The following is a 57671-nucleotide window of genomic DNA, read 5'->3' as shown; positions in this document are numbered from 1 at the left end:
GTGGTCTCGGCGGCGGTCAACCCGCTGGGTACGCTCTCGTCGACCGACCTGCTGCCCACCGGTGCCTCGTTCGGCAACTTCGCCGACCTGTTCCGGAACACGGCCTTCGAGTGGTGGTTCCTCAACTCGCTGCTGATCGCGAGCGTGTCGGCGGCCGTGTCGGTGTTCCTGTCCGCGCTGGCCGCGTACGCGTTCAGCCGGATGCGGTTCAAGGGCCGGCGGGTCGGCCTGCTCTCGCTGCTGCTGATCCAGATGTTCCCGCAGTTCCTGGCGATCGTGGCGATTTTCCTGATCTTCACGAGGGTCACCGACCTGTGGCCGGCGATCGGCTTCAACACCCCGTGGGGCCTGCTGCTGCTCTACCTCGGTGGCGCGCTCGGCGTGAACACCTGGCTGATGAAGGGCTTCTACGACACGCTGCCCCGCGAGTTGGACGAGTCGGCGACGATGGACGGCGCCTCGCACACCCAGGTGTTCTTCCGGATCATGTTGCCGCTGGTGGCGCCGATCCTCGCCGTCACGGCGCTGCTGGCGTTCATCGGCACGATCAACGAGTTCCTGATCGCCAACGTGTTCCTCACCAGCCCGGAGTCGAAGACGCTGTCGGTCGGCATGTGGGGTCTGGTCGCGGGGGAGCGGAACAACAACTTCGGCATCTTCTGTGCCGGTACGTTGCTGACCGCCGTCCCGACGGTGCTGGTCTTCCAGTTCCTGCAGCGCTACATCGTGTCCGGCCTGACGGCCGGGGCGGTCAAGGGCTGACCCACGCCGGTCGGGGCGGCCGGCCCGCGCGTGTTGGCGTCGCGCGGGCCGGCCGTCGGCCGGTCAGCCGGGGTGGGCGGCGAGGGCCTGGTAGACCCAGGCCCAGACCGGGCTCACCGCCGGGTACGGCGGCCACCCGTTGACGACCGCCATCAGTTGCCAGTAGTGCGCCGGCCGTGGGTCGGCGCCGAGTTCCCAGGTGTCGAGCAGTTGCCGCCGGTACGCCGGGTCGTCGGTCCGGCCGACGGCTTCGGCGTACGCGGCGACGACCCGGTCGATGATCTGGCCGGCCTCGGCCGACGCCGGGTCGATGCCGCCGGCCTGGGCCGGTCCGGCGAGTTCGTCGACGAGTTCGGCGACGGCTCGCGCCGGTTCGGCCTCGACCGGGACGACCGGCTGCGAGGTCTCCCCGAACGACTTCTCGCTCATCCGGCGGAGCAGACCGCGGAAGTCCGGGTCACGGACCAGTTCGGACAGTTCGAGCCAGGCGTCGAGCTGAGCGTCGGTCGGGTCGTCGGGCAGCTCGGGTCTGGTCCGCCGCAGCATCCCCTCGAACTCCGGGTCGACCGGTATGCCGGTGAAGATGCTGTCCAGGAACTCGTCGATGATCCGTCGCCGGTCGTCGGCGGTGGCTTGGGCGATCTGGTTCATCCGGTCTACCTCCTGTGGGGTCGGTTGGCGGCGAGCCAGCGCGCGCAGTACGGCCCGCCGTACCCGCAGCAGCCGGATCTGCGCGTCGACCGCCTCGGCGTGCCGGGCGACGACCTGGGTCAGGTCGGCCTGGCGGTCGAGGACCTGCCGGATGGTGGCCAGGTCGAGGCCGAGTTCGCGCAGGGTCCGGACGAGGTCCAGGCGCGCCGCGGCCTGCGCGTCGTAGCGGCGGTGTCCGCTGTGGGTGCGGGCCACCTCCGGTACGAGGCCGAGGTCGGAGTAGTAGCGGACGGTCTTGACCGACAGTCCGCTGCGCCGGGCCAGCTCGCCGATGTGCATGCGTTCGATGCTCGGACCTCCCCCCACTGGAGTTGCAACCCCGCGCCGCGCCGCCGTCCCCGCTGTCCTCGCCGCCGTCGAACCGATGCGCTGATCAAGGAGTCGTTGCCACGATCGTGCCCCGTTTTGCCCGTTACATCACCTAGATCGACGGGGCCGGGTGGCGGGCGGAGGCCGGATCCGGGGGTGGGGGAAGAAGGGCGCGGACGCCGGTCAGGAAGGTCTGGTGGTCGGGGGTGCCGGTCAGCAGCCGCTGCAGGGCGTAGCCGGGGATCATGCCGAGCAGGACGTGGCCGACCGCCGTGACGTCGGTGTCGGCCGCCAGTTCACCCCGGTCGCGGGCCTGCCGGGCCAGCGTGGTGAAGAACTCGCGGAGCCGGGGATAGCGGTCGGCGACCAGGGCGGCCACGGTTCGGTCGTGCATCGCCTCCGACCACACCTGGACGGCCAGGCGGAACATGCCGTCCGGGCCGAGTTGCGTGTCGACCACCGCCAGTACCCGGTCCATCGCCTCGATCAGCGGGTACTGCGGCTCGTGTGCGGCGATGGCGTTGAACTGCTGGCCGATGCCGTCGACGGTCTGTCCGGCGATGGCGGCGACGATCTCGTGTTTGCTGGTGAAGTAGCGGTAGACCGCGCCGACCGACAGCCCCGCCTCGGTGATCACGTCCTGCATCGACGTCTGGTGGAAGCCGTTGCGCAGGAAGCATCGGCGGGCCGCGTCGAGGATCTGCTGTCGGCGGGCGGCCAGGTGCTGCTCGGATACGCGTGGCATGACGCACAGCGTAAAACGAGGGTTCGTTTCTTGACGGTCGGTCACCTCGGGGGCACTCTGGAGGCGTAAAAGAACGAGCGTTCGTTTTAAGGAGATGGTCATGGCCCGCCGCCAGCCGCCGCCGGTTCTGCTCGCCGTACTGATCGGGATCGCCGCCGTTGCTCTTCAGGCGCTGCTCGTACCGCTGTTCGCCGGACCCGCCGCGAACCTTCAACCGCGCGACCTGCCGATCGTCGTCGCCGGACCACCGGAGGCGACCGCCGCGATCACCGCTCGGATGGAGCAGGCCCTGCCCGGCGGGTTCGAGATCATCGTGCGCCCCGACGCGGCGGCGGCGGACCAGGCCCTGCGCGACCGGGAGGCGTACGGTGCCGTGGTGGTCGGCCCGGACGGGCCGGTCCTGCACACCGCGTCGGGGGCCAGCCCGACGGTGGCCACCCTGCTCGTCCAGGCCGCCGGGCAGCTCGGCGACGGCCGGCCGGTGCCGGTGGTCGACGTCGTGCCCGGCGACCCCGACGACCCCCGGGGCGGCGGATTCGCCGGCGGGTTCCTGCCGCTGGTGATGACCAGCCTGGTCGCCGCCGCCGCGCTGACCCTGGCGGTCCGGTCCCGGCCGGTACGGCTGGCCGGCCTGCTGACGTACGGCGTGCTGGCCGGCCTCGCCGGGGCGGCCGTACTGCAGTTCTGGCTCGGCGTGCTGCCCGGCGGCTACCCGCTGAACGCCGCCGTCATCGGCCTCACCGCGCTGGCCGTCGCGGCCACCGTCGCCGGGCTCGGTTCACTGCTCGGCCTGCCGGGCATCGGTCTCGGTGCGTTGATCGTGTTCCTGGTGGGCAACGCCCTGTCGGCGGTCGGTGCGGCCCCGGAGCTGCTTCCGCAGCCGTGGGGCACGGTCGGGCAGTGGCTGCCGGTGGGAGCCGGCGGCACCCTGCTGCGCTCGGCGGCGTTCTTCGACGGGGCGGGCGGCGCGCAACCGGCGTGGATCCTGGCCGGCTACGTGCTGGTCGGGCTGGTGCTCCTGCTGGTCGGGCGGGCGGTGCCCGCCGTACCCGGGCGGTCGGTGGACCGGCCGGCCGAACCCGGCGACCCGGCCGCGTCCGGTGTGCCGGTGGCGACGTCCGGCGGGCCGGCGGTGACCCGGGGCTGAGCCCCGGTGGGGTCCGACGATCCGCTCCCGGATCGGCCGTTAGGTGGAAGCCGGCTAGCAAGATTTTGCAGACTTTACGCAAGACTCTTGCATCGATGAGGGGCGTCAGCCTAGATTCGCCTTCTCGTATCTCACGGTCGATGTCCCATCGCCGGCTCGCGTCACGAGGAGTTGGACGTGTCCATCAGCGCGCCTACGACCGGCGTACGGGCTGACGCCACCGGATTCTCGCTCCACGCCGCGGACGGCACCGCCTACCGGGTCGAACTCACGATGGACCTGTTCGCCCCGGGGAATCCGCTGCTGCGCGACCGCCTGGCCGGTCGGCGGGTCGTCGCCTACGTCGGCCCGACCGTGAACCGGCTGTACGGCGAGCGGATCCGGGCCTACCTGCGGGACCGGTTGTCGCCGGGAAGCTGGACCGTCCACATGGTACGAACCGGCGAGCGCTTCAAGACGCTCGCCTCGGTCGAGCGGATCGGCGCCCTGGCCAAGGCCGACGGGCTCGATCGGCACGGGGTGATGCTCGCCGTCGGCGGCGGCGTCCTGTGCGACCTGGTCGGGTTCGCCGCCGCCACCTACGCCCGCGGGGTGCGGTACGTCAAGGTCAACACCACCCTGGTCGGACAGGTGGACGTCGGCGTCGGGATCAAGACCGGGGTGAACGCCTTCGGCAGCAAGAACATGCTCGGCGCCTACCACCCGGCGTACGCCTCGATCAACGACCCGGCGTTCCTGCGTACCCTGCCGGACCGGGAGATCCGCTGTGGACTCGGCGAGATCGTGAAGATGGCCGTGATCAGGGACCGGGCGCTCTTCGAGACCCTGGTGGAGCACCCCGACGCCTTCCGGCCGCCACCGGACCGGGTCGGCCCGCCGGGCCCCGACGGCATGGACCGGGTGGACCCGCCGCGTCCCGACGGCGCGGTGGGTGGCCCGGCCGGGGTGGAGGACTACATCCTGCGCGCGGCGATGGAGTCGATGCTGCGCGAACTCTGCCCCAACCTGCGCGAGGAGAACCTGGCCCGGCTGGTCGACTTCGGCCACACCTTCGGGCCGGTGATCGAGACCGCCAGCGACTACCGCGTCGCGCACGGCGAGTCGGTGGCGATCGACATGGCCCTGTCCAGCCAGATCGCCCGGCTGCTCGGCCTGCTGTCCGAGGCGGACTGTGACCGGATCACCGACCTGCTGCTGCGGCTCGGCCTGCCGGTGCACGACGCGGCGACCTGCACCCCCGAACTGATGTGGCAGGCGCTGCGCGGCGCCTGGGAACGACGTGGCCGGCGGCTGCACCTGGTCGTACCCACCGGCATCGGTTCGGCCACCTTCGTAGACGACCTCGACGACCTGCCGGCCGGGGTGCTGGACAAGGCCCTGGTCGCGCTCGCCGCCGCCGGCCGGGCCGGGCGGCCGCGCCGGCTGGTGGTCGCCGGATGACCGGCCCCACGCCCGGTGCCGGAGAGCACGAGCCGGTGGTACGCCGTACCCGGGTCCCGAACCTGCACCGCGACCTGATGCGGGAGGTGACCGGCGACCACGGCGGGACCGGCACCATCCGGGTGCACCGCGCCTTCGACCGGGCGCACGCCCCGGCCGGGGTCGCCTTCGTCGACCTGGTGGTGCTGCCGCCCGGGACCTCGATCGGGCTGCACCGGCACGGCGACGACCAGGAGACGTACGTGATCCTGCGCGGCACCGGCCGGATGACGCTGGACGGCGACACCTTCGACGTGACGACCGGCGACGTCGTGGTCAACCGGCCGTACGGCGAACACGGCCTGGCCAACAGCGGCGCCGACGACCTGCACCTGCTCGTCTTCGAGATCGCGCCGATGGGCGCGCCCGCACCCGGACCGGAGCCGGCGTGACGGGGCCCGGCCCCCGGCAGGTGGAGTTGCTGGCCCGGGAGGCGGCGCACCTGGCGCCCGGCGCCTCCGAGGAGGCCGCCCTCGGCGGCCGGGTCTTCGTCTCCGGGCGCGGCGCGGTGCTGGTCGACGCCGACGGCAACGAATACCTGGACTTCGCCGCCGGCACCCTGACCCAGTCGCTCGGGCACTGCCACCCCGAGGTGGTCGCCGCCCTGACCGAGCAGGCGGGTCGACTGTGGAACGTGCACGACTTCGCGACCGCCGACCGGGCGGCGCTCTGCGAACTGCTCGCCGAACTGCTGCCGGAACACCTGACCACGCTGGCGTTCTTCTCCACCGGTGCCGAGGTGGTCGAGGCGGCGCTGCGTACGGTCCAGGCGGTCGCCGAACCCGGCCGCAACCGGGTCGGCGCGCTGCGGTACGGCTTCCACGGCAAGACGCAGGGCGCGCGGATGCTTGTGCACTGGGACGTCGGCCACCAGTCGTTCGCCGGCAACAGCGTGCTCGGCTACTCGCCGTACTGCTACCGCTGCCCGCTGGAGCTGACCTACCCGTCGTGCGACGTACGGTGCGCGAGCCTGGTCCGCCGGCACATCGCGGAGAAGCCGAACGTCAGCGCGCTGTTCTTCGAACCGGTCCTCGGGGCGGCCGGGGTGATCGTGCCGCCGCCCGGCTACTGGGAACAGATCGCCGCCGCCTGCCGGGACAACGGGGTGCTGCTGGTCGCCGACGAGGTGCTGACCGGTGGCGGGCGTACCGGGTCGTTCCTGGCCAGCGAGGCGCTTGGGATACGGGCCGACCTGGTCGCGCTGTCGAAGGGGATGGCGTCGGGTTTCCCGTTCGCCGTGCTCGCCGGCACCGACGCGGTGCTCCGTTCGCCGGCCGCCGCGCGGGCCGGCTCGACCGCGTCGACGTACGCGAGCAACCCGCTGGGCATCGCCGCCGCCAAGGCGACCCTGTCGGTGCTGCGCCGGGACACCCTGGTCGACCGGGTACGGGTGCTCGGCGACCTGATGGCGCCACGGCTGGCGGAACTGCACGAGCGGTATCCGAACCTGGGTGACGTACGCGGCATCGGCCTGCTGCACGGGCTGGAGTTCGTGCACGACCGGCAGAGCCGGCGACCGGCTCCCGAACTCGCCCGCCGGGTCTATCAGGTGGCACTCGACCTCGGGCTGCGCACCGCCATCGGCGGCCACGTCATCCGGCTCGCCCCACCGTTCACGTTGGACGACGGGCAGTTGCGGCACGGGCTGGACCTGCTCGACCAGGCGATCGGCGCCGCGGTCGGTGAGCTGCGGTGATCGTCGCGGAGGGGCTGGTCAAGGAGTTCCGCCGCTACGAGCGCGGGCCGGGCCTGCGCGGCAGCCTGGCCGGCCTCTTCACCCGCCGCCACCAGATCGTGCGGGCGGTCGCGGGCGTGTCGTTCCGGATCCCGGCCGGCACCAGAGTCGCGTACGTCGGCGCGAACGGTGCCGGCAAGTCCACCACCATCAAGCTGCTGACCGGCATCATGCGCCCGACCGCCGGCCGGTGCCTGGTCGACGGGCGGGAACCGTACCGGGAGCGGCGGGCCACCGCGACGGTGATCGGTGCCGTCTTCGGCCACCGCAGCCAACTCTGGTGGGACCTGCCGGTCGGTGACTCGTTCCGGATCCTGCGCCGCATCTACGACATCCCGGACCCGGTCTACCGGCGCAACATGGCCCGGTTCCGCGAACTGCTCGACCTCGACGCCCTCGGTACGACCCCGGTCCGGCAGCTCAGCCTCGGCCAGCGGATGCGGGCCGAGGTGGCGGCGAGCCTGCTGCACGACCCGGCCGTGGTCTTCCTCGACGAGCCGACCATCGGGCTGGACCTCACCCTCAAGGAGGCCGTCCGGGCGTTGATCAACCAGGTCAACGCGGAGCTGGGTACGACGGTCATGCTGACCAGCCACGACATCGGCGACATCGGCTCGATCTGCGACCAGGTGCTGGTCGTCAACGAGGGCGCCGTGGTGCACCAGGGCAGCATGGCCGACCTGCTGTGTACGGCGGACACCCGCACGGTTGTCTTCGACCACGGGGCGGACCGGCCGGTGGCCGGCGCGCTGGCCCTGCTGGAGACCGGGCTGCCCGGGGTGCGTGCGGTGCCGGACGGTCCGGGCCGGATCAGGGTCGACTTCCCGGTGCCGCGCTGGTCGGTCCGGCAGGTGATGGCGTTCGTGCTCGAACACTTCGACGTCACCGAGTGCTTCGCCCCCGAACCGGACCTGGAGACCGTGTTGCGCCGGGTCTACGCCACCCGGGCCACCGTCGCCACCGGCGGCTCCGGATGACCGCGCCGGCCGTTCCGGCCCGGCGGACCGGTGCCGGCCCACGGCGCTACCTGCCCTACGTCACCAGTGGTCTGCAGGGCCTCTTGCAGTACCGGATCACGTTCCTGGTCAGCGGCATCACGGCAGCGGTCACCGCCGGACTGCTGGCGTACCTGTGGCGGGAGGTGTTCGCCGCCCGCGACACGGTGGCCGGCTTCGACCTCGCCGGGATCACCACGTACGTCGTACTGGCCCAGGTGCTCGCCCTGCTCCAGAACAACCGGGTCGACGAGGGCGTCTCCGCCGAGATCAGCCGCGGTGACATCGCGGCGGTGCTGATCCGGCCGGTCAGCTATCCGGTGTCGAAGTTCTTCGCCAGCCTGCCGGTGTCGGTCGCCAACGCCGTCGTGGTCGGCGTGCCGGTGCTCGGCCTCTACGCACTGCTGCTGCCGCTGGCGGCGCCGACCTGGTCCGGGCTGGCCCTCTTCGGCCCGGCCCTGGTCGGTTCGGTGCTGATCGCGTACGCGGTGAACATGCTGGTCGGGCTGGCGGGCTTCGTCAGCACCAACGTGTGGGGGCTGCGGACGATCAAGGACAGCGCGGTGGCACTGCTGGCCGGGCAGCTCGTGCCGCTGGCCGTGATGCCCGAACCGATGGCGGCGGTGGCCCGGCTGCTGCCGTTCCACGGCATGGTCGACAGCCCGCTGCGGCTGCTGCTCGGCCGCTACTCCGGCGTCGGCGAGGCGGTCGGCATCCTGGCCGTGCAGCTCGGCTGGGCGGTCGCCCTGCTCCTGGCGGTGGCCGTCGTCTGGCGGCTCGCGATCCGCCGGCTCGAGGTGCAGGGCGGATGACCGAGCGCAGCGAGGGCATCGTCGGGCTCAGCGTTAAGTCATTCGCTCGCCGAGCGCAGCGAGGTGGGCGGATGACCTCGCGCAGCGAGGTGGGCGGATGACCGGGCGCAGCGGGTTGGGGACGGCGCTCTGGTACGTCCGGCTCACCTGGTTCCTCAGCGGGGTCAGCCTGCACCGGCTGGCCGTGTACCGGGCCGATTTCCTGATCGGGGCCGGCAGCCTGGTGGTCCGGGTCGCCTGCCAGCTCGCGCTGCTCGGGATCATCTTCCAGCAGGTGCCGGCGCTGGCCGGCTGGAGCTATCACCAGGTCCTCTTCCTGACCGGCTTCGCGCTGCTGCCCCGGGCCCTGGACCGGCTCTTCACCGACCAGCTCTGGATCCTCTCCCGCGACCTGGTCCGGACCGGCGACTTCCACCGCTACCTGCTGCGGCCGACGAGCCCGCTCTACACCCTGCTGTCGGAGCGGTTCCTGCACCCGGACGGCTTCGGCGAGCTGGTCATCGGACTGGCCGTGGTCGGCACCGCGGCGGCCCGGCTCGACCTGACCCTCACTCCGGTGCAGTGGCTGTTGCTGCCGCTGCTGGTGCTCTGCGGCGCGCTCATCACCACCTCGATCAAGGTCGTGTTCGCCGCCCTCTCGTTCTGGACCACCACCAGTTTCGCGGCGGTGGTCGCGGCCAGCCAGCCCGGCGACCTCAGCGGCTATCCGCTCGACCTGTTCCACCCGTCGCTGCGCCGGCTGCTGACCTGGCTGCTGCCGTACGCCTTCACCGCCTACGTGCCGGTGTCCTACCTGCTCTTCGACCGCTCCGACCTGCTGCTGTGGCTGCCGCTGGTCACCGCCGCCGCGCTGACCGTGGCCGGCGTGGTGTGGCGGCGGGGCGTCGACCGCTTCGAGATGACCGGGAGCTGACGATGCGTACCGACATCCCCGCCGACGTCACCGCCCTGCTGCGCACGGCGCCGTGGCTGGACGAACAACTACGCCCGGGCCCGTTCCGGGTGCTCGACCAGGCGGTGCTGGGGTCGTCCCGGCTGCTGGTCGTCGCGCCCGAGGTCGGCTCCGTCCGCTACTTCGTACCCGTGCTCGACGCCGATCCGGGGCGGGAGGCGACCCGTACCGACGACCATGACCGGGCCGTCGTCGGGGCACTGCGGGACGGGCTGCGGCTGCCGACCGCCGCCGGCAACGTCGTCGAGTTCGACGGCACGCCGCCGCCGTACCGGGGCGGGTTGCCGTTCGCCCCCGGCTGGTCCTCCAACGCACTGTCCCTCGTGGACCTCGGCGGGGCGGCGCACGTGCACAAGGCGTACCGGCGGCTGTCGGCCGGCACCCGGGAACCCCGGATGATGCGGCTGATGGGCCCCGGCGGGCGGACCCAGCGCTGGGTCGGCGCCTACCACTACGTGGAGCGCGACACCGGCCGGCGGCTGCCGCTCGGCGTCGTCTACGCGTACGCCGACGGTGACGGGCTCGACCTGCCGCTGCGGCACAGCATCCGGGCGATGTGGCCGTTGCTCGCCGCCGGTGCCGGGGTCGCCGCCGCGGTCGACACCGTGCAGCGCGACCTGGTCGACCGGCTGCCCGAGGCCGGTCGCTTCCTGCGGGCCTTCCACGACGAACTGGCGGCCCGGCTCGGCCCGGCCCCGGACTTCCCGGCGGAACGCTTCGTGGCCGAGACCGCCGCCCGGGTGGCCCGGCTCAACCCGCTGATCCTCGCCGACGACCGGCACCCCGGGCCGGTACGCGCCGCCGTCGCCGCCGCCCTCGCCGACGAACTCGCCCGGCAGGCCACGGCCGCGCCCGGAAGCTGGCCGTCCGGCGCCACCCACGGCGACCTGCACCTGTCGCACTTCCTGCGGGCCGAGACCGGCGCCGGCTGGCGGATGTGCCTGATCGACCTGTCCACCCCGGCGGTCGACCCCGCCGACCCGGACCACGCCGACCAGTCACCCTGGCAGGACCTGGTGTCGCTGCTGCGCGGGCTGGAGATCTTCACCGCCGACGAGTTCGCCCACCAGGCCGCCATCGACCTCGACACCGACGGCGACGAGACCTGCCGTACGGCGCTGCTGCTCACCGCCGGGCACGCGCCGGACACCGCCGGCTGGACCGCCGACCGGCTGGCCGTCCTGCGCCGGTCGCAGGCGGCGGCGCAGCTCTGGGCCCGGCGGGTTCGGCGGCTGCTGATCGCCGGGTACGCCGACCCCGGCACCGAACCCGAGCGGCAGCCGGCCTGGCGGATGTTCCGGCTGCGCCGGCTGGTCCACGAACTCGACTACGCGTACGCGCACGACATGCCGTACCACGCGGCGATCAACCTGCGGCACGCGCTGGAGACGCTGCGGCCGGCGACCGGGGAAGGGTGAGCATGCACGTCATCGAGACGTACTTCGAATGCGGAGGCTTCGACCACCGGTTCATCCAGGGCGGCACGTCGGTCTACCTGTGGCAGCTGTCGAGCGCGCTGACCCGGCTCGGTCAGCGGGTCTCGATCGTCACCCCGGCCCACGGCCGCCTCGACGACCTGCGCCGGCTGCACGACGTCGAGACGCTCGACCACGTCGACGAGTACGAGCTGCCGATCCCGCTCGAGCCGAAGACGTGGGGGGAACGGTTCCCGGCCCGGGTCGACATCCCGCTACGGACCACCGCCCACCTGCTCCGGCTGGACGGCGTCGACCTCTACTTCCTCTCCAACGAACTGCTCGACCAGCTTCCGGACCGGTTCTATCCGGCGTACGAGACCAAGGGGCGGGACCTGGTCTTCTTCAAGCCGCTCGCCTATCAGGTCGCCGCCGTACGGTTCATCCGGCACCGGTTCGCCGGCGAGCGGGCGATCGTGCACGCGCACGAGCCGTACTACCACTACCTGATGCCGGCGGCGTTCGCGGCCGATCCGACCAAGCACGTGGTCAGCACGGTGCAGAGCAACATGCCGATCGGCAAGTCGCTGTGGCGGCCGGAGGTGGAACGGCTGCTGGAGTTTCTCGACGTGCCTCCCGGGGCGGTGCCCGGTGCCGATGAGCCGGCGACGGACCGGTCCGCGCACGTGGTCGCGATGAGCCAGTACCAGCAGCTCACCCACCTGCACTACGAATACCCGCGCGACCACGTCCGGATCTACGACCTGGTCGCCGAGCACGCCGACCTGGTCGACTTCCTGTCGCCCGGCCAGCGCGACTTCTACACCGACTTCGCCGACACCCCGTTCGAGCAGCTTTTCACCCTGCTACCGGTCGCGGAGACGGTCCGCCGCACCGCGCACAAGCAGTTCGTCGGCGGCTGCGCGGTCGGCGACAACTGGGTACGCGGCGAGCTGCCCGCCGTCGACCGGTCCGCCGTACTCGCCGAACTGGGCCTCGACCCGGCGCTGCCGACGTTCTTCCACAACGCCCGCCACGCGGTCAACCACAAGGGCCAGGTCGAGCTGATCAGGGCCGTCGACCGGGTGCTGACCGACGGTACGGCCGCCAACTTCGTCCTGCGCTGCCTCAGCGACGCCGGCATCCCCGACCCGCTCTTCCACGAGGTGGCGGCGAAGCACCCGGGCCGGGTCCACCTCCAGTGGTGGCGGGTCGACGACGACCAGCTCGTCCGCTACGCCACCAGCGCCGACTTCTGCCTCTTCCCGTCGAAGTTCGAGATGGACACGTTCCTGATCGCCCAGGGCGAGGCGATGGCGACCGGCGCCGTGCCGATCGCCACCGCCCAGCTCGGCATGGCGCACTTCGGGCACGTCGCCGACCCGGTCGACGGGCCGGACGCCGCGACGGCCACCGGCTTCGCCGTCAACCGGTCCTTCTACGAGGACGACCCGCTGCTCGTCGACGCCCTCGCCGACCGGATCCGGCGGGCCGTACGGCTCTGGCACCAGCGGCCGGAGGAGTACGAACGGTTGTCCCGCAACGCCGTCGACCGGGCACGGGAGTTCACCTGGGACCGGGCGGCCCACGCCCACCTGGCCGCGTTCGAACCGCTGTGGGCCGGACACGAACCGGTCCTGACGACGGAACGGCTGCTACGGCACGGCTGGTTCGACCTGCTGCCCGACGGCGCGTGGACGGACAGGTCGGTCGCCGACGCGGCCCTTCGGCTGGGCGACGCCGACGCCTACCGGCGCTGCGCACCGCTGACCGCCGCCGCCCTGACCGAACTCTTCGAGCGGGCCTGGGAACGCGCCGACTTCGGCCGCTGCGCCCGCTGCGTCGACCTGGCCGCCGACGACCATCCCGAACTGGCGCGGCGGCTCGGTGCGCGGCTGGCCGGGCGGTGCACGGTCTCCGACGGCCGGATCAGCTACCGGCTGGTCCACGCCGAACGGGTCGAACTGGTCGTACCCGACCTGGCCGCGCCGGAACGCGGCCGGCCCACCGTGGTCCGGCTGGAACCCGACGGCGAGGGCTTCACCGGCCCGCTGCCGGCCGGTGCCGGCGAACTGCACCTGCTGCTCACCCTGCGCAGCGGCCGGGCGACCTGGGACCGGGTGCCGGCCGGTGGGGCGGTGTCCCGATGACCGGCGGGGTACGCGCCGCGCTGCTCGCCGGCGGCGAGGGGCGCCGGATGGGCCGGCTCGGGACCGGACGGCTCAAGCCGCTGGTGCCGTTCGGCGGCGCCGGCCGGCTGATCGACTTCTCCCTCGCCAACGCCCGGGCGTCCGGGCTGGACCGGGTCCTGCTGCTGTCCCAGTACGCCGAACGGCAGCTCATGGACGACCTGCGGCACACCTGGTGGCGGCCCGGCTTCCGGGTGCACTTCGGCCCGTACGACGACGCGTACCGCGACGGACCGCCGGCGGAGCTGGAGCCGTTCTCCGGACCGCCGGAGCGGGGCACCGCCGACGCGCTGATCCGCAAGGCGCCGTACCTGTTCGAACCGGACGTGACCGAGGTGCTGGTGCAGCACGCCGACCACGTCTACCGCTTCGACTACGGCCCGATGATCGCCGCGCACCGGGCGAGCGGTGCCGTGCTCACCGTGTCGTACCAGCGGATCGAGCGTCGCTACGTGCACCTGTTCGGAATGGTCGAGTTCGACGCCGCCGACCGGCTGGTGTCCTTCGTGGAGAAACCGGCCGAACCGACCAGCGACCTCGTCTTCGCCGCGTTCTGCGTCTTCGACGCCAAGGTCCTGCACCACTACCTGGAACTGCTCGACGGCACCGGCTGGCAGCACGACATCAGCCGCGACGTCATCCCGGCCATGCTCGCCGCCGGCGAGGAGATCCGGGGGCACGAGGTGCCCGGCTACTGGGCGGACATCGGCACCGTCGAGCGCTACCACCGGGCCCACCTGGCCCTGGTCGACGACCCGCCGTCGATGCCGGTGGACACGATGCCGTGGGTGGTCGCCCCGGCGGTGGGCCGCGCGCTGGTGCCGGCCGCGCCGGGGATCAGCCGTAGCGTCGTACCCGGTGACCTGGTCAACCACGGCGAACTGGACCGGTGCGTGGTGTTTCCGGGGGCGCGCGTGAGCGCCGGCGCGCTGGTACGGCACAGCATCCTGCTGCCCGGCGCGGTGGTCCCGCCCGGAGCCCGCCTCGATTCGGCGATCGTGCTGGAGGACGGCTCCGTGCAGCTGGTCGAAGCGCCGTCCACACAGGACGTGGCAGGGTGACCGCGTACACCGTCGTGGACGTCGGCGGCACCACGCTGCGGGTGGGACGCTACGACAGCGACACCGACCGGGTCGACGACGTACGGCGGATGCCGACCGAGGGCATGGACCGGTATCCGGGTGAACCGGTGCCGGTGTTGCAGCGCCGGGTCGTCGGGCAACTGGTCGACGTCGCCGGGGCCGCCATGGCCCGGCACGGGGCGCGGCGTCTCGCGGTCGCGTTCGCCGGGCCGATCGACGCCGCCGGGCGGGTGACGGCCGCGCCGACCGTCTGGGGCCGGCGGGGTGATCCGCTGCCCCTTCGCGACCTGCTGCGGGAGCGGCTCGGCCGGCCGGTGACCGTGGTCAACGACCTCACCGCCGCCGCCTGGCGGTACGTCGGGGGAACCGACCAGGAGGCGTTCTGCCTGATCACGGTGAGCTCGGGGATCGGCAACAAGGTCTTCCGGGCCGGCGAGGTGCTGCTGCACCCCGACGGGCACGGCGGCGAACTCGGCCACTGGACGTGCGACCCGGCGCCGGACGCGATGCCGTGCGACTGCGGCGGCCGGGGCCACCTCGGCGCGGTCGCCTCCGGCCGGGGCGCCGTCGCCGCTGCCCGGCGCGCGGCGGTCGCCGATCCGGTGGGCTTCGGCGGCTCGGTGCTGGCCGGGGCGGAGTTGGACGCGGTGGCGCTGGCCGCGGCGGTGCGGGCGGATGACCCGTTCGCCACCGGCGTGCTGCGCGCCGGGCTGCGGCACCTGGCGACCGCCATCACCGCGGTCTTCGCCTCGATCGGGGTGCGGCGGTACGTCATCATCGGCGGCTTCGCGCTCGCCGTCGGCCCCCGGTACGCCGCCCTGCTCACCGAGGCGCTGCACCGGGCCGGCTGCTTCGGCCTGACCCCGGCGGAGATCGACGGGATGGTGATGCTCGGCGAGCCCGACGACGACCACGGCCTGATCGGCGCCGGCCGCCTCCTGACCGCCGCCCCTTATCCCCGCGATCTTGCACTTGTCGTCGCCCAAAACAGGGCAGAAGGGGGAGACAACCGCAAGATCGCGGGGGAGAGCGGCGCGGCGGGGGAGAGCGGGGACGGGGCGGGGGGTGTGGCGTGCGGGTTCTGATCGTCGGGAGTGGGTTCGTGGGGCGAGCCGTCTCCCGGCGGGTCGCCGAACTCGGCGGCAGCGCCGTGCTCGCCTCCCGGCGGCCGCCCGCCCGATCCACCGGGCACCCGGACCCCCGGTGGGTACGCCTCGACGTCACCGACCCGGTGGCCTGCGCCGAGGTGGTCGACCGGGTCGCCCCGGACGGCGTCGTCGCCGTACACGGACCGTCCGACGTCACCTGGTGCGAGGCGGAACCCGACCGGGCGGCCCGGCTGCACGAGGCCGCCGCCGCCAACCTGGCCGCCACCACGACCGGCCGCCGGCTGGTACTGATCTCGACCGACAACGTCTTCGACGGCCACGCACCCGGCAACGACGAGGCCACCCCGGTCGCCCCGGCCAACGCGTACGGCCGGGCCAAGCTGCGGGCCGAGCGGGCGCTCGGCGGGGCCGGCACCGTGTTGCGGGTCAGTCTCGTCTACGGCTGGGAGCCGGCCGGCACCGGCAAGTGGCTCAACTTCTTCGCCAAGTGCGCGTACGCGTTGCGGGCCGGCGAGCCGGTCGAGGTGCCGGACGGGCAGTGGACGACGCCGGTGCCGGTCGACGATGTCGCGGCGGTCACCGTCGCCGCCCTCGCCGACGGCACGCCGGACCTGCTGCACCTGGGCGGGCCGGACCGGATCAACCGGGCCGACTGGGCGGACCGGATCGCGGCCGGCCTCGGCGTACCGGCCGGGCTGGTGGTCCGGGTTCCGCTGGCCCGCACCCGGTATGCCTCGCGGCCGGTCAACACCTGCCTGACCAGCACCCGCCTGGCCGGCTTCCTCGAAGCGCACGGGCTGCGGGTACGCGGTGTCGACGAGGGCATCCGCGACCTGCTCGGCGCACAGGGGGTGCCGTGCACGTCGTGAAGGTCGCGTTCGAGGCGCTCGGCTTCGACGTACGGATGATGCGCGGCGGGCTGGCGCCGCTGGTCTGGCAACTGGCCCGGGAGTTCGTCGACCGGGGACACCGGGTCTCGGTCGTCACCCCGACCCACGGCCGGCTCGACCATCTCGCCGCCCGCTACGACGTGACCGAACTGGACCACCACGACGAGCATCCGGTGCCGCTGGTGCCCGACCCGGCGGTGTGGCCGGACCCGCCGGGGGACCACACGGTGACCACCCGGGCCCACCTGCTCCGGCACGGGGGCGTCGACGTCTACCTGCTCGGCAACGACCAGCTCGACCTGCTCCCGGAACGGATCTATCCGGCCGCGACGAGCGAGGGCACCGATCCGGCCTTCTTCAAGCCACTGGTCTTCCAGGTCGCCGCGCTGCGGTTCCTGCTGCGCCGGTTCGGCGGTCACGGCACCGATGGGGAGGGCACCGGCGGGGAGCCGGTGCTGGTGCAGGCGTACGAGCCGTACTACCACTACCTGCTGCCGGCGGTGCTCGCCGCCGACCCGCGCTTCCGGCTGGTCTCCACGATCGCCAGCAACATGCCGATCGACCTCGGCGTCTACCGGCCGCAGCTGGCCCGGCTGCTGGCGATGTTCGGTACCAGGGTGGACCTCGACCGCTACCTCGACCCGCCGGCCCCGGTCGCCGTACCCGACGACCCGGAATCGGTGCGGGCCGCGGCGCTGGCGGCGGCGTGGGCGGGGCACCTGCCACACACCCGGCTCTCGGCGGGCCGGGGCGCCGACCACGTGAGCCTCTTCGCCCTGATCGCCGACCACTGCGACGGGATCGACTTCCTGACCCCGGGCCAGCGCGACTTCTACTCCACGTTCCGGGACACCCCGTACGAGGCGGCGTTCCGCCGGACCGCGGTCGCCCGCGTCGTACGGGACAACGCGGCGAAGCAGTTCGTCGGCGGCTGCGGGGTGCCACGGCCGTGGCTCGACCGCGATCCCGGGACCGTCGACCGGACCCGGATCCTCGACGGGCTGGGGCTCGACCCGGCCCGGCCGACCTTCTACCACGTCGCCCGCTACTCCGTGCACCACAAAGGACAGTGGGAGCTGGTCCGGGCGGCCGAGGCCGTGCTCGACACCGACCCCGAGGTCAACTTCCTGCTCCGGATGGCGACCGCGGCCGGCGGCGACGCACCCGTCGGCGAGCCGTACTTCCAGCGGGTCGCCGACCGCTTCCCCGACCGGGTCCGGCTCTTCTGGTCGATGGCCGACGAGGAGACGTTCTTCGGCGAGGCGGTCGCCGCCGACTACTGCCTCTTCCCGTCCAAGTACGAACTCGACACGTTCCTCATCGCCCAGGGGCAGGCGATGGCGTGCGGCGCGGTGCCGATCGCGACCGCCCAGGAGTCGACCCGGCACTACCGGCGCGCACCCGGCTTCGACCTGCCGCGCTCGTTCACCCCCGACGACCCCCGGCTGACCGCCGCGCTGACCGCGCGCATCCACGAGGCCGCCCGGCTGTGGCGGACCGACCCGGCCGGCTACCACCGGCTGTCGGCCGACGCCGCCGCGCTGGCGCGTACGTTCACCTACGCCGGCGCCGCCGACCGGCGGCTGGACCGGTTCGCCCGGCTGCTGGCCGGCGACCCCGTGCCGGCGCCGGTCGAGCACCTGACCGGCTACGGCTGGTTCGACCGGATCGACGGGCGGCGGTGGCAGACCCACCGGGCGCGGATCCGGGCCGCCGCGATCGGGTTCGCCGACCTGGAAACCGTACGGCGGTGCGGGCCGGTCGACGCCGACACCCTGCGCCGGCTCTACGCGGCGGCCGAACACCGGGGCGACCTCGACCGCTGCCTCGAACTGGCCGAACTGCTCGGCGACACCGCCCGGGCCGGCGCACTGCGATCGCGCTGCCGGGTGCTGCCGCACCCCGACGGCAACGAACTGCGCTACGGGGCCGCCGGGGCGGCCGGCGTCGACCTGGTCACCCCGGACGGGCGGCCGCGCCCGCTCGAACCCGACGGCCCGGCCTTCCGCATCGTGCTGCCCGTCGCGGACACCCCGGGCGTACCGGTGTTCCTGCTGCGGCTCGCCTCCGGCCGCAGCACGTGGGACGTACCGCCGGTGGCGCCGTGACCGCCGAACTGCCGTACCGGATCGTCGCCACCGACCTCGACGGCACCCTGCTGCGCGGCGACCGGACGTTCTCGGCCCGGACCCTGCGGACCCTGGCCGCGGTACGCGCCGGCGGCGCCCGGCACGTGGTCGTCACCGGCCGGCCGGTGTACGGCACCCGGCGGCTGCTCACCCAGCTCGACTACCGGGGGCTCGCGATCTGCGGGCAGGGCGCCCAGGTCTACGACTTCGACGCCGACCGGCTGCTGCTCACCCGCACCCTGGACCGGGAGGTGGCGCGGGCCCTGGTCCAGGCGATCAGCCGGGAGACCGGGACGCTGGCACTGGCCGCCGTCGCCGCCGAGGGTTTCCTGGCCACCGCCGACTTCGACCGGCGGCCCGGCGCCGACTGGCGGCTGGTCACCGAAGCCGACCTGTGGGCCGGGCCGGTGGAGAAGATCCTGATCCGCCACCCGGGCCACGACGACGAGGCGCTTGTCGCGGTCGCCCAACGGATCTGCGGCCCGGCGCTGACCGTCGCCCACGCCGGGGCGCGGCTGGTCGAGCTGCTCCCGGCCGGGATCAGCAAGGCGACCGGACTGGTGTACGCCGCGCGCCGGTGGGGCCTGACCGCCGCCGACACCATCGCGTTCGGCGACATGCCCAACGACATTCCGATGCTCGACTGGGCCGGGTACGGCGTCGCCATGGCCAACGGCCACCGCAGCCTGCGGGAACGGGCCGACGAAACCACCCTGACCAACGACGAGGACGGGGTGGCGGTGGTGCTCGAACGCCTGCTCGCCACCGGGTCCGCGCCCGCGAGGAGTGAGCAGACATGACGGCACTGGCCGAACTGGCCCGGCGGCACGGCGTCGCCCCCGAGTACGCCACCGACCGCGGCGAGCGGATCGCGGTCGCCCCGGAGAACCTGCGCCGGGTGCTCGCCGCCCTCGGCGTCGACCCGGCCGGACCGGACCCGGACACCGGCCGGGACCGGCCGTTGCCGTCCTGCGTCGTCGTCCGGCAGGGGCGGCGGGCCGAATCGGCGTGGCCGGCGGCCACGTACGCGGTCCGTACCGAGACCGGCGACTGGCACGACGTGGCCGACCCGGCCGGCGACCTCGGCCGCCTGCCGCTCGGCTACCACACCCTGCACGCCGAGGTCGCCGGCCGGAGCGTGACGGCGCCGCTGATCGTCGCGCCCGACGTGCTGGCCACCCCGGACCGCCGCCGGTGGGGCCTGCTGGCCCAGATCTACTCGGTGCTCTCCGCGGGCTCGTGGGGGATGGGCGACCTGGGCGACCTGAGCGGACTGGCCACCTGGTCGGGCCGGCTCGGCGCGTCGTTCGTCCTGCTCAACCCGTTGCACGCGTACGTGCCCGGACCGCTGCCCGACCCGTCGCCGTACCGGCCGGGCACCCGCCGGTTTCCGGACCCGATGAACCTGCGGATCGAGGCGATCCCCGAGTACGCGGCACTGCGCGGGCAGGTCGACGCCCTCGCCGTCCAGGGCCGGGCACTCACCGACGGGGTGCTGCACCGCGACGAACTGATCGACCGGGCGGCGGTGTGGGCGCTCAAACGCGAGGCGCTGGAACCGCTGCACCGGGTGCCGCGTACGGCGGCCCGGCAGGCGGCGTACGACGCGTACGTCGCCGGCCAGGGAGCCGGCCTCACCGACTACGCCACCTGGTGCGCGATCGCCGAGGTGCACGGCAGCCGGTGGAGGTCCTGGCCGGCCGGGCTGCGTACGCCCGACGGCGCGGCGGTCGCGCGGGTCCGCCGCGACCTGGCCGACCGGGTCGACTTCCACCGCTGGCTCAACTGGCTCGTCGACGAGCAGATGGCCGCCGCCCAGGCCGCCGCGACCGGCGCCGGCATGGCGATCGGCCTGGTCCACGACCTCGCCGTCGGCGTCGACCCGGAGGGCGCCGACGCCTGGCGGCTGCAACGCTTCCTGGCCGGCGGCATCACGATCGGCTGCCCGCCGGACAACTTCAACGCCGGCGGCCAGGACTGGGGGCTGCCGCCGTGGCGGCCGGACACCCTCGCCGAGGCCGGGTACGAGCCGTTCGCCGAGGTGGTGCGCGGCGTACTGCGGCACTGCGGAGCGCTGCGGCTGGACCACATCATGGGGCTCTTCCGGCTGTGGTGGATTCCCGAGGGGGCCGGGGCCCGTGCCGGGGCGTACGTGCACTACGACCACGAGGCGCTGCTCGGCGTACTGGCGCTCGAAGCGCACCGGGCCGGCGCGATGGTGATCGGCGAGGACCTCGGCACGGTCGAGCGGCGGGTCCGCGACGAGTTGACCGACCGGCGCATCCTCGGCACGTCGGTGCTGCGCTTCGAATACCGGGGCGGGTCCGAGGAGCGCGGCGGGCCGCTGCCCGCCGCCGACTGGCGGGCCGACTGCCTGGCCACGCTGACCACCCACGACCTGCCCAGCACCGCCGCCTGGCTGGCCGGCGACCACGTCGACCTGCACGACCGGCTCGGCCTGCTGACCCGCGACCGGGCCGAAGTCGCCGCCGAGGAGGCCGCCGAACGGGACGGCTGGCTCGCCGAACTGGACCGCGGTGGGTTCCGGTCGGCTGCCGACGGGGTGCCGGGGCTGGACGCGGACACCCTTGCCCTGCACCGGTTCCTGGCCCACACCCCGGCCCGGCTGCTCGGAGTGTGGCTGCCGGACCTGGTCGGCGACCGGCGCCCGCAGAACCTGCCCGGCACGGTCGACGAGTTCCCCAACTGGCGGCTGCCGGTGGCCGATCCGGACGGTCGCCCGGTGTCGCTGGAGCGGTTGACCGAGGGGCCCGGCCCGACGGCGATCGCCCACCTCTACTCGAACCTGGACGACGATTCGCCCCAGCCTTTTGGCAGGTGGGCTCCACCGACGGTATCTTCTGACGGGGCATCCGATGCAATACCGTTGTAATACGATGCGAGGGTGGGTTACGAGTGGGTGCCGCTGCTGCTGGCAACGCTGAAAGGCATCGAACCGTACGAAGTGCGGCAGGTCCTGGAGGACCAGCGGCCCCGCTGGCCGCGTAGAGCGGTCGGTGCCGGCGGTGTGTCGGTCCTCGCGGTCTGGGGACGGACCCGCGCCGGACGTCGGCTCATCGTGGTGTTGCGGCCGACAGAGGTCAACCGTGACTGGTTGATCATTGGCGCCAGGGAGATGACCGCCGAGCAGGTGGCCGAGTACGACCGGTGGGAGGCAGGGCGTGAGCAAGCATGACGAGACGGCCCCGGGCGAGGCCGAACTGATCGCCGCCGCTGAGGGGGAGTTGACCTACGTCGACACCGGCGAGTCCGAGGCTGAACTGTTGGCCGAACTGCCGCCGGTCGCCGAGGATGTCGACGACATGCTCGTGGTCACGTCGCTGCGGATCCCGCTCAGCGTGCACCGTCGGCTGCGTGAGTACGCCGAGGCGCACGGCACCCGGCCCAGCGTGCTCATCCGGCAGTGGATCGAGCTGCACCTCTCCACGGCTGACGAGGACCGGCCGATCATGCTGGCGGACGCGATGCGCGCGCTGGCCCAGCTCCGGCCGGCGGAGCGCCGCGACGCGGCATAGCCGGCCGCACGTTTCAGTGGCCGGCGCTTTCGTAGCGGCGTAGGCCGCGCTGGAAGACGGCGTACGCGGCCAGGGCGCAGAGCGCCGCGACGACCGGCGTGGCCAGGCCGAGCCACGCCGCCCCGCCCTGGTCGAGCAGCCAGGCGGCCGGCAGGAACCCGGTGAAGGCGAACGGCAGCAGGCCGGTCAGCACGACCCGCAGCCCGAATCCGTAGATGGTCAGCGGATAGCGGGCCAGTTCGCCGATCTGGAAGACGGCGGAGGCGAACATCGGGTTCGGCGACGGTATCCAGAACGCGATGGCGTTCGTCGCCACGGTGATGGCGATGCGGATGACGACCGCCCCGAGCAGGATCAGCAGCCCGAGGAGCACCTTCACCGGCGTCCAGTGCACCTCGACCCGGCTCAGTGCCCAGACCAGCAGCACGCCGGCACCGATCGCGTCGCCGGCCCCGCTGAACCCGATCTGGTGGCTGGTCACCTGCAACACCGGCGGGTACGGCCGGACCACCCGGTAGTCGAGTTCGCCGGTGTGCACCAGCGAGCCGAGCAGCCAGGCGCCGTCGGCGACCAGCGGCACCGCCGCCTGGGCCAGCCCGGCCAGGGCGTAGATGAGCACGGTCTCCTCGAACCGCCAGCCGTTGAGGGTGGGTACGCGGGCGAACACCGCGGACAGGAAGATGAAGCCGAGCGACTGGGTGACGATCCCGGCGGTGACCAGCAGCCAGAAGTCCGACTGGTATTCGAGTACGGCGCGCAGGTGCGCGCCGAGGCTGCGCCGGTAGACGCGGACGAGGCGCACGGTCATCCTCCGTGGACGGTGAGCTGGCGTACGGCGGTCCGCCAGGCGAGCCGGGCCAGGAACCACAGGCCGGCCGCCCACAGGAACTGGTAGCCGATCAGGAGCAGCGCCGCGGTCCCGGTCGCCTTGCCGGTGTAGATCAGCGCCGGGGTGGAGGTGATGGCGGCGAACGGCAGCACCGCCGCGGTCGTCTGCAGCCAGCCGGGCAGCAGGGTGAGCGGCACCAGGGCACCGGAGAGCAGTTGGGTCAGGGCGGTGCGGGTCCAGGCGAGCCCGTGGTAGTTCTGGGTCCAGAAGCAGAGCATCGTGCTCAGGTAGATGATCAGGAACTTGATCGGTACGACCGCGACGAGGCTGAGCAGGAGCAGGTCGGGGCGGACCGGGGCCTGCACCGGTCCGGCCAGTGCGACGAAGGCCGCGCCGACGACGACGATCACCGCGAGTTCGATGACGAGGCCGCCGAGCACCTCGGCGAACCGCATCTTCTGGTAATCCAGCGGCTTGACCAGGTCGAGGGCGACCGCGCCGCTGCGGATCCGTTCGGCCATCACGTGTTCGCCGAGCCCGCGGCCGACGATCCCGGTGGCGAAGCCGACGAGCAGGTAGCCCTTCATCTCCGGCAGCGAGTAGCCGCCGATCTGCGTGCCGTCGGCGAGTAGCGCGGTCCACAGCGCCACCATCGCGACCAGTTGGAAGATGACGCCGATCGTGCCGAGCCCGATGCTGAGCCGGTGGGCGAAGGTGGCCCGGACCGTCGTTCCCGCCAGGCGGGCGTATCCCTTGACGCTCACGACGGGGTCGGGGCGGGCGAGAGGATCAGTTCACCGGCGTACACCTTGCGGATCACGTCCTCGATCGCCGGCTCGTCGATGCGTACCTCGACGACCTCGGCCAGCGGGATCACCCCGGCGAGGATCTGCCCGACGGTCAGGGCCGCCTTGTCGAACGTCACGGTGAACTCGCCGGGGTTCGGGCCCGCGTGTACGGCCGCGGCCGGGAACCGGGCGGCCAGGTCGGGCAGGGCGACGTCCCCGGCGAGCTGGAGGTGGACGTCGCGTTGCCGGGCGTAGGTGTCCTTGACCTGTTCCAGGGTGCCGTCGTAGATGACCCGCCCGTGGTCGATGATCACTATTCGGTCGCAGGTGTCCTCGATGTCGCCGAGGTCGTGGGTGGTCAGCATCAGGGTGGTGCCGTCGGCGCGTAGCTCCCGCAGGAACTGCCGGACGCGGTCCTTGACCGCGATGTCCAGGCCGATGGTGGGTTCGTCGAGGTAGACGACCCGGGGGCCGTGGATCAGGGCGCAGGCCAGGTCGGCACGCATCCGCTGGCCCAGGGAGAGCCGCCGGGCGACCACCGGCATGATCTCGTCGAGGGCGAGGACCGCGTCGAACCGGGCCAGTCGTTCGCGGTACGTCGCCGCCGGTACGTCGTACATGTCGCGCAGCAGGGCCAGTGACTCGCGGACCGGCAGGTCCCACCAGAGTTGCGTGCGCTGTCCGAAGAGGACGCCGATCTGTCGTGCGTTGGCGATCCGCTCGCGGTGCGGGTCGCGGCCGGCGACCCGTACCCGTCCGGACGACGGCTCGACGATGCCGGTGAGCAGCTTGATCGTGGTGGATTTGCCGGCGCCGTTCGGGCCGACGTACGCGACCGCCTCACCTGCCTCGATCGAGAGGTCGACGCCGTCGACGGCCCGGACCGTGCTGAAGCGGCGGCGGAAGAGGTGGGTCAGCGATCCGCGCAGGCCCGGGGGCTTGTCCGGTCGGCGGAAGGTCTTCGTCAGTTGGTGAGCCTCCACGAGCGCCATGTAGGCATGTTGGCAGCCGCGGCCTGCAAGCGGCAATCCGGTTCTTGGCAGGACTTGCAGTTTCTTGCAGGCAACTTTCTGCAACCTGTTGACCTGGACGTTTCGGGGGCGTAACTTTCGCTGCGAGTCACTTTGTTGACTAGTAATCAAATCGAGAAGCCTCGACGTGGAGGTGTGTGTTGTCCAGCGCGGACGCCCGACTTGCCGAGCTCTACCAGCGGCTCCAGCGGATCTACGTACTGCTGGACGACGGTGACCGGCGGGCGTTGGCCGCGGTGGGGCTCACCCCGACCCACTACAACCTGCTGCGCCTGCTCGAAGACGACACCCCCGACGGCCTGGCCGGCGCCACCGGCGCAGGCGGCCGGTCGGTGAGCCAGCTCGCCGATCTCCTGCTCTGCACCCGCGGCAACATCACCCGACTCGTCCGGCGGCTCGTCGAGGCCGGCCTGGTCCGGACCGGATCCGACCCGACCGACCAGCGGCTGGTCGCGGTGTCCCTGACCCCGCTCGGCCGCGAGCGGCTCACCGCCGCCCACGCGGTCTTCGCCGAGACCAACCGGCAACGCTTCGCGCACCTGTCCGACGACGACACCCATCGGCTGTACGAGTTGGCCGGAGACCTCGCCGACCAACTGATCAAGCAGTGCGACAGCGAGCGGTGATCCCGCTCGGCGAGCACTCGTAGTTGTAGTAAGGAGCCCCCCTTGTCAAGACGATCATGGCGCGTGGCCACGCTACTCATCGCCGGCCTGGCCGTCGCCACGGTCGGCCCGGCCGGTGTCGCCCGCGCCGACGCCCCGGTGAGCAACCGGGCGAGCCTCAAGGCCGACCTCTGCTACCAGATCGCGACCGACCGCTTCTTCGACGGCAACGCGAGCAACAACAACCCCGCCAAGAGCCCCGGCCTCTACGACGCGGGCAAGTCCAACTGGAAGCTCTACTGGGGCGGTGACTTCGCCGGCATCCAGCAGAAGCTCGACTACCTCCAGGGGCTGGGCGTCACCTCCATCTGGATCTCGCCGCACGTCGACAACATCGACGTGGCCGCCACCTACGGCGGGGTGCCCAACGCCGGCTACCACGGCTACTGGACCCGCGACTTCAAGAAGACCGAGGAACACTTCGGCACCCTGGCCGAGTTCGACTCGCTGATCGCCGCCGCCCACTCCCGGGGCATCAAGGTGATCATGGACTGGGCGCCGAACCACACCTCGCCGGCGGACGAGTCCAACCCGGGCTTCGCCGAGAACGGCCGGCTCTACGACAACGGCACGCTGATGGGTGGCCTGACCGGCGACACCAACGGCTACTTCCACCACAACGGCGGCATCACCGACTACAACGACCGCTACCAGAGCCAGTACAAGAACCTGGCCGACCTCGCCGACCTCAACCAGCAGCACCCGACGATCGACAACTACCTCAAGACCTCCGCCGACTACTGGATGAACCGCGGCGTCGACGGCGTACGGGTCGACGCGGTCAAGCACATGACGTCCGGCTGGCAGCGCTCGATGGCCGACCGCTTCCTGACCAACAAGGATTCGTTCCTGTTCGGCGAGTGGTACCTCGGCAGCAAGACCGACCCGCTGTACGACGACAACGTCCGCTTCGCCAACGAGAGCGGCATCTCGGTGCTGGACTTCTACCTCAACATCTCGATGCGGGAGACGTTCGGCTCCAACGTCTCGATGCACAACCTCGACGCGGCGATCAGCAAGACGGCGACCGACTACCGCTACCCGGAGAACCTGGTCACGTTCGTCGACAACCACGACATGTCGCGGTTCCTGACGCTGAACAACAACCAGAACCGGCTGCACCAGGCGCTCGCCTTCATGATGACCGTCCGCGGTACGCCGTGCGTCTACTACGGCACCGAGCAGTACCTGCACAACAACACCGCCGGCGGCGGCGACCCGTACAACCGGCCGATGATGCCGGGCTTCAACACCGGCACCACCGCGTACCAGCTCATCAACAAGCTCTCGACGCTGCGGCAGAACCAGCCGGCGCTGTCCTTCGGCACGCACCAGAGCCGCTGGATCAACAACGACGTCTACGTCTACGAGCGCCGCTACTTCAACGACGTGGTGCTCACCGCGATCAACAAGGGCGGCAGCGCGGTCTCCCTCACCGGCCTCAACACCGCACTACCGGCCGGCACCTACACCGACCGGCTCACCGGCCTGATGGGCGCGGGCGGCATCACGGTCGGCAGCGGCACCGGCGGCAACAACCCGGTGACCCCGTTCAGCCTCGGCGCCGGCCAGGTCGGGGTGTGGTCGTACAAGGCGGCCGAGCCGAGCGCGCCGACCGTCGGCAGCGTCGGCCCGACCCTCACCCGGCCCGGCAACAAGATCACTGTCGAGGGGCGCGGCTTCGGCGCCACCGGCACCGTCAAGGTCAACGGCGTCAACGCGACGACGGTGAGCTGGTCGCCGAACCGGGTCGTGGCGACCGTACCGGCCGGGGTGACCGCCGGCCTGCGGCCGGTGACCGTCACCACCTCGGGCGGCACCAGCAACGCCTACCAGGTGCAGGTGGTCGGGGGAGCGCAGATACCGGTGAAGTTCACCGTCAACAACGCCTCACCGACCGGATGGGGCGACAACATCTACCTCTCCGGCAGCATTCACGAACTCGGCAACTGGTCGAGCAGCAAGAGCGTGGCGATCGGCCCGATGCTGGCCCCGAACTATCCGAACTGGAACACCGTGGTCAGCCTGCCGGCCTGCTCGACGGTGCAGTTCAAGTTCCTGAAGATCACCTCAGGCGGGGCGGTGACCTGGGAGAACGGCGCCAACCACAGCTACACGGTCCCGTGCTCGGGCACCGGTAGCTCCACCTCGAACTGGCAGTACTGATCGACCCGGTGGCCGCCGCCCGGCAACGGCGGCGGCCACCGGCCGCACCGCACAGAGGAAACGCCGATGATCCACCACGACGGGTCCGCACTGTACGTACCCGACCCCGCCCCGACGCTCGGCGGCACCACCGACGTGTACGTCCGGACGTCCGCCGACGCCGGCGTAGACCGGGTCTGGGCCCGCTGGACCTTCGACCGGGAACCCCGGTTCGTCGCCGCCACCGACGCCCGCCCGCCCGCCGCCCGTACCGGCGAACGCTGGTTCCGGGTCAGCCTGCCGCTGCGTAACCCGGTGTCCCGATACCGGTTCCTGCTCGACGGGCCCGGCGGCTACCGCTGGCTCACCGCGGCCGGCGTGTTCGCGCACGACGTCGGCGACGACACCGACTTCCGGATCGTCTGCGGCCACGCCCCACCGGCCTGGGCGGCCGACGCGGCCGTCTACCTGATCTTCCCGGACCGGTTCGCCCGCTCGGCGGCCGCCGCCGACCGGCAACTGCCGGACTGGGCCGTCGCCCGCGACTGGGACCACCCGGTCTCCGGAGACGGCCCCGACCGCCCCCGCGAGATCTACGGCGGCGACCTGGACGGCATCGCGGACCGGCTCGACCACATCGCCTCCGTCGGCGCCGACACCATCTGCCTGACCCCGTTCTTCCCGGCCCCGGCCAACCACCGCTACTGCCCGACCACCTTCGACCGGGTCGACCCGCTGCTCGGCGGCGACGCGGCGCTGCGCCGGCTCGCCGACGCCGCCCACCGCCGGGGGATGCGGGTGATCGGCGATCTCACCACCAACCACACCGGCGACCGGCACGACTGGTTCCGCGACGCGCTCGCCGGCCGGCACCGCGACCTCTACTACTTCGACGACGACCTGGAATTCGGCTACGAGACCTGGGTCAGCGTCAAGCGGATGCCGAAGCTCAACTGGACCTCGGCCGAACTGCGCCGGCGGTTCCTCGACGGCCCCGACTCGGTCGTCCGGCGCTGGCTCGAAGCCGGCCTCGACGGCTGGCGGATCGACGTCGCCAACACCACCGGCCGGCGGATCGCCGAGGACAACACGCACGAGGTCGCCCGCGGCATCCTCGCCGCGATGACCCGCAGCAGGCCGGACGCCCTGCTGCTCGCCGAGAACGCCCACGACGCCACCGGCGATCTCGACGCCGGCGGCTGGCACGGCACCATGAACTACGCCGGCTTCACCCGGCCGGTCTGGACCTGGTTGGCTACCGAGCCGCTGCCGTTCCTCGGCGTACCGGTCGGGGTGCCGCGCCTGCCGGCGACGGCGATGGTGGCGACGATGCGGGCCTTCGCCGCCCGGATGTCGTGGCGCAGCCTGACCACCTCCTGGTCACTGCTGGACTCGCACGACACGCCCCGGTTCCACACGCTGGCCGGCGGTTCGGCCGGCCTGGTCGAGGTCGGGGTCGGGCTGATGGCGACGTTGCCCGGCACCCCGATGGTCTACTACGGCGACGAGGTGGGCCTTTCCGGCAGTTGGCCGGAGGACGGCCGCCGTACGGTCCCGTGGCACGACCGCGAGCGCTGGGACCACCGGCTGCTGGCCGTCTACACCGACCTGCTGGCACTGCGCCGCGAGCATTCCGCGCTGCGCCACGGCGGCCTGCGCCTCCTGCACGTCGGCGCCGACCGGCTGGTCTACCTGCGGGAGACCGCCGACGACCGGCTCCTCGTCCTGGCGGCCCGGCGACCGGTGCCCGAACCGCTGCGGCTGCCCGGGATCGGTGCCGCCGACAACATCTACGGCCAGGCGCCCGACCTGGCGCCCGGCGATCCACTGCCCGGCGACGGACCCACCTTCCAGGTGTGGCGGCTGGCCGACTGACCGGTCCGGTGCCGCCCGGCCCGGCCGAATCCACGAACAAACCGAAGGAACCCCATGCAGTTGCTGCACCTGCCCCACCACGACGGCTCGTCCCTGTACGTCTCGGACGCGGCGCCCGCCCTCGGCCGGACCGTGACCGTCCGGGTACGGGTGCCGGCCGCCGCCGACGTCACGATGGTGCACGTCCGCGTCGTCGTCAACGGTGAGCCGGTCTTCCACCCGGCATCGGTCGACCCGGAGCGCACCGGGTCGACCGTGGGTGGCTACGGCGCCGACGACACCTGGTGGCAGGTCGAGGTGACCGCGCACAACCCGGTCACCGGCTACCGCTTCTATCTCGAACGGGCCAGCGGGGCGCCGCTCTGGCTGACCGCAGCCGGCGTCGTCGACCACGACGTGCCGGACCGGACCGACTTCCGCCTGGTCAGCTACGCCCCGCCGCCGGCCTGGATGGCCGACGCCGTCGTCTACGAGGTGTTCCCGGACCGGTTCGCCCGGTCCGTGGCCGCCGGTCCGCTCGACCCGGCGACCCTGCCCGACTGGGCGATCCCCTGCGACTGGGACACCGACGCGGTGATCTACCAGGGACCGCAGACGCCGTTGCAGTTCTTCGGCGGCGACCTGGACGGCATCGTCGAACACCTCGACCACATCCAGGCACTCGGCGCCAACACCATCTACCTGCGGCCGGTCTTCCCGGCCCGGTCCAACCACCGCTACAACGCGACCAGCTTCGACCGGGTCGACCCGCTCGTCGGCGGCGACCCGGCGCTGCGCCGGCTCGCCGACGCCCTGCACGCCCGTGGGATGCGGCTGATCGGCGACATCACCACCAACCACTGCGGCGACGACCACGAGTGGTTCCAGGCCGCGCAGGCCGACCCCGACGCGCCGGAACGGTCGATGTTCTACTTCGACGCCGACGGCGGCTACGAGGCCTGGTACGGCGTACCCAGCCTGCCGAAGCTGAACTGGGGTAGCCCGCTGGTCCACGAGCGGGTCGGCGCCGTCATGCGCCGCTGGCTCGACGTCTACGACGGATGGCGGGTCGACGTGGCCAACATGACCGGCCGGTTCGGCGCCCAGGAGGACACCCTCGCGATCGGTGCCAGCCTGCGCCGGGAGGTCGTCGCCCGGGCACCGGAGGCGATGCTGATCGCCGAGCACACCCACGACTTCACCGGCGACCTCGACGCCGACGGCTGGCAGGGCACGATGAACCACGCCGGCTTCACCCGTCCGGTGTGGACCTGGCTGCGCGGCGACGGGCTCGACCTGCCCGACTTCATCGGCGTACCCGGCGGGGTGCCCCGCCGCGACGGCGAGAGCGTCGTACGGACCATGCGGGCCTTCGCCGCCCAGGTCTCGTGGCGGTCGCTGGTCCACTCCTGGCAGCTGCTGGACTCCTACGACGTGCCCCGGTTCCGCACCGTCACCGGCTCCCGCGAACGGCACCTGGTCGGCCTGGGGCTGCAGGTGACGCTGCCGGGCACGCCCATGGTCTGCGGCGGCGCCGAGTGGGGGCTGACCGGGCGCAACGGCGAGCACGCCCGTACCCCGATGCCGTGGCAGCGCCCCGAGGACCGCGACGACGTGCTGTTCAAGTCGTACCAGGACCTGATCCGGTTGCGGGCGACCGAGCCGGCACTGCGTGACGGCGGCCTGCGCTGGCTGCACACCGGTGCCGACGCCATCGTGTTCGTACGCGAGACCGCGACGGAGTCGCTGCTGGTCGCCGCGGTCCGGTCGACCACCGGTGCGATCGAGCTGCCGCTGGACGCCCCGCTGACCGGTCTCCACGACGCGGCCGACGTGTCCTCTGTAGACGGAACGGTGACCCTGCCCGGCGACGGGCCGGCGCTGCGGGTGTGGCGGCTGCGCGGTGCGGCCGGCACCGGTCAGGCCGTCGGGTGATCGTCGACGACCAAACCACCCCGGTGCCGCCGGCCGGCGGCACCGGGCCGGTGCCCGAGCCGGCCCCCGACTCACTCGCCGGCCTCCCGGCCGGGCCCGCCGGACCCGGCCACCCGTCGCCGGCCGACTGGCGCGACGAGGTGCTCTACTCGGTCCTGGTCGACCGGTTCGAGGCCGGGCCACGACCGGTCGGGTACGGCGACCCGGCCGACGGCGACTCCCGGCACGGCGGCAACCTCGCGGGCATCACCAGCCGGCTGGACTACCTGCGCGACCTCGGCGTCACCACCCTGCTGCTGTCGCCGGTCACCCGGACCACCCCGGACAGCTACCACGGCTACGCGCCGGTGCACCTGCTCGCCGTCGACCCCTACCTCGGCAGCCTCGCCGACCTGCGGGAACTGGTCGGCGCGGCGCACCGGCACGGCATCCGGGTGGTGCTCGACCTGGTCGTCAACCACGCTGCCCGGATCTTCGAGTACGAGGGCGGCGACGACGGCTGGAAGGGCGCCGCCCACCCGGCCCCGATCGGCGCCTGGACCACCGACTTCAAGCCGGCCGAACTCGCCGTACCCGAGCACTTCTCCCGGCGTGGCCAGATCGCCGACTGGAAGGACCCCGACCACGCCGCGCTCGGCGACTTTCCCCCCGGCTACCGGCGCCTGGCCACCGAGAACCCGGCCACCAGGGTGCTGCTCCTGCGGGTCGCCCGGTGGTGGCTGCGGGAGACCGACGCCGACGGGGTACGCCTCGACGCCATCCGCCACCTCGACCCGGACTTCGTCCGCGAGCTGACCGTCGACCTCAAGCGGTACGCCGCCACGATGGGCAAGCACAACCTCCTCGTCCTCGGCGAATACTCCAGCACCGCCGACGGCCCGATCGTCGACAGCCTCGCGCTCGGGTTCGACAGTGCCTACAACTATCCCGAGTACCGCCGGCAGAGTCGGGCGCTGCACGGCGCCGCACCCGCCCGCGACCTGGCCGACAGCCTGGCGACCGCCGCCGACGCCTTCGGCCCGCACCTGCCCCGGCTGGTCCGGTTCATCGACAACCACGACGTCTACCGGTTCCTGCGCGACGGTGAACCCGACGGCCGGCTGCGGGTGGCGCTGGCGTTCCTGATGTTCTCGATCGGTATCCCGATGCTCTACTACGGCACCGAGCAGGGCTTCCGCCAGCCCACCCGGCGGCTGGAGCGGGAGTGCTCGGCCGACCGGGCGGCGCCGCGCAACCGCGAGGACATGTTCGCCGCCGGCCGCTTCGTCTCGGCGAGTTCGGCCGGCGACCGGTTCGACACCTCCTCGGCGATGTTCCGCTGGACCCGGCGGCTCGCCGACGTACGGCGCCGGTTCGTCGCGCTGCGCCGGGGCGATCAGGTCGTCCGCTGGTCCGATCCGGACGGGCCCGGCGGCTACGTGTTCAGCCGCCGGCACGGCCACGAGGAGGTGGTCGTGGTGCTGAACACCGCCGACGAGCCGCGCCGGGTCGCGCTGGACACCGGCGGGCGGTGGGCCGACGTGCTCGACCCCGGATACGCCGGCCCGTCGCCCGAGGTCGACGTCGACGCTTTCGGCGTACGGGTGCTCGTCCGGACCGGTCCGCGATGACCGCCCGGATCGTGATCGAGGCGGTCGCGCCGGTCGTGGACGGCGGCCGGCAGCCCGCCAAGGCGGTCGTGGGGGAATACCTGCCGCTGCGGGCCACCGTCTGGCGCGAGGGCCACAGCGTGCTGTCCGTCGCCGCGGTCTGGCGCGGCCCCGGCGACGCCGCCCCGGTCCGGGTCCCGATGGCCGTGCTCGACGCCGGCCGGGACACCTGGACGGCGACCGTCGTGCCGGACCGGGTCGGCCGGGCCGGCTTCCACGTCGAGGCGTGGCACGACCCGTGGCTCGACTGGTGCCGGGCCGTACGGGCGAAGACGGCGGCCGACCTGCCGGTCGCCGAACTCGCCAACGACCTCGAACTCGGCGCCCGGCTGCTGGACGCGGTCGCCGGCCGGGCGCACGCCGACCGCGACCCGCTGGCGGCCGGGACCTGCGCCGACGCCGCCGGGCTGTTGCGCGACACCGGCCGCGAACCGGCCGAACGGATCTCGGCCGCCCTCGGTGCCGAGGTCTGCGCCGTCGTCGACCGCTATCCGACCCGCGAGCTGCTCAGCACCGGCACCGACTGCCCGGTGTACGTCGACCGGCCCCGCGCCCAGTTCAGCGCCTGGTACCAGGTCTTCCCCCGGTCGACGGGCGGGCGCGGCACTGACGGCGAACCGGTCCACGGCACCCTGCGGACGGCACTGGCCGATCTGCCCCGGATCGCGGGAATGGGGTTCGACGTCGTCTACCTCACGCCGGTGCACCCGATCGGCACGGTGGCCCGCAAGGGCCGCAACAACAGCCCGACCGCACAGCCCGGCGAACCGGGCTGCCCGTGGGCGATCGGGTCGGCCGACGGCGGCCACGACAGCATCGCGCCGCGGCTCGGCACCCTGGCCGACTTCGACGCGTACGTGGCCCGGGCCGGGGAACTGGGGCTGGAGGTGGCGATGGACCTCGCCCTGCACTGCGCGCCCGACCACCCGTGGGTCACCGCGCATCCGGAGTGGTTCACCACCCGGCCGGACGGCTCGATCGCGTGTGCCGAGAACCCGCCGCGCCGGTGGCAGGACATCTATCCGCTGAACTTCGACAACGACCCCGAAGGGCTCTTCGCCGAGATCTTCCGGGTGCTGCGGCACTGGATCGACCGGGGTGTGCGGATCTTCCGGGTCGACAACCCGCACACCAAGCCGGTCGACTTCTGGGCCCGGCTGATCTGGCACACCAAGGCGGCGTACCCGGACGTGCTCTTCCTGGCCGAGGCGTTCACCCGGCCCGCCGTGCAGCGCGGGCTGTCCCGGATCGGATTCAGCCAGACATATACCTACTTCACCTGGCGGACCACGAAGGAGGAGCTGGTCCAGTTCGGCGAGGAACTGGTCGAACTCGACGCCGGCCTGCGCCCCAACCTCTGGCCGACCACCCACGACGTGCTGCCCGCACACCTGCGACAGGGCGGCCCGGCGATGTTCGCGATCCGGGCCACGCTGGCCGCCACCCTCTCGCCGAGTTGGGGGATCTGCACCGGCTACGAACTGTTCGAGGACGCCGCGCGGCGGCCGGGCAGCGAGGAGCACCTGGACTCCGACAAGTTCCAGGTGCGGGCCCGGGACTTCGCCGCCGCCCGGGCCGCCGGCCGGTCGCTGGAGCCGTGGCTGACCACGCTGAACCGGATCCGGCGGGCGCACCCGGCCCTGCACCAGCTCCGGACGTTGCGGTTCCACGACGTCGACAACGACGCCCTGATCGCCTACTCGAAGATCGATCCGGCGACCGGGGACACCGTGATCTGCGTCGTCACGCTCAACCCGTACGCCGTCGAGCGTGGCGTGCTGACCCTCGACCCCCGTGCCCTGGACCCGTACGCCCTCGACCGCCGCACCCCGGTGCCGGCCGACCGCACCGACCACGAACTGCTCGACGAGGTCGACCGGCGGCGGTGGCTCTGGGGCCGTACGCAGAAGGTCGAGATCGATCCCGCCCAGCGGGTCGCCTACATACTCACCCTGGCCTGAAGGAGATCAGTTGTCCGACGACAGCGACGTGCTGGTGCTCGGTGGCGCCGGCGTCGACACCATCGTCTACGTACCCGAACTGCCACTGCCCCTGCGGGACAGCTACATGGTGCCCGCGATCGAGCCGCGCGCGGGGCAGACCGGCGACAACGTGGCGGTGGGGCTGCGGGCCCTCGGCCTGCGGACCGCGCACATCGACGTGCTCGGCGAGGACCGGGAGGGGGACCTGGTCCGGGCGCTGCACGAGGCGTACGACGTACCGCTGCACGCGGTGCCCACGAAGGCCGGCACCAAGCGGGCGGTCAACCTCGTCGACCCGGCCGGCCGGCGGCTGTCGCTGTACGACCCCCGGGGCAGTGACGCCGACCGGCTGCCCGCGGACCTGGTCTCGGCGTACGCGGCCAGCGTCCGGCTGGTGCACGTCTCGATCACGCATCCGTGCCAGCACGCCCTGCCCCTGCTGGCCGGCGCGCCGGCGCTGGTCTCGACCGACCTGCACAACTGGGACGGCGAGAATCCGTACCACGAGGCGTTCGCCTACGCCGCCGACGTGGTCTTCGTCTCCGCGACCGCGCTGGCCGACGGCCCCGCCACCCTGCGTCGGATCATCGACCGGGGCCGCGCCGGGGTCGTGGTCGCCACCGCCGGGGCCGAGGGCGGCTACGCCCTGGTGCGTGGCGAGGACGGGGTACGGCCCTTCGCGGCGGCCGGGCCGGCGGCGCCGGTCGTCGACTCCAACGGTGCCGGTGACGCGTTCGTCTCCGGCTTCCTCTACGGCCATCTGGCCGGCGAGCCGGTCGACACCTGCCTGCGCTACGGCGCCGTCGCCGGGGCGCACGCCTGCACGGTGCCCAGCACCGGGATCGATCCGATCGACCGGGCCACGCTGCTGGCCAGGGTGTAGCCCGGGACCGGGCGGCGACGGCGGATCGAGATCACCGACCGGGGTAGGAGAGGATGAACGGTGTGGAAGCTCTACGTCTCGTGCTGCTGTATGTCCATCTGATCGGGTTCGCGCTGCTGCTCGGCGGCGCGGCCGTGCAGTATCTGTCCGGAAAGATCCGGATCAATAAGGCGATGCTCTGGGGTGCGGCGATCCAGGTGCTGACCGGGCTCGGGCTGTCCGCGCCGCTGCGCGACGGTGCCGAGCCGGATCCGGCGAAGCTTGTTATCAAACTGGTGCTCGGGTTAATGATCTTCGTGATGGTCTTCTTCGCCCGGAAGCGGGAGACGGTCAACAAGGGCCACTTCCTTGCGATCATTGGTTTGACGCTGGTCAACGCCGCTGTGGCGGTCTTCTGGCGGTAGGCGCCGGGGCGTGACAAAAGGGGCAAACGATCGTTTGGGTCGGCCGTTAGGGTGACTCTGGTAAAGGCGGAAGGTCGGCTCGCGCACGACAGAGTTACGCGAGGGTAACGAGCCCTCAACAGTCGTGCACGATTGTCGGCCGTTGGGCGGGCGCGCGCGTACGCTCCCGTGCGTGGATTCACCGCAGACGTGAGCGGTGTGCAATGGAAGGAGACCGTCTTGCGCTCTGTGCGTGGGATGCGGATCGTGTCGCTCGTCGCGGTGGGCGGGCTGGCCCTGGGCGCCGCCGCATGCGGTGAGGCACCTGAGGACAACGACAACGAGGGCGGCACCGCCGCCGAGAAATACACCGCCTGCATGGTCACCGACGTCGGTGGCATCGACGACCGCTCCTTCAACGCCTCGGCGTGGGCCGGTCTCCAGGCGGCGGCGACCGAGAACTCGGACGTCGACCCGAAGTACGTCGCCTCCACCGCCGAGGCCGACTACGAGCCCAACCTGACCCAGTACGTCAACCAGGACTGCAACTTCATCCTGGCGGTCGGCGGCCTGATGGGCGAGGCGACGCAGAAGGTCGCGGCGGCCAACAGCGGCCAGCAGTTCGGCATCGTCGACGCCAAGATCGAGGCGACCAACGCCTTCCCGATGCAGTTCGACACCGCCCAGGCGGCGTTCGTGGCCGGCTACCTGGCCGCGGGCTACTCGAAGGCGGGCAAGGTCGGCACCTACGGCGGCATGAAGATCCCGCCGGTGACCATCTTCATGGACGGCTTCGCCGACGGCGTCGCGCACTACAACCAGGTCAAGGGCGCCAACGTCCAGGTGCTCGGCTGGGACAAGGCGAGCCAGAACGGCTCGTTCACCAACGACTTCGTCAAGCAGGACGAGGGCAAGAAGGTCGGTGACACCCTCGTCGCCCAGGGCGCCGACGTGATCATGCCGGTCGCCGGTGGCGCCGGGCTCGGCACCGCCGCCGCCGCGCAGGCCGCCAACGGCGCCTACAGCGTGATCTGGGTCGACGTCGACGGCTGCGAGAGCGCCCAGCAGTACTGCTCCACCTTCCTCACCACCGTCGTCAAGAACATCAAGGACGCGGTGAAGGACGCCGTGGTCAAGGGCGCCAACGGCGAGACCCTCGCCAGCACCCCGGGCTACCTCGGCACGCTGGAGAACAACGGCGTCTCGATCGCGCCGTACCACGAGTTCGACAGCAAGGTCCCGGCCGAGCTGAAGGCCGAGGTCGACAAGGTCAAGGCCGACATCATCGCCGGCACCATCAAGGTCACCTCGGCGGCCCAGCCGAAGGTCGACTAGTTCCACGCGACACCGTGCCGGATCCCACTGGTGACCATCACCGAGGGGTCCGGCACGGTGCGTGAACACCAGGACACCCCCACCCGCGGGCCGCAGCCGCCCGTACGTGGGGGCGTCCTGTCCGAGGCCCGGTCCGTGTCCCGGGTCGCACGTCCGTCAGGAGGCTCCGCTGAGACTCGAACTGCGCGGCATGACCAAGCGCTTCGGTGACCTGGTCGCCAACGACCACATCGACCTGACCATCGAGCCCGGCGAGATCCACGCCCTCCTTGGCGAGAACGGCGCCGGCAAGTCCACCCTGATGAACGTCCTGTACGGCCTGCTCCAGCCCGACGAGGGCGAGATCCTGGTCGACGACAAGCCGATCCAGATCCGCAGCCCCCGGGACGCGATCAACGCCGGCATCGGCATGGTGCACCAGCACTTCATGCTCGTGCCGGTCTTCACCGTGGCCGAGAACGTCATGCTCGGCGCCGAGCAGACGCGTGGCGGCCTCCTCGGCCTGCTCGACCAGCGCCGGGCCCGCCGCCAGGTCACCGAGGTCTCCACCCGGTACGGCCTCCAGGTCGACCCGGACGCGGTGATCGAGGACCTGCCGGTCGGCATCCAGCAGCGGGTCGAGATCGTCAAGGCCCTGACCCGTGAGGTCGACCTGCTCATCCTCGACGAACCGACGGCGGTGCTCACCCCGCAGGAGACCGAGGAACTGCTCGCCGTGATGCGCTCGCTCAAGGAAGCGGGCAAGTCGATCGTCTTCATCACCCACAAGCTCGGTGAGGTCAAGGCCATCGCCGACCGGATCACCGTGATCCGGCGCGGTCGTACGGTCGGCACCGCCACCCCCGACGCCAGCCGGGACGAACTCGCCGCGCTGATGGTCGGCCGCAACGTCACCCTGACCGTCGAGAAGACCCCGGCGCAGCCGGCCGGAGCGGTCCTCGAAGTCGAGGGGCTGGTCGTCGACGACGACCGGCAGACCCGGGTCGTCGACGGCGTCGACCTGACCGTACGCGGCGGCGAGGTGCTCGGCATCGCCGGCGTGCAGGGCAACGGCCAGACCGAACTGATCGAGGCGATCATGGGCCTGCGCCCGGTCCGGGCCGGGACGATCAGCCTGGACGGGCAGCGCACCGACGGCTGGACGACCAAGAAGGTGCTGCGCGCCGGGGTCGGCTACGTGCCCGAGGACCGCAGCGTCGACGGCGTGGTCAAGGAGTTCACCGTCGCCGAGAACCTGGTGCTCGACATCTACGACCGGCCGCCGTTCGCCGCCGGCCTCGCGCTCAGGCCCGACGCGATCGCCGCCTCGGCCAAGGAGCGGATCGAGCAGTTCGACGTGCGTACGTCCTCGGCCGAGGCGACCGTCGGGACGCTGTCCGGCGGCAACCAGCAGAAGGTGATCGTCGCCCGGGAGCTGTCCCGCCCGCTCAAGCTCTTCATCGCCGCCCAGCCGACCCGGGGCGTCGACGTCGGCTCGATCGAGTTCATCCACCGCCGGATCGTCGACGAGCGGGACACCGGCACCGCCGTACTGCTGGTCTCCAGCGAACTGGACGAGGTCATCGGGCTCGCCGACCGGATCGCGGTGATGTACCGCGGCCGGATCCTTGCGATCGTCGGCCCGGACACCCCCCGTGAGGAGATCGGCCTGCTGATGGCCGGCATCACGCCGGACGCGGGCGACGACGCCCCCGTGAATAAGGAATCGGCATGAGCGAGCGCAGCGAGCGAATTATTGGCGCAGTTGAACTCATGCGGCTGCCGAGCGTAGCGAGGCGGGACGCATGAGCGAACGTAGCGAGGGCGCATCGTCGCCGGACAAGACGCCGGCGGTCGAGTCGGAACTCGCCAAGACGGAGCGGACCGCCGCGGTGGAGCCGGCCGCGGACGCCAAGGGCAAGCAGCCCGACGGCGGACGCGAATCCCTCGGCCAGCTCTTCCTGCACAACCTGTGGGCGGCCAACACCTTCACCGTCACCGTGCTCGCCGTGGTGCTGGCCCTGCTGATCGGCGCAGTGCTGATCATCGTCTCCGAGCCGGACGTGCTGGCCACGTACAGCTACATCTTCGCCCGGCCCAGCGACGCGTTCACCGAGAGCTGGATCCTGGTCAGCGAGGCGTACTCGAGCCTGTTCAAGGGTGCGGTCTTCGATCCCGGCGCGGTCAGCGCGTGGATCGGCGGCGACGGCGGCTGGAAGCCGGTCTTCGCGCCGATCTCCGAGACGCTGACCTACACCACCCCGCTGGTCTTCACCGGCCTGTCGGTCGCGCTCGCCTTCCGTGGCGGCCTGTTCAACATCGGCGCCCAGGGCCAGGCGATCATGGGCGTGGTCCTTGCCGGGCTCGCCGGCTTCCTGCTGCCGCTGCCGCCGGTGGTCCACCTGATCGTGGCCCTGCTCGCCGGCGCCCTCGGCGGCGCGATCTGGGGCTTCATCCCCGGCTTCCTCAAGGCGCGCACCGGTGCCCACGAGGTGATCAACACGATCATGCTCAACTACGTGGCGATCTACTTCCTCGGCTGGCTCATCGTGCAGCGCGGGGTCCAGAACCCGGACCGCACCGACGCGATCAGCCGCCCGGTCGACTCGTCCGCCCAGTTGCCCCGGCTGCTCGGCGACGACCTGCGGGTGCACGCCGGCATCCTCGTCGCGGTCGCCGTGACCGCCGGGGTGGCCTGGCTGCTCAACCGGTCGACGTTCGGCTTCGAGTTGCGGGCCGTCGGCGCCAACCCGGACGCCGCCCGGACCGCCGGCATCAGCGTCACCGCCACGTACGTCATGATCATGGTCATCGCCGGTGCGCTCGCCGGCCTCGGCGGGGCCAACATGGTCGTCGGGTCCACCGCCAACGCGCTGACCGCCCTGGTCGTCGCCCAGATCGGCTTCGACGGCATCCTGGTCGCGCTGCTCGGCCGGGTCAAACCGTGGGGAGTCCTGCTGGCCGCGTTGCTCTTCGGCGCCCTGCGCGCCGGCGGCAACACCATGCAGTCCTTCGCGGGCATCTCGCTCGAACTCGTGACCGTCCTCCAGGCGTTGATCGTCATCTTCATCGCCGCGCCGGCCCTGGTGAAGGCGATCTTCCAGCTCCGGGCCGCCCGCGCCGCGCGGCTCCAGACGAGCATGGCGAAGGGCTGGTGAGCGGCGTGTCCACGACGACCGCACAGGAAATGACCAACGTGACCGTGGCGACCGGCTTCTGGACCAAGGGCCGCAAGGTCGGCCTGGGGCTGCTCGTCGCCGGGGTCCTCGCCGCGATCATCTTCGGCAGCCTGGCCACCGAGCAGTCCGCCCGGTTCACCCTCAGCGAGGACTCCGGCGGCGCGGCCCTGGAGATCGGTGGCACCTTCGGCGCGATCCTTTTCGGGATCATCGCGGCGGCGGCCGGCGCCGCGCTGCTCGCCGGCCTCGACAAGCGCTTCTTCCTCTGGGCGCTCGGCGTCGGCATCGTCGGGCTGGTCCTGTCGTTCCTGTGCTGGCAGATCTCCGACGCGCCACCCGGCCAGAACTTCATGCCGATGGTCAACATGGTCCGCGGCACGTTCCTGCTCGCCTTGCCGCTCATCTTCGGCGCGCTCGCCGGCGTGCTCTGCGAGCGGTCCGGTGTGGTCAACGTGGCGATCGAGGGCCAGCTGCTGATGGGCGCCTTCGCCGGTGCCCTGATCGGCACGATGAGCGGCAGCATCTGGATCGGCCTGATCGCCGCGGCGCTCGGCGGCGCCTTCATCTCGCTGCTGCTCGCCGTCTTCGCGATCCGCTACCTGGTCGACCAGGTCGTCGTCGGCGTCGTGCTGAACCTCTTCGCGATCGGCCTGACCGGCTTCCTCTACGAGCGGTTGATGCAGACCAACCAGCAGGAATACAACCAGCCGCCGCACTTCGGCACCTGGGAGATCCCGCTGCTGTCCGACATCCCGGTCATCGGTCCGGCGCTCTTCCGCGGCAGCATCTTCCTCTACCTGGCGCTGATCCTGGTGGTCGTCCTCCAGATCGCGCTCTTCCGCACCCGCTGGGGGCTGCGCACCCGGTCGGTCGGCGAGCACCCGACCGCCGCCGACACCCTCGGCATCCGGGTGCTGGGGCTGCGCTACCGCAACGTGCTGCTGGCCGGCATGGTCGCCGGCATCGGCGGTGCCTCGTACACGCTGCTGCTCTACTCCTTCACCAAGAACATGATCGGCGGCAAGGGCTTCATCGCGCTCGCCGCGCTGATCTTCGGCCGGTGGAGCCCGACCGGGGCGCTGCTCGCCGCACTGTTCTTCGGCTTCGCCGACCAGCTCGGTGCCTACCTCGGCGCGATCAACAGCATCATCCCCAGCCAGTTCCTGGCGATGCTGCCCTACCTCGCCACGATCCTCGCCGTCGCCGGTCTGGTCGGGCGGGTCCGGGCGCCGGCCGCCGACGGCAAGCCGTACATCAAGGGGTGACCCGGCCCGGTGCCAGCCGCACCGGCCGGAGCAGGGCAGGATGGACGACGTGACCATGGAGATCGACTGGAGCCGGCTGCGGGACGCCGCCGTCGCCGCGATGGCAAACGCCTACGCCCCGTACTCGAAGTTCCCGGTCGGGGCGGCGGCCCTCGTCGACGACGGCCGGATCGTCGTCGGCTGCAACGTCGAGAACGCCGCGTACGGTGTGGTGCTCTGCGCCGAGTGCGGGGTGGTGTCGGCACTGCACGCCAGCGGCGGCGGCCGGCTGGTGGCGCTGTCCTGCGTCGGCGGCGACGGCGAGCCGCTCATGCCGTGCGGGCGCTGCCGGCAACTGCTCTGGGAACACGGCGGACCCGACTGCCTGATCGAGGCCCGGCCGGCGCCGCTGCGGATGTCCGACCTGCTGCCGCACGCGTTCGGCGCCGACGACCTGACCGCGGCGGCCCGCCCCTCGATCCCGTCGGTGCCGGCGGGACTCGCCGCCTGGCGTGGCCGCGGCACCGTCTTCGTGCACCCCGACGTCGCCGGCGGCGAGCAGGTGTGGACCGGCTACTGGGAGCGGTCCGGCGGCGGGGGCGAACCCGTCGAGCCGGGCATCCTGGAGGAGGCGCCGACCTGGTCCGATCCGGCCGACGCGGTCGCCTGGGGACACGCCCGCACGCCCCGGGTGGTGGTGGTCGACGCCGAGGGCGCGACGTTCTGGGCGGGTGAGGGCCAACCACCCGTCGACGTCCCCACCCGCTGGCCGGGCTGACGCCCGCGCCCGCCACATTCCTGATCCGACAGAAAGGCCCGAGCGATGAGCGCGTTCACCGCCGTCGACGTGATCCGTACCAAGCGGGACGGCGGGGTGCTCTCGGACCCGCAGATCGACTGGGTGGTCGACGCGTACACCCGGGGGCTGGTGGCCGACGAGCAGATGTCGGCGCTGGCCATGGCGATCCTGCTGCGGGGCATGACCCCACCGGAGATCGCCCGGTGGACCGCCGCGATGATCGCGAGTGGGGAGCGGCTCGACCTGTCGGCGGTCGACCGGCCGACCGCCGACAAGCACTCGACCGGCGGTGTCGGTGACAAGATCACCCTGCCGCTGACCCCGCTGGTGGCGGCGTGTGGCGCGGCCGTACCGCAGCTTTCCGGCCGCGGCCTCGGGCACACCGGCGGCACCCTGGACAAGCTGGAGTCGATCCCGGGCTGGCGGGCGGCACTGCACAACGACGAGTTCATCGCCCAGCTCCGCGACGTCGGCGCGGTCATCTGCGCCGCCGGTGACGGGCTCGCCCCGGCCGACCGCAAGCTCTACGCGCTGCGCGACGTGACCGGCACCGTCGAGGCCATTCCGCTGATCGCCAGCTCGATCATGAGCAAGAAGATCGCCGAGGGCACCGGCGCGCTCGTCCTCGACGTCAAGGTCGGCTCCGGTGCCTTCATGAAGTCCATCGACGACGCCCGCGAACTGGCCCGGACCATGGTCGAGCTGGGTACGGCCCACGGCGTGCGGACCGTCGCGCTGCTCACCGACATGTCGACCCCACTCGGGCTGGCCGTCGGCAACGCCGTCGAGGTCACCGAGTCGGTCGAGGTGCTCGCCGGTGGTGGCCCCGCCGACGTCGTCGAACTGACCCTGGCCCTGGCCCGCGAGATGCTCGCCGCCGCCGGGCTGCCGGACGCCGACCCGGCCGCCGCGCTCGCCGACGGGCGGGCGATGGACTCGTGGCGGGCGATGATCCGGGCCCAGGGCGGCGACCCCGACGCGCCGCTGCCGGTCGCCCGCGAGACCGAGACCGTACGCGCCGCGGCCGACGGCTACGTCGCGTCGGTCGACGCGTACGCGATCGGGGTGGCCGCCTGGCGGCTCGGTGCCGGCCGGGCCCGCAAGGAGGACCCGGTCAGCGCCGCCGCCGGCATCGTGTTGCACCGCAAGCCGGGCGACCGGGTACGCGCCGGCGACCCGCTCTACGAGCTGCGGACCGACGACCCGGCCCGGCTCACGGCGGCACTGGCCACCGCCGCCGAGGCGGTCACGGTGACGGCGGCGGCCGCGCCCACCCCGACCCCGCTGGTGATCGAACGGATCGGCTGAGCCGGGCGTCTTCGCGGGTCCGCGTGTATTGCCGGTCCGGCAGCGGCTATCCTGCCCTCGCCAGCAGGCGGTAGCCGCTGACCTGCCCCACCGGGGAGCCGGCCGCCCCCGCCACCGTCGACAGGGGACGATGCGATGACCGTACCCGCGCCCGATCCCCGTCCGGTCCGGCTGGCCAACGTCGAAGAGGTACGCCGGCTCGGGCTGCCCGTCCCCCCGCCGCAGTTCCCGCTGGTCTGGGAGCCGGGCGACGAGGTCGCGCTGCGCTCCACCGGCGAGATCGAGGCCCGGACCGCGGTGTTGCAGGTGGTGCTGGCCCGCTGCTTCGGCATGGCACCGCAGGACGCGATGGGCTGGCTGCTCGGGTCGCATCTCGTCGAGCTGGTGACCCCGCCGGAGTGGCAGTACGTCATGGGCGGGCGCGGTGACCACCGGTCGTTCGTGCTGCACTACGACGCCGTCTTCGCGCTCACCTGGCTGCTGGGGCTGACCAAGCACCTCGACCCGCTGACCCCGCCCGACGAGCGGCTGATGGACGTGCTGCCCGACCTGTCGACCGGGGAGACGTTCACCGCGTGGCGGTCGCGTACGCTCGCCGCCCCCCGCGACGCGGTGGAGGCGGCCGCCCTGCTCGACCTCTACTACTGCCTCGACTGGGCCTACCTGGAGGCGGAACGCACCGGGACCCCGCTGCCGGGGCAGATCGACGCGAACGCGATCGGCCAGCGCCGGTGGGCGCTGGAGTGGGCGGTGGTCTTCCGGGGCCCGTTCCACGACCCGCCGCCGGGCTGGGAAGAGGTCGACCTGTCGACCTAGGCCCGGGCGGCCCGACCACGCGGGCGGTAGCGGCCGAGCACGACCGACGCGGTCACCTCCACCGGTTCCGCCAGGCCGGCGATCCGCGCGTCGAGCCCGCCTCCGTCGGTGTGCCAGGCGCTCGGTCCCATCCCGACCAGCGTCCGCACCTGGGCCCGGTCGAGCGGCAGTGTCCGGCGGTGCGTGGACCGTTCGGCCAGTTCGAAGTGGTCGGCGAGGCTGCCGGCGACCCGGTCGGCCTTGGCCGGGTCGACCCGTAGCAGGTCGAGCCGGTCGACGAGTTCGGCGAGGTGGTCGTCGGCGGGGGTGACGACGAGCAGCGCCCCGTCCGGGCGCAGCACCCGCCGGAACTCGGCACCGTTGCGGGGCGCGAAGACGTTGAGCAGGACCGCCGCCGCCCCGTCGGCGACCGGCAGGGTGCCCCAGGAGTCGGCCAGCGCCGCCGCCGCCCGTGGATGTGCCCGCGCCGCCCGGCGTACCGCCGGTTTGGACACGTCGAGGGCGAGCCCGACCGCGCCCGGCACGGCGTCGAGAACCGCGGCGAGGTGCCGGCCGGTGCCGGCGCCCGCGTCGAGCACGAGCGGTCCGGCCGGGCGGTCGCCGGGTGCGGTGGGGTCGTCGTCGGCCGTGGCGACGGCGTCGGCCGCCGCGGCGGCCAGCGCCCCGGAGACGAAGTCGTAGTGGCCCGCCGACAGGAAGGCGTGGCGGTCCGCCACCATCTGCGCGGTGTCGCCGGCATGCGCGACCCGCCCGGCGACGAGATTGACGTATCCCTGTCTGGCCAGGTCGAAGCTGTGGCCCCGGGGGCAGCGCAACGCCCGCGCGGTGCCGGCGGCGACGGCGGCGAGCGGTTGCCGGCAGACCGGGCAACGCAGGTACGGCGTAACGATGTCGACCACGTTCCTCCGCCCACTAGTGTCTCCACATGGTCGCAATCGCTTACGAAGAGATCGTCAAGGCCCCGAAGGCGCTGCTGCACGACCACCTCGACGGGGGCCTGCGGCCGGCGACGGTGGTCGAGTTGGCCGAGGCGGTCGGGCACCAGTTGCCGGCCACCGACCCGGCCGAGCTGGGCGGGTGGTTCGTCGAGTCGGCGGACTCGGGCTCGCTGGAGCGTTACCTGGAGACGTTCGCGCACACGGTCGCGGTGATGCAGACCGAGGACGCGTTGTTCCGGGTCGCCGCCGAGTGCGCGCTCGACCTCGCGGCCGACGGGGTGGTCTACGCGGAGGTGCGGTACGCCCCGGAGCAGCACCTGGAGCTGGGCCTGCGGCTGGAGCAGGTGGTCGAGTCGGTGCTGGCCGGGTTCGAGTCCGGTGCGGCGCAGGCCGCCGAGGCCGGTCGTCCGATCCGGATCGGCACGCTGCTGACCGCGATGCGGCACGCGGCCCGGTCGCAGGAGATCGCCGAGCTGTCGGTCCGCTACCGCGACCACGGTGTGGTGGGGTTCGACATCGCCGGTGCCGAGGCGGGCTTCCCGCCCACCCGGCACCTCGACGCCTTCGAATACCTCCAGCGCGAAAACTCGCACTTCACCATCCACGCCGGGGAGGCGTTCGGGCTGCCGTCGATCTGGCAGGCGATCCAGTGGTGCGGAGCCGACCGGCTCGGGCACGGCGTCCGCATCGTCGACGACATCACCCTCGGTGAGCAGCCGGTACTCGGCCGGCTCGCGGCGTACGTCCGCGACAAGCGGATCCCGCTGGAGCTGTGCCCGTCGTCCAACGTGCAGACCGGTGCCGCGGCGTCGATCGCCGAGCACCCGATCGGGCTGCTACGTGACCTGCGGTTCCGGGTCACGGTCAACACCGACAACCGCCTGATGAGCGGCACGTCGATGTCCCGCGAGATGGCGCTGCTGGTGGAGGCGTTCGGCTACGGCTGGGCCGAACTCCAGTGGTTCACGATCAACGCGATGAAGAGCGCCTTCATCCCGTTCGACGAACGGCTGGCGATCATCAACGAGACCATCAAGCCGGCGTACGCGAAGCTGCTGGGCTGACCCGTCGGGCGGCGGGTCCGGGGCGCGCGCCGGCCCGGCTGGTGGTGCGGGACGGATCAGGCCCGCGGGTCGGTCTTCGGGACCCGGGCGACGATCTGCCGGACGAACTCGCCGCCGCGGGCCGGCTGGCAGCCGAGGCTGGTCTGCCGGCGCAGCACCCGTGGCTCCGACCGGAGCAGGCCGAGTCCGCGGCGCAGGAGCACCCCGGCCGGCTTGCGCCGCTCGGCGAGATCACGGACCAGGCGCCGGAGGAAGGTGGCACCGCGCGGCCGGCGCAGCGCGTACGCCCCGGCCAGAAGTCCCGCACGTTGGCACTCCGAGACGATTTCGGCGGCGAAGATACCTTCGGCGATGAAAAGTGGCGATCCGGCGAGATCGAAAACCCGCGTGGCCACCCGTCGGTCCGCGCCGATCGCGTAAACCGGCACTTCGGCCTTGCCGTCTCGGACCAGTTGGGCGATGGTCTGGACCGCTGCCGAAGCATCCCAGGCGGCTGGTGACTCCCAGTCGATCACCCCGTTTGTCCGCGGAAGGGTGGGATCGTCGCCTTCCTTGTAGAAGTCGTCGAGGCAGAGCACGGGGAGTCCGGTGCGACGGGCGATGTAGGACTTCCCGGAGCCGGACGGACCAGCGAGAAGAACAACTCCGACAGGGGGATCGATCACTGTAGGTAACTCCGGGCGTGCGGTCAGCTATTAAACCTCATGAACATCCCATCACACGCTCCGGGCCGAAGAACGTGGGCTTTCTTCTTGACTTGCGGCGTGATGGAATCTCGGAGGTCCGACCCGACCGGGGCGGACGATGGGCGGCGCCCGGTGCCGCCGACCGGCGCCGAACTAGGGGGGCGGTGACGTGAGCAGCCAGCCGGAACCGGCGAACTCCATGGTGTCACGGCTCCGTCGACCGTTCGGGCGGCTGCGCGACCTGCCGATCTGGTCCAAGCTCGGGCTGATCATGGTAGTGCCCATCCTGGCCACCGTGATCGTCGGTGCCAACGGGCTCATCACGCACCTCGAAACCCACCAGACCGCCGACCGGGCCCGCAGCCTGGCCAGCCTTTCACAGGTCTCCGGCGAACTCGTCCAGACGTTGCAGGACGAGCGGGCCGCCGCCGTCATGCTGCTCGGTGCCGGGGAGAACGCCCAGCTCAAGGAGCGCTACCTCCAGACCTACGACGGCCAGCGCAAGAACGTCGACGACGCCACCGGGCCGTACACCACGCAGCGCAACGCGCTCGACGGCCTGCCGGCCAACTTCTCCGGCCTGCTCGGCCGCATCGACCAGACCCTCGTCGACCTGCCCGGCATCCGCAGTCAGGTGGTCAACGGCACCCTGCGGATCAACGACGCCGCACAGTCGTACGAGGGGCTGATCAGCGACCTGCTCGACATCCGCGACTCGGCCGCGCAGCTCGCCGGCGACACCGAACTGAGCGAGCGGATGCGGGCCGCCGCCGCGATCTCCCGGTCCAAGGAATACCTGTCCCTGCGGCGGGTCGTGGTGCACCGGGCCCTGATCCAGGGCGCACTAACCCCGGTGCTGCGCACCGACTACATCGCCACCCAGACCGGACAGCAGCAGGCGCTGCAGAGTTTCCAGGCGGCCGCCAACCAGTCCGAGTCGGCGTTCTACGAGCAGACCGTCGCCGGTTCCGAGCAGCGGGAAGCCGACTCCTACAGCGGCTACGTCCGCGGCAAGACCACCGACAACCTCGACGACGTGCCGTTCGACGCCGACGAGTGGGACGCGGCGATGGCCGGCAACGCCAACCTGATCCGCGCGGTCGAGACGAAGCTCGACGGCGACGTGGTCGACCTGGCGACCGACCTGCGCGACGGCGTACAGCGGCAGTTGTTGATCGAGACCGGGCTGCTGCTCGGCACCGTGCTGCTGGCCATCTTCTTCGCCTGGCTGGTGGCCCGCTCGATGGCCCGCTCGCTGCAGGAGCTGCGGCACGGCGCGCTCAACGTCGCCCGCTACGGGCTGCCCCAGGCGGTCAGCCGGCTGCGTGACCCGAAGATCGCCGGGCAGTACTCACCCGAGCAGATCGCCGAGCAGGTCGCCGAACCGCTGCCGGTCCGCAGCCGCGACGAGTTCGGCCAGGTGACCGAGGCGTTCAACGCCGTGCACCTGGAGGCCGTACGCACCGCGGCCCAGCAGGCCGCCCTGCGGGCCTCGGTGTCGACGATGTTCGTCAACCTCGCCCGCCGCTCGCAGATCCTGGTCGACCGGCTGATCGGGCACCTCGACCGGCTCGAGCGCGGCGAGGAGGACCCGGACCGGCTGGCCGAACTCTTCCAGCTCGACCACCTGGTCACCCGGATGCGCCGTAACGACGAGAACCTGCTGGTGCTCGCCGCCGCCGACTCGACCCGGGTGCAGCGCGAGCCGGCCGCGCTCATCGACGTACTGCGTGCCGCCCAGGCCGAGGTCGAGCACTACACCCGGATCGAGTTCGGAGTCGTCGACCGCGACATCGAGGTCGCCGCACCCGCCGTCAACGACCTCGTACACCTGGTCGCCGAACTCTTCGACAACGCGACCGCGTTCTCGTCACCCGACTCGCACGTCATGGTCGAGGCGCGCCGGGTCGGTGACAACGTCGGGCTCTACGTCGAAGACCAGGGCATCGGCATCAAGCCCGACCTGCTCCGCGAACTCAACGACCGGATCGCCTCGCCGCCGCAGATGGACGTCGCGGTGTCCCGGATGATGGGGCTCGTCGTGGTCGCCAGGCTGGCCGCCCGGCACGACGTCCGGGTCGAACTGCGTCCCGGCACCGAGCGCGGCACCGTCGCCGAGGTCACGCTGCCCCCGTCGGTGCTCGTACCGCGCTCCATCTCCAGCGGACGGACCGCGGCCGGCGCGCTGGAGATGTCCCTCCAGGCGCCCCCGACGAAGGGATCGCCCTTCGCCGCGCCGCTGGCGCTGGAGGGTGGCAGTGACGAGCCGGCTCGGCCCGCCGCCGCCGGCCCGCTGCCCGGCGACCCGGCGCCAGCCGGGCCCGGCCTCGGTGGGCGCCCCTTCGATCCCATGCCGCTCAACGGCGGCGGGCTCGGTGCCGGCGGCCGTGGCATGCCGGCGTGGTCCGACCTGACCGGTGCGTCGGCGGCCAACGGCGGCAACGGCAACGGGCGGGGCCGTCCCGTCGATGTTTTCACCCCGCGCCAGCATCCGGACGGCGAGCCGCTGCCGCAGCGCCGGGCCAACGACCACTGGACCGTCGACGGCGAGATCGCGGCGGCCAGCGGTGGCGGCATGCCCGGCATCCCGCGCCAGCTTCCGGCGACGCCCGAGTCTCGCACCGGAATGGTGCCGCCGGTGTCGGCGCCGCCGGTCGCCTCGGGGCCGCCGGCCACTTCGCCGCCGGTCTCGGCACCTCCGGTCGCACCGCCGCCCGGCCCGGCCACGGCGCCGTCCGGCGCCGTCCCGCCGGCGTGGCCCCCGGTCGCCGCCGACGACCGCGAGCCGATTGGTGGTGAGCGGGAGCAGGTGGCGCCGCAGGTGCCGGAGGATCTGGCGGCGGCACTGGACATGACCACCGAGCTGCCCCGCATACCGCGGCGGACCGCCGACACCAGCCTGACGGTACCTCCGGTCCCCGAGAACCGACTGCGGTTCGCTGATGAGACGATGGAGCTGCCGATCTTCCGGGAGTTGGAATCCGCGTGGTTCCGCACCCGGCGCTCGGTCCCCGAGGATGCGTCGCCATCGACGACCACGGGGGCGGATGACAGCTCGGACCAGTTCGTCACGGCGGATGCCGCGCGCGTCCTGGGACCGGGGCAGGGCACATCGACGGGGACGACAGGTAACGCAGCGATGGCGAACACGCCGTGGTCCACGGGCGAATCCCGTGGCAGGGGGCCGGCGGCGACCAGCGCGGGCGCGACAGCCGCCGGCAACGGTGGCGGCGCGACACGCGGAGGCGAGGCCGCGACAACAGCCGGGTGGCAGACCGCGGCCGACGACGGCTGGCGGGCGGCTTCGGCCGCCGCCGAGGTGTCGGCCACGGCGACCACCCAGACGGGCCTCCCCAAGCGGGTACCGATGGCTCAACTGGTACCCGGAGGGGTGGACAAGCCGACGAGTTCGGTGCAACGACGCACCCCCGAGGCGGTACGCGGGCTGCTGTCCGCATACCACCGCGGTGTGCAGCGCGGTCGTACCCAGCCCAAAGACGAAAACCCCGGCCCGGAGCGCACTTCGGACGGGCAGCAATCTTCGCAGGGTGCGGGTGGCTTCGGTCGCCCGCGGCCAGAAGGAGCATGAGGGATGACATCTACGCAGGATCTTGGTTGGCTGCTCGCCAACTTCGCCGATCGTGTGCCCGGGGTCGCCCACGCGATCGCGGTGTCCGCGGACGGACTGCTCCTCGCGTCGTCACGCGATCTGCCACGTGACCGGGCCGACCAGCTCGCCGCGATCGCTTCAGGACTGGTGAGCCTCACACAGGGAGCGGCGCGCTGCTTCGAGGGTGGTGCCGTCCTTCAGACAGTGGTCGAAATGGACAACGGCTTCCTGTTCCTGATGTCCATTTCGGACGGCTCGTCGTTCGCCGTACTGGCGGCGCGCAGTTCGGACGTCGGCCAGGTCGGCTACGAGATGGCGCTGCTCGTCGACCGGGTCGGCGACGCGTTGACGCCGCAGCCGCGTACCGCGGTGGGAATGCTCGGCTGAACAGGACCGTGCCGGCCTCCACCGGCACGGTCGCAACAACTGGAAACGGCGAGCTGCGACGGGTGGGTACTGTCGGCAGGGCAGAAGGGGGTGAACGGCTAGGTGATCGAACGCGACGAGCCAACCGGAGCGCTGGTCAGGCCCTACGCCGTCACCCGCGGACGGACCCGGCCGCGGTTGCACATCGCGCTCGAGGCGCTCGTCGAGACGACGGTGCGAGGCCGATCCGCGGGCAGTGCCAAGGGCGGCCAAGGCCGGGAGCACCAATACATCGCCGCGCTGTGTGACGGCCGGTTGCAATCACTCGCCGAGATCGCGGCGCGGATGCAGTTGCCGCTCGGAGTGGCCCGGGTCCTCATCGCCGACATGGCCGCGGACGGCCTCGTGGCGGTGTACGAGCCGACCTCCCTGGACGACACGAACGACGCGGTGGGCACTGAACTGCTGGAGAGGGTGCTGAGTGGACTTCGCAGGCTCTGACATGTCGCAACGTCCGATGGCCGGACGCGTGACATCGGCGAAGATCGTGATCGCCGGTGGCTTCGGCGTCGGGAAGACGACGCTGGTCGGCTCGGTTTCCGAGATCACGCCACTGACCACCGAGGCCATCATGACCTCGGCAGGTGTCGGCGTGGACGACACCCGGCAGGTGCCGGGCAAGACGACCACCACCGTCGCGATGGACTTCGGGCGTATCTCGATCGACCGTGACCTCATCCTCTACCTGTTCGGCACGCCGGGCCAGACGCGTTTCTGGTTCATGTGGGACGAACTGGTCCGGGGTGCGATCGGTGCGGTCGTGCTCGTCGACACCCGTCGGCTGGCCGACTGCTTCGCCGCGATCGACTTCTTCGAACATCGCCGGCTGCCATACCTGATCGCCATCAACTGCTTCGACGGGATGCAGTACCACGACCCGCAGGACGTCCGTGACGCCCTCGCGATCCCGAGCGAGGTCCCGGTGGTGGCGTGCGACGCGCGGAACCGGGAGTCGACGAAGCACGTGCTGATCTCGCTGGTCGAATACGTCCTGACGATGCGCCGGTCGCGGGCCGTCGCCCCGGCCTGACGGCTCGGCACGCACAGACCGAACAACGCGGCGGGCACTCCATCTGGAGGGCCCGCCGCGTTCGTGTTCCGGCTGCAAAAGGGATGGGCGAGAGTGGGCCCCGGGCGTGATGGCCGTCCACCGTCGGGTGGGACGCCGGACCGGGCGACCCGGAAACGCCCCGGACGAGCCGGGGCGTACGGGCGACGTCAGGACCGGTGGCCGGCCGAACGGTACTCGTATTCCCGGTCGCTCTCCTCGCGGCCACCGTGGTCCCGGCTGAAGTCCCAGCCACCGGCGGCCTCCCGGCCCGGACGGCCACCGACGGCGTATCCGCCGATCTCCTGCCCGCGCCGCCAGCCGCTGAAGTAGCCGGTCGTGTTCTCGGCGATCCGGGCCGCGTCCCGCACGATCCGCAGCGGCCGTTCCTCCCGCAGCGGAGAGCCGGGTACGAGGTTGGCCTGGGGGACGCGCTTCGGCAGCCCGGCGGCGGTCTCTACGCCGACCGACGGCTGCGCGGCCTGCTCGGCGGCCCGCCAGCCACTGTCGGCCGTGGACGACCACTCGAGTTCGGTGCCCTCCTCGTCCTGCCCGGAGAACCACGCGGACGCGGCGGCGAAGATGAGCAGGTCGTTGTCGCCCTCGGACGACACGACGGGCGGCGCGGCACGTTCGGGCCCGGCCTGGCGGGGCTGGGGGCCGCGGTCGGACCCGGGTTCGACCAGGCGCAGGGGCGCGGGGTCGGGCTGCGGGGCGTCGGGGCGGGGCTTGTCGGGCCGGGGAGCCGGGCGAGCGGTGCCCGCCGGTCCGGTGGGCTGCTCCTGGCGCGCCGCCGGGGCGACGACCGGGCGCGGTTCGACCAACCGCAGTGAGGGTGGCTCCGGCGGCAGGTCGTCGGCCAGCCACGGCGGCTTGACCCGGGTCTCACCGGTCGGCTCGCCGGGTCCGCCGCGGGACCGGTCCCGGCTGTCGAGGTCGTACGCCGGCTCCCGCCGGTCGGTCCCCTCGCCGCTCTCGTCGGCGGGGCCGACCAGGGGCCAGGCCGCCCGGGAACCGGGCTCCGCCGCCGGCGTCTCCTCTGCCGGCGGCCGGGAAGCCGGCAGCGGCACCACGAAGTCGGTCGCGTTGAAGCCGGCCTTCGCCGACGGCTGCTCACCCCTGGTGTTCGGGCGGGGCACGATCGGGGTCGGGCGCTGCCGTTCGGCGCGGGCACTGTTGATCGCCGCGGCGGTGATCGGCGCCCGGAACGGCTCGCCCGCCTCGGCCGGCGGCACCGGGCCACGCCGGGCCGGCCGGTCCGGCGTGGACGGTGCCGGGACGTCGGGACGTCGGGACGGCGCGTCGGCGTCGGGCGAGGCACCCCGTCGGGGCAGCCCTTCCGGCGTGCGGGCCGCGGCCGCCCGTCGGCCCGGGCCGGACGGCTCGGAAGGCGGCGACGGCCGCTGCGAACGGTTGTCGGTGTCGGCCTCGGAGGAGGCGACCCGCTGGGCCGGCACGATCGGCGTCATGCCCGGCGGAGGCGGTGGCGGGGCCGAGATCGGCCGGTTGTGCGGCGGGTCGAGCCGGTGCTGGGCCGCCGGGGCGAGCGGGAAAGGCGGCCCGGACACCGGCGGGGCCGATACCGGCGGAGCCGAGGTGGGCGTCAGCGCCGCTGCGGGAGCCGCCGGGCGGGGCGCCACCGGCGGTGGTGCGACCGGATCGGGGGCCACCGGTGGCGGCGCGAGCGGTCGAGGTGCCGCCGGAGCGGTGCCGGCCTCGGGCGCGAGGCGATTGCGACGGCCACCGACCGGGGTGCGCTCCGCGGCGGGGTGGACCGGGCGAGGCCCGGCGGCCGGTGGTGCCGACGTCGGGGCCTCCGAAGACGCCGACGCGGTCCGTCGGGTGCGACGGCCGGCGGTCGACGGTGGCGCGGTGATCCGGGCCGAGAGCGTGGCGACGAGCGCGTCGCAGCCGGCGTCACATGCCCGTACGGCCGCGACCGCCTGGCGGACGGCCTCCGCGGTCGCCGACGTGATCGCGGTCGTGTTGGTGCCACGAGCCGGGGTCTCGGCGATGGCCAGCCGAAGCGCGGTCACCGCATTGGTGATCGTCTCGGTGTCGGCGATGCCGTCGGCGGCCAGGTGGGCGGCGACCGCTTCGGCCGCCACCGTCGTGTCCCGGCCCCGATTGCCGGAGCCGCCGAGCATGCCGGGCTCGGGCAGCGCGTCGAGGACCGCCAGCGACAGCGGCTCGGCGGGGTCGGGGTAGGCCCGCAGCGCGGCCGGGTACAGCTCGCGCAGCACCTCGCGCAGCGCGACGGCGGCCGAATGGCGGCCGCTGGCGAGCGCGAGGTGGGCGGCGAGGGCCGGCTTGAACGCGGCGAGGTCACGCGGAGCGGGCAGAGTCGTCGCGGAGATCGCGCCCGCCTGGAGCGCCCGGGCGAGGCCGACGGCCCGACGGGTCCCGGCCGGGGAGGAGATCTCGGTGGGCGAGTCGTCGTCGGCGAACCGCTCGGCGTAGTCGTCCACCGAGTCGTCGTCGGCGATCGCCAGCGGCCGGCCCGCGGCGGTGAGGAGCGAGGTCACCAGGTGGTCGTCGCTGTCGGCGGCGACCACCGCTCCGCTCGATCCGCTCGATCGGCCGGCGAGCAGGACACCGAGCTTGGCGTAGCCAGCCGGATCGTCGCCGATCTCGCATACGTCGAGCAGCCGTCCGGCGTCGTCGACCACTGCGGCTGTCAGCGTCGCGCCGGCCGAGGCCGGTGCGGCTGCCGAATCCACCGATGCGAGACCGCAGTACACCCGCACGAGCGCCACGGCGTCGTCCTCCTCCCGGGACACATGTCGTGTGCCAAGGACTGATGTTCCCCGTTGAGGGGTCAGTCGCGCCAGTCCACAGCAGCAGAGATCTTCCCGATAATCGTGCGCCAACCGAGACTTGCCGTTTGTGCCCCGATTTTCTTCAGGCGGCGGCGTCCCATGAAACCACCGAGGCCACCCTTCACGGTCGACCGTAGCGCCTCGTCGAGATCGTCGAGGCTGGATCCGGGCGAGAGCATGTCGAGAACCGCCGGCAGGCGCAGGGCGTAGGCCAGGTCACGCGACACCTCACCGGCTTCGATGAGCAGCGTCGAGTCCCAGACGTCGTGGCCGCCGCGGAGGTTCTCCACCACCAGGTCGAGTTCGTACGAGTCCTCGTCGAGCGGTGCGACGTCGGCGGGCTGGAGTCGCTCGACAAGCTGGGGCCAACCGTCCAACTGGGTCAGATCGTTGGGCGCCCCGGACCGGACGAAGCTGACCAGCGCCTCCGGCGTCTTGAAGAGCAGCAGCTTGCCGCGGTGGCTCAGGAAGGCCGGGACCTCCTCGTCGTCCGGCTCCTCGTCCTCGGCTTCCTCGGCCTCTTCGGCGTCGGTGGCCTTGTCCGTGTCGACCTCGGCGTCCTTGCCCTCCGACTCGTCCGACTCGTCGTCGTCCGACTTCTTGGCGTCCGCCTTCTTCTTGTCCTTGCCGCGGCGGGACTTGCGGTCCTGCTCTTCCTCTTCGTCGGTCTCCGCCGACAGCGCGGCGAACTCCTCGTCGAGGATCACCACGGTCTCGTCGTCCTCGTCGTCGACGGCGGGACGGGTCCGGCTGGCGAAAAGGTCCTCGTCCTCCCGCTCGCCAATGTCGGTCGGCGTGACCTCGGAAGACATCCGGTAGGCGCGGAGGGTGAAACCCGCACCCGACGGCAGCGCGATCTCGATCGGGTCGATCCGTACGTCCGACCACAGCGACCGGTCGGCGGGCGGAGCGGCGGCCCCGTCGTCGTCCTTGTCGAGGTCGACGTCGTCGGTGTCCGTGTCCGTGTCGAGGGCGGCCTCGGCCTCGACCTCGGGCTCGTCGGCGTCGGGTCGGTGAGTCGACTTGCGGGCCACGCTGACCTCCGGGTCCAATCAGGTTGCGACGCCGACCCGGTCTGTCGGGTCGGTGACTCTGGGCACACCCTAGTGTGCGGCCGTCGACGGCGAACGGCGCACCCCGTTGGAGATCGGTCCAACCATTAGTAGCCTTGCTACCTATGAAGGCGCAGGCGCTGCACGGCCACCTCGACGCACTGCTGCTCGCGGTGCTCGCAGGAGGCGCCCTGCACGGCTACGCCATCATCGAGGCCCTCCGGGCGCGCAGCGGCGGGGTGCTCGACCTGCCGACCGGAACCGTCTATCCGGCGCTGCGCCGGCTGGAGCGCGCCGGACTGGTCGAGAGCGAGTGGAGCACGGTCAGCGGGCGGCAGCGGCGCACCTACCGCCTCACCCGGGCCGGACACGGTGCCCTGCGCACCGAGCGGACCGGATGGCAGGAGTTCAGCGCCACCGTCGGCCGCTTCCTCGGCGTCGACGAGCCGCCGCCGGCCGCCACCTGACCGCCGGTCCGTACCACCGCCGCGGAGCGCCGGGCACCGGCGCCGTTCAGCGGGTACCGGCCAGGCAGCCGCGTACCGCCCCCGCCAGCCAAACGAACGCCACGCCGGTCGCGACCATCCCGACCAGCATCGGCGGCCAGCGCACCGCGGCGTCCCACATCACGAGCGACCAGGCGTAGAGGGTCACGCCGGCACCGGCGGCCAGCCCGACGCACGCCGCCATCGACCGGCCGAGCAGGCGGGGCAGCCGAACCGGCGCACCGTGCCGGGCGGCGTACCTCAGCCCGAGCCAGGCCCCGGCGGCGAGCAGGCCGGTGACGATCCAGAAGAGGTCGAGCGAGGCGGACAGCGCCAGGTATCCGGCCGGCGGGCGTACGCCGGTCCACGGTGCGCCCTGCCACATCAGGTCGGCCGACGAGAGCAGCACGATGGCCACGACCAGGATCCGGAGCGCCAGGGTCCGGGTCCCCGCCGCGGCCAGCTCGGCCTGGTAGGCGGGGACGAGTTCGCCGGGGGTGCCGAACTCGGCCACCGCCCGGCGCCGCGCGGCCACCGGCGCCAGCCCGGCCCGCTCGTACGCCGCCGCGGCGTCCTCCAGGCTGTCGCGGGCCTCGGCGAGCAGGTCGGCCCTCAGCCGGCGGGGTCCGTGCAGCCGTTGGCCGAGCGTACGCAGGTAGTCGTCGATCTCGGCGGCGGGGACGGGCATGGTCGCCAGCCTGCCACGACGCATCCGCGGGCGCGTCAGGAACTTGTCCGGATA

At 72.4% G+C, this 57671-nt stretch carries 49 protein-coding genes (1 of these 49 only partly in view); 39 read left to right on the top strand and 10 right to left on the bottom strand.

Annotated features, from left to right (window positions below; translation table 11 throughout):
• A protein-coding gene (locus AB0I42_RS19315) for a sugar ABC transporter permease (protein WP_357538891.1) crosses the window boundary here: on the top strand, positions 1-762 show its 3' portion. Its footprint begins 120 nt before the window's first position; only the last 762 of its 882 coding nucleotides appear in the window; its start codon lies beyond the left edge, outside the window; its stop codon occupies positions 760-762.
• 63 nt (positions 763-825) lie between these two features.
• Here the strand turns inward: AB0I42_RS19315 and AB0I42_RS19310 are convergent, their stop codons facing one another.
• Both AB0I42_RS19310 and AB0I42_RS19305 read right to left on the bottom strand, forming a co-directional pair.
• Entirely contained in the window at positions 826-1752 is a 927-nt protein-coding gene (locus AB0I42_RS19310) for a MerR family transcriptional regulator (protein WP_357538890.1), read from the bottom strand.
• A 142-nt stretch (positions 1753-1894) separates the two neighbouring features.
• Positions 1895-2527, bottom strand: coding sequence for a TetR/AcrR family transcriptional regulator (locus tag AB0I42_RS19305; protein ID WP_357538889.1), 633 nt, complete (start codon positions 2525-2527; stop codon positions 1895-1897).
• A 100-nt stretch (positions 2528-2627) separates the two neighbouring features.
• Between AB0I42_RS19305 and AB0I42_RS19300 the strand changes: the two genes are divergently transcribed.
• From AB0I42_RS19300 to AB0I42_RS19220, 17 genes are all read left to right on the top strand, one after another.
• Entirely contained in the window at positions 2628-3674 is a 1047-nt protein-coding gene (locus AB0I42_RS19300) for a hypothetical protein (RefSeq protein ID WP_357538888.1), read from the top strand.
• Between the two features lie 177 nt (positions 3675-3851).
• The gene (locus tag AB0I42_RS19295; protein ID WP_357538887.1) at positions 3852-5114 is read left to right on the top strand and encodes a sedoheptulose 7-phosphate cyclase; all 1263 of its coding nucleotides are present in this window, start codon (positions 3852-3854) and stop codon (positions 5112-5114) included.
• Entirely contained in the window at positions 5111-5545 is a 435-nt protein-coding gene (locus tag AB0I42_RS19290) for a cupin domain-containing protein (RefSeq protein WP_357538886.1), read from the top strand. Before AB0I42_RS19295 ends, AB0I42_RS19290 begins: the two co-directional genes overlap by 4 nt.
• Positions 5542-6849: an aminotransferase class III-fold pyridoxal phosphate-dependent enzyme gene (locus tag AB0I42_RS19285; protein ID WP_357538885.1), complete on the top strand. Its 1308-nt coding sequence runs from the start codon at positions 5542-5544 to the stop codon at positions 6847-6849. The genes AB0I42_RS19290 and AB0I42_RS19285 overlap by 4 nt, the downstream gene beginning before the upstream one ends.
• The gene (locus AB0I42_RS19280; RefSeq protein WP_357538884.1) at positions 6846-7865 is read left to right on the top strand and encodes an ATP-binding cassette domain-containing protein; all 1020 of its coding nucleotides are present in this window, start codon (positions 6846-6848) and stop codon (positions 7863-7865) included. The genes AB0I42_RS19285 and AB0I42_RS19280 overlap by 4 nt, the downstream gene beginning before the upstream one ends.
• Positions 7862-8695 carry an ABC-2 family transporter protein gene (locus AB0I42_RS19275; RefSeq protein WP_357538883.1) on the top strand — a complete coding sequence of 278 codons (834 nt, stop codon included), beginning with the start codon at positions 7862-7864 and terminating at the stop codon, positions 8693-8695. The genes AB0I42_RS19280 and AB0I42_RS19275 overlap by 4 nt, the downstream gene beginning before the upstream one ends.
• A gap of 97 nt (positions 8696-8792) precedes the next feature.
• Positions 8793-9608: an ABC-2 family transporter protein gene (locus tag AB0I42_RS19270; RefSeq protein ID WP_357538882.1), complete on the top strand. Its 816-nt coding sequence runs from the start codon at positions 8793-8795 to the stop codon at positions 9606-9608.
• Between the two features lie 2 nt (positions 9609-9610).
• Positions 9611-11065, top strand: a complete 1455-nt coding sequence (locus AB0I42_RS19265) for a hypothetical protein (RefSeq protein WP_357538881.1) — start codon at positions 9611-9613, stop codon at positions 11063-11065.
• A gap of 2 nt (positions 11066-11067) precedes the next feature.
• Positions 11068-13212, top strand: coding sequence for a glycogen/starch synthase (locus tag AB0I42_RS19260; RefSeq protein ID WP_357538936.1), 2145 nt, complete (start codon positions 11068-11070; stop codon positions 13210-13212).
• Entirely contained in the window at positions 13209-14312 is a 1104-nt protein-coding gene (locus tag AB0I42_RS19255) for a sugar phosphate nucleotidyltransferase (protein WP_357538880.1), read from the top strand. The genes AB0I42_RS19260 and AB0I42_RS19255 overlap by 4 nt, the downstream gene beginning before the upstream one ends.
• Positions 14309-15418: an ROK family protein gene (locus AB0I42_RS19250; protein WP_357538879.1), complete on the top strand. Its 1110-nt coding sequence runs from the start codon at positions 14309-14311 to the stop codon at positions 15416-15418. Before AB0I42_RS19255 ends, AB0I42_RS19250 begins: the two co-directional genes overlap by 4 nt.
• A gap of 17 nt (positions 15419-15435) precedes the next feature.
• Positions 15436-16311, top strand: a complete 876-nt coding sequence (locus AB0I42_RS19245) for a sugar nucleotide-binding protein (RefSeq protein ID WP_357538878.1) — start codon at positions 15436-15438, stop codon at positions 16309-16311.
• Entirely contained in the window at positions 16299-18440 is a 2142-nt protein-coding gene (locus AB0I42_RS19240; protein WP_357538877.1) for a glycosyltransferase, read from the top strand. The genes AB0I42_RS19245 and AB0I42_RS19240 overlap by 13 nt, the downstream gene beginning before the upstream one ends.
• Positions 18437-19261: an HAD family hydrolase gene (locus AB0I42_RS19235; RefSeq protein WP_357538876.1), complete on the top strand. Its 825-nt coding sequence runs from the start codon at positions 18437-18439 to the stop codon at positions 19259-19261. Before AB0I42_RS19240 ends, AB0I42_RS19235 begins: the two co-directional genes overlap by 4 nt.
• On the top strand, positions 19258-21354 hold the full coding sequence (gene malQ, locus AB0I42_RS19230; RefSeq protein ID WP_357538875.1) for a 4-alpha-glucanotransferase: 2097 nt from the start codon (positions 19258-19260) through the stop codon (positions 21352-21354). Before AB0I42_RS19235 ends, malQ begins: the two co-directional genes overlap by 4 nt.
• Before the next feature lie 12 nt (positions 21355-21366).
• The gene (locus AB0I42_RS19225) at positions 21367-21657 is read left to right on the top strand and encodes a hypothetical protein (protein WP_357538874.1); all 291 of its coding nucleotides are present in this window, start codon (positions 21367-21369) and stop codon (positions 21655-21657) included.
• Positions 21644-21997, top strand: a complete 354-nt coding sequence (locus tag AB0I42_RS19220; RefSeq protein ID WP_212826351.1) for a hypothetical protein — start codon at positions 21644-21646, stop codon at positions 21995-21997. The genes AB0I42_RS19225 and AB0I42_RS19220 overlap by 14 nt, the downstream gene beginning before the upstream one ends.
• Positions 21998-22010: 13 nt before the next feature.
• On the opposite strand, the gene AB0I42_RS19215 is transcribed toward AB0I42_RS19220, so the two are convergent.
• Genes AB0I42_RS19215 through AB0I42_RS19205 form a run of 3 tightly spaced genes read right to left on the bottom strand, consistent with a single transcriptional unit; the run spans position 22011 to position 24606 of the window.
• A complete protein-coding gene (locus AB0I42_RS19215; RefSeq protein ID WP_357538873.1) occupies positions 22011-22805 on the bottom strand; it encodes an ABC-2 family transporter protein in 795 nt (264 codons plus the stop codon).
• Positions 22802-23590 carry an ABC-2 family transporter protein gene (locus tag AB0I42_RS19210; protein ID WP_357538872.1) on the bottom strand — a complete coding sequence of 263 codons (789 nt, stop codon included), beginning with the start codon at positions 23588-23590 and terminating at the stop codon, positions 22802-22804. Before AB0I42_RS19210 ends, AB0I42_RS19215 begins: the two co-directional genes overlap by 4 nt.
• Entirely contained in the window at positions 23587-24606 is a 1020-nt protein-coding gene (locus AB0I42_RS19205) for an ATP-binding cassette domain-containing protein (RefSeq protein ID WP_357538871.1), read from the bottom strand. Before AB0I42_RS19205 ends, AB0I42_RS19210 begins: the two co-directional genes overlap by 4 nt.
• A 179-nt stretch (positions 24607-24785) precedes the next feature.
• On the opposite strand from AB0I42_RS19205, the gene AB0I42_RS19200 reads away from it, so the two are divergent.
• The 15 genes from AB0I42_RS19200 to AB0I42_RS19130 all read left to right on the top strand — a co-directional run bounded on the left by AB0I42_RS19200 (position 24786) and on the right by AB0I42_RS19130 (position 44801).
• A complete protein-coding gene (locus AB0I42_RS19200) occupies positions 24786-25271 on the top strand; it encodes a MarR family transcriptional regulator (protein ID WP_357538870.1) in 486 nt (161 codons plus the stop codon).
• A gap of 63 nt (positions 25272-25334) precedes the next feature.
• Entirely contained in the window at positions 25335-27476 is a 2142-nt protein-coding gene (locus AB0I42_RS19195) for an alpha-amylase family glycosyl hydrolase (RefSeq protein WP_357538869.1), read from the top strand.
• A 66-nt stretch (positions 27477-27542) separates the two neighbouring features.
• Positions 27543-29330 (top strand): glycoside hydrolase family 13 protein, encoded by a 1788-nt coding sequence (locus AB0I42_RS19190; protein ID WP_357538868.1) that lies wholly within the window; start codon positions 27543-27545, stop codon positions 29328-29330.
• Between the two features lie 54 nt (positions 29331-29384).
• Positions 29385-31244, top strand: coding sequence for a glycoside hydrolase family 13 protein (locus tag AB0I42_RS19185; RefSeq protein WP_357538867.1), 1860 nt, complete (start codon positions 29385-29387; stop codon positions 31242-31244).
• Complete coding sequence (locus tag AB0I42_RS19180) at positions 31241-32854, top strand: alpha-amylase family glycosyl hydrolase (RefSeq protein WP_357538866.1); 1614 nt, start codon at positions 31241-31243, stop codon at positions 32852-32854. Before AB0I42_RS19185 ends, AB0I42_RS19180 begins: the two co-directional genes overlap by 4 nt.
• Complete coding sequence (locus tag AB0I42_RS19175) at positions 32851-34854, top strand: maltotransferase domain-containing protein (RefSeq protein ID WP_357538865.1); 2004 nt, start codon at positions 32851-32853, stop codon at positions 34852-34854. The genes AB0I42_RS19180 and AB0I42_RS19175 overlap by 4 nt, the downstream gene beginning before the upstream one ends.
• Positions 34855-34864: 10 nt before the next feature.
• Positions 34865-35758 (top strand): PfkB family carbohydrate kinase, encoded by an 894-nt coding sequence (locus tag AB0I42_RS19170; protein WP_357538864.1) that lies wholly within the window; start codon positions 34865-34867, stop codon positions 35756-35758.
• A gap of 62 nt (positions 35759-35820) precedes the next feature.
• On the top strand, positions 35821-36162 hold the full coding sequence (locus AB0I42_RS19165; RefSeq protein WP_357538935.1) for a hypothetical protein: 342 nt from the start codon (positions 35821-35823) through the stop codon (positions 36160-36162).
• 237 nt (positions 36163-36399) lie between these two features.
• A complete protein-coding gene (locus AB0I42_RS19160; RefSeq protein ID WP_357538934.1) occupies positions 36400-37476 on the top strand; it encodes a BMP family ABC transporter substrate-binding protein in 1077 nt (358 codons plus the stop codon).
• Between the two features lie 190 nt (positions 37477-37666).
• Positions 37667-39190, top strand: a complete 1524-nt coding sequence (locus AB0I42_RS19155; protein ID WP_357538863.1) for an ABC transporter ATP-binding protein — start codon at positions 37667-37669, stop codon at positions 39188-39190.
• A 70-nt stretch (positions 39191-39260) separates the two neighbouring features.
• Entirely contained in the window at positions 39261-40613 is a 1353-nt protein-coding gene (locus tag AB0I42_RS19150; RefSeq protein WP_357538862.1) for an ABC transporter permease, read from the top strand.
• 29 nt (positions 40614-40642) lie between these two features.
• The gene (locus AB0I42_RS19145) at positions 40643-41899 is read left to right on the top strand and encodes an ABC transporter permease (protein ID WP_357538933.1); all 1257 of its coding nucleotides are present in this window, start codon (positions 40643-40645) and stop codon (positions 41897-41899) included.
• A 55-nt stretch (positions 41900-41954) separates the two neighbouring features.
• On the top strand, positions 41955-42656 hold the full coding sequence (locus tag AB0I42_RS19140; protein WP_357538932.1) for a cytidine deaminase: 702 nt from the start codon (positions 41955-41957) through the stop codon (positions 42654-42656).
• Between the two features lie 45 nt (positions 42657-42701).
• A complete protein-coding gene (locus tag AB0I42_RS19135) occupies positions 42702-43985 on the top strand; it encodes a thymidine phosphorylase (protein ID WP_357538861.1) in 1284 nt (427 codons plus the stop codon).
• Between the two features lie 135 nt (positions 43986-44120).
• A complete protein-coding gene (locus AB0I42_RS19130; protein ID WP_357538860.1) occupies positions 44121-44801 on the top strand; it encodes a DUF4272 domain-containing protein in 681 nt (226 codons plus the stop codon).
• On the opposite strand, the gene AB0I42_RS19125 is transcribed toward AB0I42_RS19130, so the two are convergent.
• Entirely contained in the window at positions 44798-45700 is a 903-nt protein-coding gene (locus tag AB0I42_RS19125) for a putative RNA methyltransferase (protein ID WP_357538859.1), read from the bottom strand. The genes AB0I42_RS19130 and AB0I42_RS19125 overlap by 4 nt on opposite strands.
• Positions 45701-45726: 26 nt before the next feature.
• Here AB0I42_RS19125 and AB0I42_RS19120 point away from each other — a divergent pair, with 26 nt between their 5' ends.
• A complete protein-coding gene (locus AB0I42_RS19120; protein ID WP_357538858.1) occupies positions 45727-46803 on the top strand; it encodes an adenosine deaminase in 1077 nt (358 codons plus the stop codon).
• Between the two features lie 56 nt (positions 46804-46859).
• Here the strand turns inward: AB0I42_RS19120 and AB0I42_RS19115 are convergent, their stop codons facing one another.
• Positions 46860-47381: an ATP-binding protein gene (locus AB0I42_RS19115; protein WP_357538857.1), complete on the bottom strand. Its 522-nt coding sequence runs from the start codon at positions 47379-47381 to the stop codon at positions 46860-46862.
• A gap of 277 nt (positions 47382-47658) precedes the next feature.
• On the opposite strand from AB0I42_RS19115, the gene AB0I42_RS19110 reads away from it, so the two are divergent.
• The 4 genes from AB0I42_RS19110 to AB0I42_RS19095 all read left to right on the top strand — a co-directional run bounded on the left by AB0I42_RS19110 (position 47659) and on the right by AB0I42_RS19095 (position 52555).
• Positions 47659-51078: a nitrate- and nitrite sensing domain-containing protein gene (locus AB0I42_RS19110; protein WP_357538856.1), complete on the top strand. Its 3420-nt coding sequence runs from the start codon at positions 47659-47661 to the stop codon at positions 51076-51078.
• A 3-nt stretch (positions 51079-51081) separates the two neighbouring features.
• Positions 51082-51486, top strand: coding sequence for a roadblock/LC7 domain-containing protein (locus tag AB0I42_RS19105; RefSeq protein WP_212826392.1), 405 nt, complete (start codon positions 51082-51084; stop codon positions 51484-51486).
• A gap of 102 nt (positions 51487-51588) precedes the next feature.
• A complete protein-coding gene (locus tag AB0I42_RS19100) occupies positions 51589-51966 on the top strand; it encodes a DUF742 domain-containing protein (protein ID WP_212828119.1) in 378 nt (125 codons plus the stop codon).
• A gap of 1 nt (position 51967) precedes the next feature.
• On the top strand, positions 51968-52555 hold the full coding sequence (locus tag AB0I42_RS19095) for an ATP/GTP-binding protein (protein WP_357538855.1): 588 nt from the start codon (positions 51968-51970) through the stop codon (positions 52553-52555).
• Between the two features lie 188 nt (positions 52556-52743).
• Here the strand turns inward: AB0I42_RS19095 and AB0I42_RS19090 are convergent, their stop codons facing one another.
• Both AB0I42_RS19090 and AB0I42_RS19085 read right to left on the bottom strand, forming a co-directional pair.
• A complete protein-coding gene (locus tag AB0I42_RS19090; protein ID WP_357538854.1) occupies positions 52744-55353 on the bottom strand; it encodes a transposase in 2610 nt (869 codons plus the stop codon).
• Positions 55354-55391: 38 nt separating this feature from the next.
• A complete protein-coding gene (locus AB0I42_RS19085) occupies positions 55392-56426 on the bottom strand; it encodes a DNA primase (protein WP_357538853.1) in 1035 nt (344 codons plus the stop codon).
• A gap of 143 nt (positions 56427-56569) precedes the next feature.
• On the opposite strand from AB0I42_RS19085, the gene AB0I42_RS19080 reads away from it, so the two are divergent.
• On the top strand, positions 56570-56911 hold the full coding sequence (locus AB0I42_RS19080; protein ID WP_357538852.1) for a helix-turn-helix transcriptional regulator: 342 nt from the start codon (positions 56570-56572) through the stop codon (positions 56909-56911).
• A 46-nt stretch (positions 56912-56957) separates the two neighbouring features.
• Here the strand turns inward: AB0I42_RS19080 and AB0I42_RS19075 are convergent, their stop codons facing one another.
• Positions 56958-57617 (bottom strand): permease prefix domain 1-containing protein, encoded by a 660-nt coding sequence (locus AB0I42_RS19075; protein WP_357538851.1) that lies wholly within the window; start codon positions 57615-57617, stop codon positions 56958-56960.
• Positions 57618-57671: the final 54 nt, after the last annotated feature.

It is taken from the genome of Polymorphospora sp. NPDC050346 (assembly GCF_040655695.1).
In the GTDB taxonomy this organism is placed as follows: Bacteria; Actinomycetota; Actinomycetes; order Mycobacteriales; family Micromonosporaceae; genus Polymorphospora; species Polymorphospora lycopeni.
Note: the sequence above shows the minus strand (reverse complement) of the source record. Positions and strands in the feature narration are given on the sequence as shown.

Coding starts and splice junctions, on each gene's coding strand:
- AB0I42_RS19290 (WP_357538886.1), top strand. CDS start 5,111: ATGACCGGCCCCACGCCCGGTGCCGGAGAGCACGAGCCGGTGGTACGC.
- AB0I42_RS19095 (WP_357538855.1), top strand. CDS start 51,968: ATGTCGCAACGTCCGATGGCCGGACGCGTGACATCGGCGAAGATCGTG.
- AB0I42_RS19270 (WP_357538882.1), top strand. CDS start 8,793: ATGACCGGGCGCAGCGGGTTGGGGACGGCGCTCTGGTACGTCCGGCTC.
- AB0I42_RS19145 (WP_357538933.1), top strand. CDS start 40,643: ATGACCAACGTGACCGTGGCGACCGGCTTCTGGACCAAGGGCCGCAAG.
- AB0I42_RS19175 (WP_357538865.1), top strand. CDS start 32,851: ATGACCGCCCGGATCGTGATCGAGGCGGTCGCGCCGGTCGTGGACGGC.
- AB0I42_RS19140 (WP_357538932.1), top strand. CDS start 41,955: ATGGAGATCGACTGGAGCCGGCTGCGGGACGCCGCCGTCGCCGCGATG.
- AB0I42_RS19075 (WP_357538851.1), bottom strand. CDS start 57,617: ATGCCCGTCCCCGCCGCCGAGATCGACGACTACCTGCGTACGCTCGGC.
- AB0I42_RS19130 (WP_357538860.1), top strand. CDS start 44,121: ATGACCGTACCCGCGCCCGATCCCCGTCCGGTCCGGCTGGCCAACGTC.
- AB0I42_RS19190 (WP_357538868.1), top strand. CDS start 27,543: ATGATCCACCACGACGGGTCCGCACTGTACGTACCCGACCCCGCCCCG.
- AB0I42_RS19105 (WP_212826392.1), top strand. CDS start 51,082: ATGACATCTACGCAGGATCTTGGTTGGCTGCTCGCCAACTTCGCCGAT.
- AB0I42_RS19265 (WP_357538881.1), top strand. CDS start 9,611: ATGCGTACCGACATCCCCGCCGACGTCACCGCCCTGCTGCGCACGGCG.
- AB0I42_RS19080 (WP_357538852.1), top strand. CDS start 56,570: ATGAAGGCGCAGGCGCTGCACGGCCACCTCGACGCACTGCTGCTCGCG.
- AB0I42_RS19310 (WP_357538890.1), bottom strand. CDS start 1,752: ATGCACATCGGCGAGCTGGCCCGGCGCAGCGGACTGTCGGTCAAGACC.
- AB0I42_RS19120 (WP_357538858.1), top strand. CDS start 45,727: ATGGTCGCAATCGCTTACGAAGAGATCGTCAAGGCCCCGAAGGCGCTG.
- AB0I42_RS19155 (WP_357538863.1), top strand. CDS start 37,667: ATGACCAAGCGCTTCGGTGACCTGGTCGCCAACGACCACATCGACCTG.
- AB0I42_RS19205 (WP_357538871.1), bottom strand. CDS start 24,606: ATGGCGCTCGTGGAGGCTCACCAACTGACGAAGACCTTCCGCCGACCG.
- AB0I42_RS19275 (WP_357538883.1), top strand. CDS start 7,862: ATGACCGCGCCGGCCGTTCCGGCCCGGCGGACCGGTGCCGGCCCACGG.
- AB0I42_RS19215 (WP_357538873.1), bottom strand. CDS start 22,805: ATGACCGTGCGCCTCGTCCGCGTCTACCGGCGCAGCCTCGGCGCGCAC.
- AB0I42_RS19185 (WP_357538867.1), top strand. CDS start 29,385: ATGCAGTTGCTGCACCTGCCCCACCACGACGGCTCGTCCCTGTACGTC.
- AB0I42_RS19160 (WP_357538934.1), top strand. CDS start 36,400: ATGCGGATCGTGTCGCTCGTCGCGGTGGGCGGGCTGGCCCTGGGCGCC.
- AB0I42_RS19150 (WP_357538862.1), top strand. CDS start 39,261: ATGAGCGAACGTAGCGAGGGCGCATCGTCGCCGGACAAGACGCCGGCG.
- AB0I42_RS19135 (WP_357538861.1), top strand. CDS start 42,702: ATGAGCGCGTTCACCGCCGTCGACGTGATCCGTACCAAGCGGGACGGC.
- AB0I42_RS19305 (WP_357538889.1), bottom strand. CDS start 2,527: ATGCCACGCGTATCCGAGCAGCACCTGGCCGCCCGCCGACAGCAGATC.
- AB0I42_RS19300 (WP_357538888.1), top strand. CDS start 2,628: ATGGCCCGCCGCCAGCCGCCGCCGGTTCTGCTCGCCGTACTGATCGGG.
- AB0I42_RS19255 (WP_357538880.1), top strand. CDS start 13,209: ATGACCGGCGGGGTACGCGCCGCGCTGCTCGCCGGCGGCGAGGGGCGC.
- AB0I42_RS19260 (WP_357538936.1), top strand. CDS start 11,068: ATGCACGTCATCGAGACGTACTTCGAATGCGGAGGCTTCGACCACCGG.
- malQ (WP_357538875.1), top strand. CDS start 19,258: ATGACGGCACTGGCCGAACTGGCCCGGCGGCACGGCGTCGCCCCCGAG.